51 protein-coding genes, 1 pseudogene, 1 CRISPR repeat array and 2 riboswitches (1 of these 55 running past the window's edge) are annotated in these 57671 nt (G+C 67.1%); of the genes and pseudogenes, 35 read left to right on the top strand and 17 right to left on the bottom strand.

Annotated elements, in window-relative coordinates; genetic code table 11:
* On the bottom strand, positions 1-892 hold the 5' portion of the coding sequence (locus AS181_RS19050; RefSeq protein WP_058253106.1) for a leucyl aminopeptidase. The gene continues 656 nt to the left of window position 1, outside the view; the window shows 892 of its 1548 coding nt (coding positions 1-892); the start codon lies at positions 890-892; its stop codon lies off the left edge, out of view.
* Between the two features lie 109 nt (positions 893-1001).
* Here AS181_RS19050 and gcvT point away from each other — a divergent pair, with 109 nt between their 5' ends.
* Positions 1002-2111 (top strand): glycine cleavage system aminomethyltransferase GcvT, encoded by a 1110-nt coding sequence (gene gcvT, locus AS181_RS19045; RefSeq protein ID WP_058253144.1) that lies wholly within the window; start codon positions 1002-1004, stop codon positions 2109-2111.
* 91 nt (positions 2112-2202) lie between these two features.
* A complete protein-coding gene (locus AS181_RS19040; RefSeq protein ID WP_058253105.1) occupies positions 2203-3309 on the top strand; it encodes a branched-chain amino acid aminotransferase in 1107 nt (368 codons plus the stop codon).
* 16 nt (positions 3310-3325) lie between these two features.
* Here the strand turns inward: AS181_RS19040 and AS181_RS19035 are convergent, their stop codons facing one another.
* Genes AS181_RS19035 through AS181_RS19025 form a run of 3 tightly spaced genes read right to left on the bottom strand, consistent with a single transcriptional unit; the run spans position 3326 to position 6675 of the window.
* Entirely contained in the window at positions 3326-4123 is a 798-nt protein-coding gene (locus AS181_RS19035) for an adenosylcobinamide-GDP ribazoletransferase (protein ID WP_058253104.1), read from the bottom strand.
* A gap of 17 nt (positions 4124-4140) precedes the next feature.
* Positions 4141-5982 carry a nicotinate-nucleotide--dimethylbenzimidazole phosphoribosyltransferase gene (cobT, locus tag AS181_RS19030; RefSeq protein ID WP_058253103.1) on the bottom strand — a complete coding sequence of 614 codons (1842 nt, stop codon included), beginning with the start codon at positions 5980-5982 and terminating at the stop codon, positions 4141-4143.
* Between the two features lie 3 nt (positions 5983-5985).
* Entirely contained in the window at positions 5986-6675 is a 690-nt protein-coding gene (locus AS181_RS19025) for a DUF3043 domain-containing protein (RefSeq protein ID WP_058253102.1), read from the bottom strand.
* Positions 6676-6901: 226 nt separating this feature from the next.
* Between AS181_RS19025 and AS181_RS19020 the strand changes: the two genes are divergently transcribed.
* From AS181_RS19020 to AS181_RS19005, 4 genes are all read left to right on the top strand, one after another.
* Complete coding sequence (locus AS181_RS19020; RefSeq protein WP_058253101.1) at positions 6902-7984, top strand: glycerate kinase family protein; 1083 nt, start codon at positions 6902-6904, stop codon at positions 7982-7984.
* Between the two features lie 216 nt (positions 7985-8200).
* Positions 8201-8560 carry a HesB/IscA family protein gene (locus AS181_RS19015; protein ID WP_058253100.1) on the top strand — a complete coding sequence of 120 codons (360 nt, stop codon included), beginning with the start codon at positions 8201-8203 and terminating at the stop codon, positions 8558-8560.
* A 176-nt stretch (positions 8561-8736) separates the two neighbouring features.
* A complete protein-coding gene (locus tag AS181_RS19010) occupies positions 8737-9714 on the top strand; it encodes a carbohydrate kinase family protein (protein ID WP_197414689.1) in 978 nt (325 codons plus the stop codon).
* Positions 9715-9779: 65 nt separating this feature from the next.
* Positions 9780-9846, top strand: a riboswitch (guanidine-III (ykkC-III) riboswitch).
* 9 nt (positions 9847-9855) lie between these two features.
* Complete coding sequence (locus AS181_RS19005; protein ID WP_058253099.1) at positions 9856-10170, top strand: DMT family transporter; 315 nt, start codon at positions 9856-9858, stop codon at positions 10168-10170.
* A 533-nt stretch (positions 10171-10703) separates the two neighbouring features.
* On the opposite strand, the gene AS181_RS19000 is transcribed toward AS181_RS19005, so the two are convergent.
* The gene (locus tag AS181_RS19000; RefSeq protein ID WP_058253098.1) at positions 10704-11039 is read right to left on the bottom strand and encodes an STIV orfB116 family protein; all 336 of its coding nucleotides are present in this window, start codon (positions 11037-11039) and stop codon (positions 10704-10706) included.
* A complete protein-coding gene (locus tag AS181_RS18995; protein WP_139114224.1) occupies positions 11036-12085 on the bottom strand; it encodes a hypothetical protein in 1050 nt (349 codons plus the stop codon). Before AS181_RS18995 ends, AS181_RS19000 begins: the two co-directional genes overlap by 4 nt.
* 131 nt (positions 12086-12216) lie before the next feature.
* Here AS181_RS18995 and AS181_RS18990 point away from each other — a divergent pair, with 131 nt between their 5' ends.
* From AS181_RS18990 to cas6, 6 genes are read left to right on the top strand one after another with little or no spacing between them, the layout of a single operon-like run.
* The gene (locus AS181_RS18990) at positions 12217-13812 is read left to right on the top strand and encodes a Cas10/Cmr2 second palm domain-containing protein (protein WP_139114223.1); all 1596 of its coding nucleotides are present in this window, start codon (positions 12217-12219) and stop codon (positions 13810-13812) included.
* A complete protein-coding gene (locus AS181_RS18985) occupies positions 13809-16016 on the top strand; it encodes an RAMP superfamily CRISPR-associated protein (protein WP_082652980.1) in 2208 nt (735 codons plus the stop codon). Before AS181_RS18990 ends, AS181_RS18985 begins: the two co-directional genes overlap by 4 nt.
* The gene (locus AS181_RS18980; protein WP_058253094.1) at positions 16013-17575 is read left to right on the top strand and encodes an RAMP superfamily CRISPR-associated protein; all 1563 of its coding nucleotides are present in this window, start codon (positions 16013-16015) and stop codon (positions 17573-17575) included. The genes AS181_RS18985 and AS181_RS18980 overlap by 4 nt, the downstream gene beginning before the upstream one ends.
* Positions 17572-18036, top strand: coding sequence for a type III-D CRISPR-associated protein Csx19 (gene csx19, locus AS181_RS18975; protein ID WP_058253093.1), 465 nt, complete (start codon positions 17572-17574; stop codon positions 18034-18036). Before AS181_RS18980 ends, csx19 begins: the two co-directional genes overlap by 4 nt.
* Positions 18029-20458, top strand: coding sequence for a TIGR03986 family type III CRISPR-associated RAMP protein (locus AS181_RS18970; RefSeq protein ID WP_058253092.1), 2430 nt, complete (start codon positions 18029-18031; stop codon positions 20456-20458). Before csx19 ends, AS181_RS18970 begins: the two co-directional genes overlap by 8 nt.
* A 14-nt stretch (positions 20459-20472) precedes the next feature.
* Entirely contained in the window at positions 20473-21177 is a 705-nt protein-coding gene (gene cas6, locus AS181_RS24680) for a CRISPR system precrRNA processing endoribonuclease RAMP protein Cas6 (RefSeq protein ID WP_139114222.1), read from the top strand.
* A 368-nt stretch (positions 21178-21545) separates the two neighbouring features.
* Positions 21546-22098: direct repeats of the CRISPR family, unit length 37 nt; unit sequence GTCAGGAAGGCAGTCTCGCGATCACGCGAATAGAAAC.
* 33 nt (positions 22099-22131) lie between these two features.
* Here cas6 and AS181_RS18960 read toward each other — a convergent pair.
* The gene (locus AS181_RS18960) at positions 22132-22737 is read right to left on the bottom strand and encodes a helicase associated domain-containing protein (RefSeq protein ID WP_331456759.1); all 606 of its coding nucleotides are present in this window, start codon (positions 22735-22737) and stop codon (positions 22132-22134) included.
* Positions 22738-23470: 733 nt separating this feature from the next.
* On the opposite strand from AS181_RS18960, the gene AS181_RS18955 reads away from it, so the two are divergent.
* From AS181_RS18955 to AS181_RS18935, 6 genes and pseudogenes are all read left to right on the top strand, one after another.
* The gene (locus AS181_RS18955; RefSeq protein ID WP_058253090.1) at positions 23471-25060 is read left to right on the top strand and encodes a PIN domain-containing protein; all 1590 of its coding nucleotides are present in this window, start codon (positions 23471-23473) and stop codon (positions 25058-25060) included.
* Positions 25061-25088: 28 nt separating this feature from the next.
* Positions 25089-25220, top strand: coding sequence for a hypothetical protein (locus tag AS181_RS25660; RefSeq protein ID WP_269434042.1), 132 nt, complete (start codon positions 25089-25091; stop codon positions 25218-25220).
* A gap of 85 nt (positions 25221-25305) precedes the next feature.
* Positions 25306-26040 carry a hypothetical protein gene (locus AS181_RS18950; protein ID WP_139114221.1) on the top strand — a complete coding sequence of 245 codons (735 nt, stop codon included), beginning with the start codon at positions 25306-25308 and terminating at the stop codon, positions 26038-26040.
* A gap of 28 nt (positions 26041-26068) precedes the next feature.
* Positions 26069-26740: a hypothetical protein gene (locus AS181_RS18945; protein WP_058253088.1), complete on the top strand. Its 672-nt coding sequence runs from the start codon at positions 26069-26071 to the stop codon at positions 26738-26740.
* Between the two features lie 525 nt (positions 26741-27265).
* A pseudogene (locus AS181_RS25770) lies at positions 27266-27887 on the top strand (Fic/DOC family protein).
* Between the two features lie 58 nt (positions 27888-27945).
* Positions 27946-28644 (top strand): hypothetical protein, encoded by a 699-nt coding sequence (locus tag AS181_RS18935; protein ID WP_139114220.1) that lies wholly within the window; start codon positions 27946-27948, stop codon positions 28642-28644.
* 204 nt (positions 28645-28848) lie between these two features.
* Here the strand turns inward: AS181_RS18935 and AS181_RS18930 are convergent, their stop codons facing one another.
* The gene (locus AS181_RS18930; RefSeq protein ID WP_139114219.1) at positions 28849-29970 is read right to left on the bottom strand and encodes a DUF6414 family protein; all 1122 of its coding nucleotides are present in this window, start codon (positions 29968-29970) and stop codon (positions 28849-28851) included.
* 645 nt (positions 29971-30615) lie between these two features.
* Here AS181_RS18930 and AS181_RS25655 point away from each other — a divergent pair.
* Both AS181_RS25655 and AS181_RS25650 read left to right on the top strand, forming a co-directional pair.
* A complete protein-coding gene (locus tag AS181_RS25655) occupies positions 30616-30741 on the top strand; it encodes a hypothetical protein (RefSeq protein WP_269434041.1) in 126 nt (41 codons plus the stop codon).
* Between the two features lie 131 nt (positions 30742-30872).
* Positions 30873-31007 carry a hypothetical protein gene (locus tag AS181_RS25650; RefSeq protein ID WP_269434040.1) on the top strand — a complete coding sequence of 45 codons (135 nt, stop codon included), beginning with the start codon at positions 30873-30875 and terminating at the stop codon, positions 31005-31007.
* A gap of 357 nt (positions 31008-31364) precedes the next feature.
* Here AS181_RS25650 and asnB read toward each other — a convergent pair whose 3' ends face one another.
* Positions 31365-33290 (bottom strand): asparagine synthase (glutamine-hydrolyzing), encoded by a 1926-nt coding sequence (gene asnB / locus AS181_RS18915; protein WP_058253082.1) that lies wholly within the window; start codon positions 33288-33290, stop codon positions 31365-31367.
* Positions 33291-33693: 403 nt separating this feature from the next.
* Between asnB and ctaC the strand changes: the two genes are divergently transcribed.
* Together ctaC and AS181_RS18905 are read left to right on the top strand one after the other, a co-directional pair.
* Complete coding sequence (gene ctaC / locus AS181_RS18910; protein ID WP_058253081.1) at positions 33694-34791, top strand: aa3-type cytochrome oxidase subunit II; 1098 nt, start codon at positions 33694-33696, stop codon at positions 34789-34791.
* 2 nt (positions 34792-34793) lie between these two features.
* A complete protein-coding gene (locus AS181_RS18905) occupies positions 34794-35210 on the top strand; it encodes a cytochrome c oxidase subunit 4 (RefSeq protein WP_058253080.1) in 417 nt (138 codons plus the stop codon).
* 114 nt (positions 35211-35324) lie between these two features.
* Here AS181_RS18905 and AS181_RS18900 read toward each other — a convergent pair whose 3' ends face one another.
* The 5 genes from AS181_RS18900 to ctaE all read right to left on the bottom strand — a co-directional run bounded on the left by AS181_RS18900 (position 35325) and on the right by ctaE (position 41339).
* Positions 35325-36773 carry a bifunctional phosphatase PAP2/diacylglycerol kinase family protein gene (locus tag AS181_RS18900; RefSeq protein ID WP_058253079.1) on the bottom strand — a complete coding sequence of 483 codons (1449 nt, stop codon included), beginning with the start codon at positions 36771-36773 and terminating at the stop codon, positions 35325-35327.
* Positions 36774-36983: 210 nt separating this feature from the next.
* Positions 36984-38606: a cytochrome bc1 complex cytochrome b subunit gene (qcrB, locus tag AS181_RS18895; RefSeq protein ID WP_058253078.1), complete on the bottom strand. Its 1623-nt coding sequence runs from the start codon at positions 38604-38606 to the stop codon at positions 36984-36986.
* Positions 38603-39760 carry a cytochrome bc1 complex Rieske iron-sulfur subunit gene (gene qcrA, locus AS181_RS18890; RefSeq protein WP_058253077.1) on the bottom strand — a complete coding sequence of 386 codons (1158 nt, stop codon included), beginning with the start codon at positions 39758-39760 and terminating at the stop codon, positions 38603-38605. Before qcrA ends, qcrB begins: the two co-directional genes overlap by 4 nt.
* The gene (gene qcrC / locus AS181_RS18885; protein WP_058253076.1) at positions 39757-40653 is read right to left on the bottom strand and encodes a cytochrome bc1 complex diheme cytochrome c subunit; all 897 of its coding nucleotides are present in this window, start codon (positions 40651-40653) and stop codon (positions 39757-39759) included. Before qcrC ends, qcrA begins: the two co-directional genes overlap by 4 nt.
* A gap of 74 nt (positions 40654-40727) precedes the next feature.
* Positions 40728-41339 (bottom strand): aa3-type cytochrome oxidase subunit III, encoded by a 612-nt coding sequence (gene ctaE, locus AS181_RS18880; RefSeq protein WP_065630046.1) that lies wholly within the window; start codon positions 41337-41339, stop codon positions 40728-40730.
* Between the two features lie 153 nt (positions 41340-41492).
* On the opposite strand from ctaE, the gene AS181_RS18875 reads away from it, so the two are divergent.
* The gene (locus tag AS181_RS18875; RefSeq protein WP_058253142.1) at positions 41493-41978 is read left to right on the top strand and encodes a hypothetical protein; all 486 of its coding nucleotides are present in this window, start codon (positions 41493-41495) and stop codon (positions 41976-41978) included.
* Positions 41979-41999: 21 nt separating this feature from the next.
* Complete coding sequence (gene trpD, locus AS181_RS18870; RefSeq protein ID WP_058253074.1) at positions 42000-43070, top strand: anthranilate phosphoribosyltransferase; 1071 nt, start codon at positions 42000-42002, stop codon at positions 43068-43070.
* 46 nt (positions 43071-43116) lie between these two features.
* Here trpD and AS181_RS18865 read toward each other — a convergent pair whose 3' ends face one another.
* Both AS181_RS18865 and AS181_RS18860 read right to left on the bottom strand, forming a co-directional pair.
* Positions 43117-43395: an Lrp/AsnC family transcriptional regulator gene (locus AS181_RS18865; RefSeq protein WP_058253073.1), complete on the bottom strand. Its 279-nt coding sequence runs from the start codon at positions 43393-43395 to the stop codon at positions 43117-43119.
* A 26-nt stretch (positions 43396-43421) separates the two neighbouring features.
* On the bottom strand, positions 43422-45254 hold the full coding sequence (locus tag AS181_RS18860; RefSeq protein ID WP_435082056.1) for a DEDD exonuclease domain-containing protein: 1833 nt from the start codon (positions 45252-45254) through the stop codon (positions 43422-43424).
* A gap of 245 nt (positions 45255-45499) precedes the next feature.
* Here AS181_RS18860 and AS181_RS24670 point away from each other — a divergent pair, with 245 nt between their 5' ends.
* The 5 genes from AS181_RS24670 to AS181_RS18840 all read left to right on the top strand — a co-directional run bounded on the left by AS181_RS24670 (position 45500) and on the right by AS181_RS18840 (position 50570).
* Positions 45500-45730, top strand: coding sequence for a hypothetical protein (locus AS181_RS24670; protein WP_231742564.1), 231 nt, complete (start codon positions 45500-45502; stop codon positions 45728-45730).
* A 107-nt stretch (positions 45731-45837) separates the two neighbouring features.
* A riboswitch (cyclic di-AMP (ydaO/yuaA leader) is annotated at positions 45838-46069 on the top strand.
* A gap of 16 nt (positions 46070-46085) precedes the next feature.
* Positions 46086-46772, top strand: coding sequence for a C40 family peptidase (locus tag AS181_RS18855; RefSeq protein WP_058253071.1), 687 nt, complete (start codon positions 46086-46088; stop codon positions 46770-46772).
* 230 nt (positions 46773-47002) lie between these two features.
* Complete coding sequence (locus AS181_RS18850; protein WP_058253141.1) at positions 47003-48040, top strand: NlpC/P60 family protein; 1038 nt, start codon at positions 47003-47005, stop codon at positions 48038-48040.
* An 8-nt stretch (positions 48041-48048) separates the two neighbouring features.
* Positions 48049-49446 carry a hypothetical protein gene (locus tag AS181_RS18845; protein ID WP_058253070.1) on the top strand — a complete coding sequence of 466 codons (1398 nt, stop codon included), beginning with the start codon at positions 48049-48051 and terminating at the stop codon, positions 49444-49446.
* A complete protein-coding gene (locus tag AS181_RS18840; RefSeq protein ID WP_058253069.1) occupies positions 49446-50570 on the top strand; it encodes a glycosyltransferase family 4 protein in 1125 nt (374 codons plus the stop codon). Before AS181_RS18845 ends, AS181_RS18840 begins: the two co-directional genes overlap by 1 nt.
* Positions 50571-50595: 25 nt before the next feature.
* On the opposite strand, the gene AS181_RS18835 is transcribed toward AS181_RS18840, so the two are convergent.
* Entirely contained in the window at positions 50596-52404 is a 1809-nt protein-coding gene (locus AS181_RS18835; RefSeq protein WP_058253068.1) for an AMP-dependent synthetase/ligase, read from the bottom strand.
* A gap of 108 nt (positions 52405-52512) precedes the next feature.
* Between AS181_RS18835 and AS181_RS18830 the strand changes: the two genes are divergently transcribed.
* From AS181_RS18830 to AS181_RS18805, 6 genes are all read left to right on the top strand, one after another.
* On the top strand, positions 52513-52944 hold the full coding sequence (locus AS181_RS18830) for a hypothetical protein (RefSeq protein WP_058253067.1): 432 nt from the start codon (positions 52513-52515) through the stop codon (positions 52942-52944).
* Positions 52944-53381: an SRPBCC family protein gene (locus AS181_RS18825; protein WP_058253066.1), complete on the top strand. Its 438-nt coding sequence runs from the start codon at positions 52944-52946 to the stop codon at positions 53379-53381. The genes AS181_RS18830 and AS181_RS18825 overlap by 1 nt, the downstream gene beginning before the upstream one ends.
* Positions 53382-53401: 20 nt before the next feature.
* On the top strand, positions 53402-54631 hold the full coding sequence (locus AS181_RS18820) for an ArsA family ATPase (RefSeq protein ID WP_058253140.1): 1230 nt from the start codon (positions 53402-53404) through the stop codon (positions 54629-54631).
* Between the two features lie 199 nt (positions 54632-54830).
* Positions 54831-55337, top strand: a complete 507-nt coding sequence (locus tag AS181_RS18815) for a hypothetical protein (RefSeq protein WP_058253065.1) — start codon at positions 54831-54833, stop codon at positions 55335-55337.
* Positions 55337-56344 (top strand): ROK family protein, encoded by a 1008-nt coding sequence (locus tag AS181_RS18810; protein ID WP_058253064.1) that lies wholly within the window; start codon positions 55337-55339, stop codon positions 56342-56344. Before AS181_RS18815 ends, AS181_RS18810 begins: the two co-directional genes overlap by 1 nt.
* 154 nt (positions 56345-56498) lie before the next feature.
* A complete protein-coding gene (locus AS181_RS18805; protein WP_058253139.1) occupies positions 56499-57209 on the top strand; it encodes a lysophospholipid acyltransferase family protein in 711 nt (236 codons plus the stop codon).
* The last annotated feature ends 462 nt before the right edge of the window (positions 57210-57671 follow it).

Raw genomic sequence — 57671 nt, 5'->3', positions numbered from 1 at the left:
CGTCCATGTTGGCGGCGGGTTTGATCGAGATACCGCCGGTGTCGAACGTGATGCCCTTGCCGACGAGCGCGACCTTCTTCGGCGACTTCTTCGCGGTGTGGGTCAGCCGGACGAGGCGCGGCAGCCGGGACGAGCCCTTGCCGACGCCGATGATCCCGCCGTAACCCTGCGCCTCCAGCTGCTTGTCGTCGAGGATCTCGACCTTGAGCCCGGCCTTGCTGCCGAGGGTGCGGGCGCGGGCGGCGAACTCCTCGGGATACAGGTGGCTCGGCGGGGTGTTGACGAAGTCGCGGGCGATCGCGACCGAGTCGGCCACGGCGACCGCGCGCTCCACAGCGGCCTTGGCCTCCTTGGACTTCGATTCGACCAGCAGTGTGATGCGTTGCGGCGGAGTCTTCTTGGGCTTCGACTTGTCCGAACGGAACTCGTCGAACCGGTAGGCGCCGAGGAACAGTCCCTCGGCGGCGGCAGCCAGGTCGACGGCCGAGAGCGTGGTGGCGACCGACTCGTGACCGTCGAGTTCGCGGGCGACGACACCGGCGGCCTGCCGGACCTGGTCGGCGTCGTCGAGGTTGTCGGCATCGCCCAGGCCGATGGCGACGACGATGTCGACGGGCAGCGACTCCGGGGCCGCGGTCCGGGTGACCTCGCCGTGGGTCCCGGTCGCGCCGAGGGCGGTGAGAGCAGCGGTGATGGCGGCGGCCTGGGCGTCGTCGAGGATGCCGTCGCCGATGGCGAGGGTCGGTTCGGCTGTGGGGTCGGCGTTCTCGGCATCGTCGGGGGACGAGGCGCTGATCAGGCCGATGACCAGGGCGGAGTCGTCCTTGCCGATCGAGGTGGACAGTTCGAGTTCGGGGCCGCGCGTGCGGTCGACGGTGTCGTTCTTGCTCACCCGGTCAACTCTGCCACAGCTCCGGCGGTGCCGAGCCCCAGTGGGAGGACGTGCAGACGAACGCCGCGTCCGTGCCCGGCCGGCGGGGTCGCCCGATAGCGTGGGCGGCATGAGTGAACTCCTCGCCGGGCCGATCGCCGACCGTCATGCCGCACTGGGGGCCACCTTCGCCGAGTTCGGCGGCTGGAACATGCCGGTGTCGTACTCCGGCACGGTCGCCGAGCACGCCGCGGTGCGGGAGAGCGTGGGCATCTTCGACGTCAGCCACCTCGGCAAGGCACTGGTGTCCGGCGCGGGTGCGGCGGCCTTCGTCAACTCGACGCTCACCAACGACCTCGGCAAGATCGTGCCGGGCAAGGCGCAATACACGTTGTGCTGCAACGACTCCGGTGGTGTCGTCGACGACCTGATCGCCTACCTCGTCGGCGAGGACGAGGTCTTCCTGGTGCCCAATGCGGCGAACACCGCGTCCGTCGTCGCCCAGCTGCAAGCGATTGCGCCGGAAGGGATCTCGATCACCGACCAGCACCGTGACCTGGCCGTGCTCGCGGTGCAGGGCCCGAAGTCGCCCGAGATCCTTGCCGGGCTGGCACTGCCCGCCGACATGGAGTACATGGCCTTTGCCGACGCCGAGCTGACGACCGCCGACGGCGTGGCACCGGTCCGCGTGTGCCGCACCGGATACACCGGTGAACGCGGGTACGAGATCGTGCCGCGGTGGGACGATGCGGGCGCCGTGTTCGACGTCCTGCTGGAGGCGATCACGGCGGCCGGCGGGTTGCCTGCGGGCCTGGGCGCGCGGGACACCCTGCGCACCGAGATGGGGTATGCGCTGCACGGCCACGAGCTGGGGCCCGACATCTCGCCGGTGCAGGCGAGGTCGAGTTGGGCGGTCGGCTGGGACAAGCCGTCGTTCTTCGGACGCGACGCCCTTATCGCCGAGAAGGAGGCCGGACCGACGCGTCGTCTGTACGGGTTGCGGGCGACCGGCCGCGGGGTACCGCGTGCGGGGTGCGTGGTCCGCCTGGCAGAGAAGGACCAGCAGATCGGCACCTGTACGTCGGGGACGTTCTCGCCCACCCTCAAACAGGGCATCGCACTGGCACTGCTCGATACGGCGTCCGGGGTGCGCAAAGGCGACGAGGTCGTCGTCGACGTCCGCGGGCGGGACCTGGCGTGCGAGGTCGTGATCCCGCCGTTCGTGCCGTCGCACGTGTGACCTGCGGGCCCTCGCGCGACGTCCCACGCAGCCCCGGGGGTCAGCCGACCGGGCCGGGAAATGCTTTTGTGCCCGGCGGTACGATGGCGTGATGACCTTGGAGTTCAACCGTACCGAGCATCCGCACCCGGTGTCTGAGGGCCGGCGCGCGGAGATCCTGTCCGCCCCCGGATTCGGGCGCCACTTCACCGACAACATGGTGATGATCGATTACGACGCAGGGGTGGGTTGGCACAACGCCACGGTGAAGCCGTACGGTCCGATCGCCCTCGACCCCGCGGCCACGGTTCTGCACTACGGCCAAGAGGTGTTCGAAGGTCTCAAGGCCTATCGGCAGCCGGACGGTTCGATCGCCGCGTTCCGCCCCGAGGCGAACGCCGCTCGTCTCCAGCGCAGCGCGGAGCGGCTCGCGATGCCCGCGCTGCCGGTCGAGGATTTCATCGCCTCGCTCAAGGCGCTGCTCGAGGCCGACAACGAGTGGGTGCCCGCCGCCGGCGGCGAAGAGGCGCTCTACCTCCGTCCGTTCATGTTCGCGTCGCAGGCCAGCCTCGGCGTCAACGCCCCGTCCTCCAGCTACATCTACTCGGTCATCGCCTCGCCGGCGGGCGCCTACTTCGCCGGTGGGATCAAGCCGGTGAGTGTCTGGCTGTCCACCGAGTATGTCCGCGCGGCACCGGGCGGAACCGGATTCGCCAAGTGCGGTGGCAACTATGCCGCCGCGTTCCTCGCTCAGCGGCAGGCCACCGAGCAGGGGTGCGACCAGGTCGTGTGGCTCGATGCGATCGAACGCCGCTTCATCGAGGAGATGGGCGGCATGAATCTGTTCTTCGTGTTCGGCTCGGGCGCCGACGCCCGGCTGGTGACCCCCGAGTTGTCGGGCTCACTGCTGCCCGGCATCACCCGTTCGTCGCTGCTGACGCTGGCCACCGATGCGGGCTTCGAGGTCGAGGAACGCAAGATCACCACCGAGGAGCTGCGCAAGGGCGTGGCGTCGGGCGACATCACCGAGGTGTTCGCCTGTGGCACCGCCGCGGTCATCACCCCGGTCGGCCGGGTCAAGGGTGAGGGCGAGGACTACACCATCAACAACGGTGAGACCGGTGAGGTGACGCAGGCGTTGCGTGACACCCTGACCGGCATCCAGCGCGGGACCTTCGCCGACACCCACGGGTGGATGACAGAGCTCTACCGCCGCTGAGCGGCGCCACGACGCCTCAGAGCAGGACGCCGACGACACCGATCGCGACCCCGAGTTCGATGGTCGCGCCCAGCACGTCGCCGGTCATCCCGCCCATCCGGCGAGCGCAGTGCCTCGTGAACCACCATGCGAAGGCGGTCACGGCCAGCACGATCGCACACCCCTGGACGACGGCGGCCACCTCGACGTGGCCGCCGTCGATTCCGTTGGCGGACAGTCCGAGCGGCACGGTTGCGAGCAGGGCCACGACGAACCACGCGGCGACCGAGGTGCGCTGGGTCCCCGCGACCAGGGCGCCGAAACCGTTGGGGTGGGCCGGTTCCAGAGACCGCCGGGTGCCGACGACTGCGCCGAGCCGCCCGAGGGCGATCGCGAAAGCGAGCTCATACCAACGACACTGATCGGTGAGTGCGGCGAACCCGGTCGACTGCACGGCGAGCGTGAGGACCAGCGTCGCGACGCCGAACGGTCCGACGGTGCCGCTGCGCATGACCTCGGTGACACGATCGGGCGGCCCGTAACACCCGAGTCCGTCCGCGGTGTCGGCGAGCCCGTCGAGGTGCATGCCCCGGGTGGCGACGCCGAGCAGCACGACGATCAGCACGCCCGCCGTGAGCGCCGGGAGGTCGGTCCGCGCGAGCCCGAAAGCCAGTCCCGCCGACGCCGCGCCCAGGGCAGCGCCGATCGCCGGGACCGACGCCATCACCGCCGCTCCCAGCTCCCGGTCGGGTGCGGAAGCGTCTGCGTGACCACCGACGGGTACCACCGTGAGCCAGCTGAACGCGGTTCGCAGCGCCCGGATCGGCGAGATCATCTCGGAGCGGTTCGGCGTCAGGTCGTCTCGACGGTGGCGTGCTCGGCCTCCCGGTCGGACACCCCCGCCTCCTCGAAGGTGGCCATCGAGCCGAGCAGGTCTGCTGCCGACTGCACGATCGGCAGTGCCAGGACGGCACCGCTGCCTTCGCCCAGGCGCATCGAGAGGTCAAGTACCGGAACGAGATCGAGGTGGTCGAGCGCGATCTGGTGGGCGGGTTCGACCGATCGGTGTCCGGCGATCCACCAGCGCATCGCGCCCGGTGCGAGTTCGTTGGCGACCATCGCCGCGGCGGTGATCACCACGCCGTCGAGAATGACCGGCGTCCGACGCAGCGCCGCTTGGGCGAGGAAGCCGACGGTGGCGGCGAGATCGGCGCCGCCGACCGCGGCGAGCAGCGCGAGGGGGTCGTGGATGACCTTGCGCGCGCGACGCATTCCGTCTCGGATCGCGGCCGTCTTCCGCATCCATCCGGCGTCGTCGACACCGGTGCCCCGGCCGACGATCTCGACCGGCTCGCGCCGGGTCAGCGCGCCGATGAGGACAGTCGCCGGGGTGGTGTTGCCGATGCCCATCTCGCCGGCGATGAGCAGGTCGGTGCCCGAGTCGACGAGGTCGTCGGCGATGGCACGGCCGGCGGCCAGCGCCGCGCGTGCCTCGGCGAGGCTGATGGTGTCGGTGGTGCGGAGGTCTTCGCTGCTGCGACGGACCTTGTACCGCGACAGTTCCGGCGGGGTGTCGGCGTCGACGGACATGTCGACGACCTTCACCGCGGCGCCGACACGGCCCGCCATCACGTTCACCGCGGCACCGCCCGCGGCGATGTTGGCGACCATCTGCGCGGTCACCTCGGGTGGGAACGCCGACACCCCGCCGCGTGCGACACCGTGATCGCCGGCGAAGACGACGACGGTGGGGGAGATGAGTGGCGCGGGCGGACACTGCCCCTGGCAGGCGGCGATCCAGACGCCGATCTCCTCGACGCGGCCCAGCGACCCCGGCGGCTTGGTGAGTACCGCCTGCCGTTTCCGCGCGTCCTGCGCGACCGCCTCGTCCGGCGGCGCGATCGGTGCGAACACCTCGGCGTCCGTGGGGTCGGGCCGGGTCCGTTCCGAGACGCCCACGCCCGCAACAGGTTCGGGTGCTGCGCCGAAAGTGGTTGCCACGGCGGCCACCGCGGCCGCTGCTGTGCTCGGCGGCGTCGGGGCGGAGTCGTCGGTGGCGGGCGGAGTCGTCGTCGGGGTGTTCGACGCCAGGTCCGCGTTGCCGGTCGGGTCCGCGCCGGCTGCGCGCGGGCTCGCGGCCTCGTCGGCGGGTGCTCCGGCGGGGAGATGCAGGACCCGGCCGGCGACGACGAGATCGACGCGCTCGCACACCTCGGCGACCCGGACGTTGAGGGTCCCGAGCAGGTCCTGGAACACCCGTCCGGCGGGGGTGGGCGGTACGAGCGAGAGGCCGGCTTCCGGGCTGATGATCACCACGTCGGCCGACATCGTGCGCAGGGCATCGCAGAGGTCGTCGATCCGGCCGTCGAGGTCGATCTCCGAACGCGAGGTCCAACCGTGGACGGCGTCGATCTGCGCGGTGAGCCAGTTGCCCAGGTCGTCGACGAGGGCCGGGATGTCGGGCGCGGCGCGCAGGGCCTGGCCGAGATCGGTCGTCTCGATCGTCGTGTACCGGTCGTCGCGGCGTTCGCGATGGAGCCGGACCCGGTCCATCCACTCCCCGTCGGAGGACGTCAGCGGGCCCGTGGCCAGGTAGCGGATCTGACGGTGGCCGTCGAGCAACGACTCTCCGTGCGCGGACTTACCCGAGCGCACGCCGCCGAGGACGAGGGTGCGCACTGCGCGATCGGTCATCGATCAGACTTCGTCGCCCGGCGAGACCATCGGCTTGGGGGCGCGCATCTTGCGCAGCTGCATCGCGCGCGTGAACGCGTACCAGCCCAGCTTGAAACCGCCGTCGCTGGACTCGGGGAAACGTTCGGCGACCCGCCGGTTGACCATGCGGCCCAGGATCACACCGTCGGCCGCCATCAGGACGACGAAGGCGACCAGGATCAGGTTGGTCAGCGCCGCTGCCTGCGGGACCAGGAACATCAACACGATCAGCAGGATTGCGAACGGCATGAACAGCCCGGCGAAGTTGCGTCGGGCGTCGACGATGTCGCGGGTGTAGCGCCGCGAGGCGCCCTTGTCGCGCGGCATCAGGTAGGCCTCGTCGCCGGCCATCATCCGTTCGCGCTGCTGGAGCCGCTTCTCGCGGCGCTCGGCGGAAAGTGCGCGCTTCTCCTCTTTGGAGAGCGTGGACTTCAGTTCCTTCTTGCGGGCGCGCGCCTCGGCGCGGTTCGTCGGGGGCGGAGCGACGGGACCGCGTCGCTTGTTCTCGGCCTGTCGGCGAGACGGCGTCGGACGACCCTTGCCCGGGGTGTACTTGCTGCCCTTGGTGGAGGGCGCGACGTCGGTGCCGGACTCGTCGTCGGCGGTGTAGGTGGAGACCGAGCTGTCGCCGGAATCCGCCTGGGTGTCGTCCTTCTTCCATGGCAGCTTCACGCTGTAGAGCCTAGGTGATCGATGTTGCGAGACAAACGCGTGGTCGTCGCTTTCGGGTGGTCACCCCGGCGGACTCGGCATCTGCGGCTTCGCGCGGTGTATCGCGGATCCGTCCAGCGTCGGTGTCGCGCTGCCGGGTCGGGTTCGGCCACTTACACTCCGTGCTCATGACCGGGAACGGCGCGCAGCGCGGTGGAGCACCCACGGGGCCGACAGCGGGATCCCGGTGCGGATCCTGATCGCGCCGGATTCGTTCGGTGACACCATGTCCGCGGTGGTCGCGGCTCGGGCGATCGCCCGGGGGTGGCGTGCGGCACGGCATGGGGACGAGCTCGTCGTGGCTCCGCAGTCGGATGGCGGACCCGGCTTCGTCGACGTGCTCGCGTCGCGGTTCGGGACCGTGATCGCCGAACCGGTGTCCGGTCCGCTCGGGGCGGGGGTCATCGCGCGATGGCTTCTCGACGACGCGTCGACCGCATACATCGAGTGCGCCCAGGCGTGCGGTCTGCACCAGCTGGGCGGGACGCCGACGCCGCGGACGGCGACGGCGGCCGATACCCGCGGAGTCGGCGAACTCGTCGCGGCGGCGCTGGCGCGCGGGGCCGAGCGGATCGTGATCGGTCTCGGCGGCAGTGCGACGACCGATGGCGGCGCCGGCCTCGTGGAAGCCCTCGGCGGCGGCGACCGCGCCCAGGAGCGACTCCGGGGTGTGGATCTGGTGGTGGCGTCCGATGTGGAGAACCCGCTGCTCGGGCCGTCGGGAGCCGCCGCCGTCTTCGGTCCGCAGAAGGGCGCCGACCCGGAGACGGTCGAACTGCTCGAGACGCGCCTCGCCCACTGGGCACAGGTGTTGAGTGCGCTCGCCGACCGGGATGTCGCCGATGAGCCCGGCGCCGGCGCCGCGGGCGGGCTGGGTGCGGCGCTGCTCGCGCTCGGCGGTACCCGGGTGTCCGGTGCCACCGTCGTCGCGGAGGCGACCGGGCTGGCGGCCGAGGTGGCCGCGGCCGATGTCGTGGTCACCGGAGAGGGGAAGTTCGACGCCCAGACGCTCCGGGGCAAGGTGGTCGCCGCACTGCACGACGCGGCCTCGACGATCGGCGCCCGGGGCGCGGGTGCGCCGACGATCGTCCTCGCGGGTCAGGTCGCCTTGGGCCCCGACGAGATCCGAGCGGCCGGTGTCGCGGCCGCGTACGCGATCGTCGACATCGCCGGATCGGTCGAGGTCGCGATGAACGATGCGGAGAACCAGCTCGTCGCGCTCGCGACGTCGGTCGCATCCGACTTCTGGGCGGCGGACGGTCCGGGCTGACCTCGGCGTCGCGCCGTGCCGCCGAATCGGGTGCCGACCTCCTGGAAACGCCCGTCCGACTGGACGGGAATACCACGGGGAGGAGTACGGTTGTACGCACGGGCACACCGGTCGACCTCCCGGCGAGCGGGTGAACCCCGAACGACCGTGAGGGCACACCCCAACCACGGCATCGGGCCACGATGCACCGGGACCACACCACTTACAGGAGTATCCATGACCGTGCAGAACGAAACGGGCACAGCCACGAGCACCGGCGTCATCCTCAGCGACGCAGCCGCGTCGAAGGCCAAAGCGCTGCTCGACCAGGAGGGCCGCGACGATCTCGCGCTGCGTATCGCCGTACAGCCGGGTGGTTGCGCGGGCCTGCGATACCAACTCTTCTTCGACGACCGCACTCTCGACGGCGACATCACCACCGATTTCGGTGGCGTCACCCTCGCCGTCGACCGCATGAGCGCCCCCTACGTGCAGGGAGCCACCATCGACTTCGTCGACACCATCGAGAAGCAGGGCTTCACCATCGACAACCCGAACGCCACCGGCAGTTGCGCCTGCGGCGATTCGTTCAACTGACGCCGTACACGTCAGCAATTTTCCGGTACCGGCCGCATCCCACTTGGGGTGCGGCCGGTGTCGTTTGCCGATGAGTGAGTAGCGTGGACACCTGTCTGCGTCATCACCTGTCCGGGTGAGGTGACCACCTGCTGGGTACATCCGTCGGGCAACCAATCGAAGGGTCGAGATCTCCAGTGGCAATCGTTGTGTGTGGGTCCATCGCAACCGACCATCTGATGAAGTTCCCGGGCAAGTTCTCCGAGCAGCTGCTCGGAGACCACCTCGAACACATCTCCCTCAGCTTCCTCGTGGAGGATCTCGTCGTTCGGCGCGGCGGTGTCGGCGGCAACATCTGCTACGCGATGGGTCAGCTCGGCGGTGCGCCCGTTCTGGTCGGCGCGGTCGGGTCCGACTTCCACGACTACCGCAAGTGGCTCGAAGCCAACGGGGTCGACTGCCGCGGCGTGCGGGTCTCGGAGACCCACCACACCGCCCGGTTCATGTGCACCACCGACGAGACGATGGCCCAGCTCGCCACGTTCTACGCCGGCGCGATGAGCGAGAGCCGCGAGATCGTGCTGTCCGAGGTCATCGCGGAGGTCGGGGCGCCCGACCTCGTCCTCATCGGGGCCGACGATCCGGCCGGGATGATCCGCCACACCGAAGAGTGCCGGGCCGCCGGTATCCCGTTCGCGGCGGACCCGTCGCAGCAGCTGGCCCGCCTCGACGGGGAGCAGACACGCACGCTCATCGACGGCGCCGCCTACCTGTTCACCAACGAGTACGAGTGGGGACTGCTGCGTCAGAAGGCCGGATTGTCCGAGGCGCAGGTCGCGGAGATGGTCGGCGTGCGCGTCACGACGCTCGGCAAGGACGGCGTCGAGATCGTCGACCGTGACGGCACGCGCATCCACGTCCCCGTCGTGCCGGAGACGGAGAAGGTCGACCCCACCGGTGTCGGCGACGGGTTCCGCGCCGGGTTCCTGTCCGCGCTGGCGCGCGGACTCGGCTTCGAGCGGGCCGCGCAGGTCGGCTCGATGGTCGCGGTGCTGGTGCTGGAGACCGTCTCGACACAGGACTGGGCCTGGGACCCGGACTCGGCCCTGGCTCGGATCGAAGGCGCCTACGGCGCCGAGGCCGCCGCGGAGATCAAGGCGGCGTTCGCCGGCTGAGTCCGGTTCTCCGGGGTGGTGACGCGTCTGACGTTGCCACCTTCGCCCCGGCGTGAGACGTTGGAACGGAGTCCCGATCGAGGACTCCCGGACGAGGGGTGCTGTACCCGGTGTGCGACAAGACGGCCCGGAGGGAGCGTCATGTCGTGGATCGTTCTGATCGTGTCCGGTGTCCTGGAAGCCGTGTGGGCAACCGCGCTGGGCAAGTCGGAGGGTTTCAGCAAGCTGGGTCCGACGGCCGTGTTCGGGGTCGCGCTGGTCGCCAGCATGGTCGGACTGGCGTATGCGATGCGCGATCTGCCGGTCGGGACCGCCTATGCGGTGTGGGTCGGTATCGGCGCGGTGCTGACCGTCGTCTATGCGACGGCCACCGGTGAGGAACCGGTTTCGCTGCTCAAGGCGCTGTTCCTGGTGATGATCGTCGGCGGGGTCATCGGTCTGAAGCTCGCGCACTGAGGTCTACGGATCGACAACCGCTCCACATCCCCGATAGGTCGGTGGGTGAACACACGCCGCAACGACTACCAACGGGGCTGGATATTCGCGGAGCGGATTGCGCGACTGGAGTCCGAGTTTCTCGACTGGCATTGAAAACGAACGCCCGGACGCCCTTCACCGCCGGCCTGGCCCACCTGCGCAACTATGTCCCCCTACCCATGGCATCAGTCGCGCCCGCCGGCACGACGCGATCGACGAATTCCCCATCGGCACATGGGTGGCCAGCCGCCGCGCCGAGTACGGGGCCGGACAGTTGCCCGTCGAACAGGTCCAACAGACAAAAGCCGAGTTCCCCGACTGGCAGTGCAACATTCGCAGAACTGGTGCACACTCCACCGGCTAGTCCGGGCCCGATCCTCGCAGCTGGACGGAGCTGGTCTTTCCAAACCGTTTCGTTGGCCCCAGTAGCCCACACATCGACTCCGATCTCGGCCCCGACGGCGAACAGTTTGCCTCCGGACATCCGCTCAGGTTGCCGCGTTCATGCCCGGTCAGGCTGTCCTCGTGAGAGTCATGAGGTGGTATCCGATTCGGTCGATGTCAGCGACGGACAGTTCTTGTCCGAAGGAGACGCGCGCGTGCAGATCGATGACGACCGCCGTTTGCCCGATGGCCTGGTGGGTCAGTTGCACGCGTCGGTGGGCGATGTCGGTGCCGAGATCGCGGGTGAGGACAGCGGCGGTGGCCGGGTGGCCGATGGCACTGATGATCGAAGAGGCCGTGGCGGCTAGTTCACGAGCTTCGTCAGTGGCGAGAGGGGCGTAGACATAGGTGCCGGCGTCGAGGAGCTTGCTTGAGTTGAGCACTAGCAGTGGATGATCGCTCATGGCCCGGGGTGTGCGTTGAGGTCTACATCGAAGTCGAATGGAGACGGTTCGCGTTTGAGTAGTCGCGCGAACTGCAGCTTGATATTGGCATCGCGGGTCCCATCAACGGTGGCAAGGTACCGCTCAAGGTCGCCACGTTCTGCATCAGCTCGGTCTTTGTAGAGTTTGGTGGCTAGATCCTTGGGTTCGGTGGCAACGACGTAGAGGGCGGGGTAGTTGAGTCGGCGTGCAGCATCGTAGACCGCGAGAGACTGCGGAACTCGACCGCCGGTGACGTCAACGATGACTTTGTCTTCGTCGTCGACCAGCGCTTGCAGGCAGTTGATCAGATCGGTGATGGCTGTCTTGGTGGCCCGTTGGTTGGAGGGCATCGTAAGGTGTTCGATCCTCGGTCGCGACTCTCTGCGATCCGGGTGGTATTTGGCGAGCAGGTCGAGGTGCTTGGCGACTCCCTGGGAGCCGCCCTGCTCGGTGGAGGGAAGCTGGTTGCCGTTCTCATCTGTTTCGGGATAGCCATCGTCGATGGAGATGACCAGTTGGAGTTTCGGCATGGCTTTGATCGTGTGCAGTAGCGCCTTTGGATAGGCGCCCTTGGGGCCGACGGAGGCGATAAGGGTTGTGGCGTTGGCGAGTTCCTCGGGAGGGAACTGCTCGTAGGGCGGTAGCGGTCGACCGCCGACGGCGTCTCGGGCTGCGCGCAACCCGTATACAAGTAGCGCCACAGATCCTGCGAGAGCGAGCGTCCCGATGCCAGCCTGAATCCAGGTACCGGTCGCCAACCCGTCGCTGACCCAGGCAACGGCGGCCGGGGTGATGACTAAGGCGCCGAAGACTTGTTTGACGTTGCCGAACATTGTGCGCAGGTGCGGCAATTCGAAGCCAGCGAGGACGGATGCGCAGGCCGCGAGGACGATGATGGCTAGACCGGCCCAGAACGCCCAGGACAGGTCCGTTGGGGCCGTGTCGGACCACGCCCAGGCGGCTATGCCATCGGCGATCCAACCGACACCGACACTGACCACGATGGTGAACAGGGCGGCGATCACGGCCCGCAACGTCACAGCTGACTGATTCACAGGCCCCCACAGGTGATTGACTCGGTCGGTCGCCGCACAGTTTCGCATGGGCTGTCATCAGCGTCTACCGGGCGAGACAGATTGACTTCTTCGGATGAATTATGTGGCAGTTGACCGGACACGCCGCAGTAGTTCATCGAGTTCGAGTTGGTGGTGTCGTCAAATATGGCATGCCGACGACAGGTCAGAGCCATGGGTTGCGGTGGCTGCTGATCACCACTGGCGCCACCCAGACGTTCATTTTCGAAAGCAACAAGCGGAAACTGAACGTGGGAGCATCTCGGTTGGTGTCGCGGTTGCCCGAGTGGGTTCATGACGCGATTGCCCATAACGCGAGTACACACCCGGAGACGGCGGCCCATGTTGCAGTCGTGGTCAACATCTCGGCGGCTGCGAACATCCTGGTGCCCGATCTGGAGACTGGTCAGCGACTGATCCGGGCAGTGACGCGGCACGCACTGTTGCAGGCCCCGGGCCTGCAGGTGTGGGGATCGGTCTCGAACCCGGTCGTCAACGGCAATTTCGCCGCCGCGCTGACTGCTGCTCATCGATCACACGAGCAAGTCAGGATGGGCTTACCCGCGGCGACCGCCCGATTTCCTGGATTGCCGTTCACCGCGCGGTGTGCGCTGACGGGACTGCCGGCCGCACGCGCGATCCGCGATGGTGACGGGGACGTGACGGTTTCAGAGGCGGCGTATCGCAAGTGGCGTGAATCGTGGCCAGCGCTGGCTGCGATCGGTACCGACGAGCGACACCTACACGCTGACGAGCTTGCCCAAGCGATCGTGCCGGCCAGTCGGCTGGATACGGATCTGGGTGAGTGGACCGCCATTGTGCACAGCGATGGAAATGGTGTCGGCCAGCTGCTGATGGGGCTTGCCCAGGTGTCGTCCCGCAGCACCTACGTGTCAGATCTGCGTGAGTTCAGCGAAGCGTTAAGCACCGTGGCGGTGGGCGCCCTGCACACCGCGATCATTGACACCGGTCGACACTACTCTGCGCAACGCCCGTGGATTCTTCCCTTGGTGGTGGGTGGCGATGATCTGACCGCTGTCGTGGACGCCCGCTACGTCCGCTATTTCACCACCGCCTATCTGCGGGCGTTTCGTGATGCCACCTCAGCCGAGCCGGTTCTCAACCTGACTGCCCAGGACGTGCTGGGATTCGACCATCTCACCGCATCGGCAGGCATCGCGATCGTCAAGCCCACCCACCCGTTCTTCCGCGCCTATGCGCTCGCCGAAGAGTTGTGCCGGTCGGCGAAAATTGTCAAAACAGTTGCCCCGCAAGAATGTTCTGTCGACATCCAGGTGTTCCACGAATCAGTGGGGCGTCGCCTCGACGACGTGCGGGTGGCTCTGCGCGCAGTGGACGGCGACCTCTACCCCGGTCCCATGGTGATCGATTCCGCGCAGACGACGCTGACCCGGGCTGAGGACTTCGACTACACGGTGCAGTTGCTGGCCGCGGGAGTGTTTAGTGCCAGTGAACGGCACCGTCTGCGCACGGTGCTGACTGACCTGCCGCAGGTCGCGCAGCCGGATGCGTTGTGGCGCAACGCGTGTGTGGAGACGCTGTCGTGGGTGCGGGTGACCCGCCCAGACGAATATGACCGGGTGGAGACGTTCATGCGCCGCACCCAGCGCGCGCACTTGGTCTCGGCCATGGATCTTGTTGATGTGGAGGCCGTGTGAAGGCCTACGACCTCACCGTCACGTTCGACTCGGACTGGGCTATCGGCTCCGGTAGCGCGCGACACGCCTCGGTCGATCGGCTGGTTCGCCGCGACTCTGATGGTTTGCCGTTTCTGCCTGGCAAGACGTTACGCGGAATGTTGAGGGAGGCCAGCGGCTGCGCGGCACGGGCCCTCGACGACGGCGTCAGCGGACCGGGAGCGGCGTGGACCCAGCTTCATCGCCACTTGTTTGGCAGCGCAGGCCGCGACGGGATCTTGTCGGTACCTTCGGCGCATCTGCCATCGGCGGCCCGTCGTGCACTCACCGCCGATCCTGCCCTTGTTTCCGCCACAACCCTGGTCAGAGCATCGACCGCGCTCGATGAGTCCGGCCGGGCACGACATGACTCGCTGCGTCTGGAAGAACGCGCCCGCCAAGGGGCGTCGTTGAGCTGCGCGCTGTCGGTGGACGCCCCGGACGGTTGGTTGCACGAGCAGGGCTGGGCCGTCGACCTGTTGCTGCACGCTACTGGCAACCTCGTGACCCGGATCGGCGGCAAGCGGCGCCGCGGCGCCGGCCGATGCACGGTGGTCATCGACACCGCGGCACCGGCGCTAGATATCGCATCGGTTGCGGCCTACAGTTTCTCCGCGCCACCCACCGATCGACCGCACACGACCACCACAGCCGAGACCGGCGCGTCGGCTGATGACACGGGAGCTACCGACTGGCGCCGCTATTGGGTGACCGTGACTACCCGAGATCCGGTAATGATCAGTGACCGCACGCTGGGTAATACCGCATCCGGGCGAGCCTACATTCCGGGAACCATGCTGTTGGCGTTGCTAACCCAGCGGTTGGGGAACCCCGTGCGGTCCGCGGTGCGCGCACGCGAACTCATCGTCACCGACGCCACACCGTTTGGCTCCGACGGCACCCGCGGATTGGCGACCCCGCGCAGCCTGACCGTGCCGAAAGTTGCTGCCGAGAAGCAGATCACGGTGATCGACAGTCTGCGCGACGACCCTCCCGCAGGCATCCACTACGTGCCAGTCGCCGGCTACCTTGACGCCAGCAACACCGTCTCCGTGCTCACTCAGCTGCCAGGCACCATCGCCCAGACCCATGTCGATGTGACCGGCGGCAACGGCCCGTTCACCTTCGATGCATTGCAACCCGGTGCGTGTCTGCGAGCTGAACTCTGGACCCGCCGCCCCCTGGCGGTGTCGGCTCTGGCCGGGCCGGCACGCCTCGGCAGCTCGAGACGCACCGAGTATGGCGGTGTCGACATCGACGTCGTCGCTGACACCGCCCATAAAGATCCAGCCCGCGATGTGCCCGCCGGGCAGACCCTGACGGTGTGGTTCACCTCAGATCTGCTACTGCCGTTGGCAGATCCGACAACCGAAACGATCCGGCAGGCACTGCAAGATGCGCTGGGCACCGAACTGACCGTGCGCGGCGCTGCGCTGAGCTTCCTGCGGCGCGACCCCTGGCATGCCAGATGGGGACTGGCCCAACCCAGCCACGCGATCGCCGCCGCGGGCTCGGTCCTGGCCGTCACAGTCGCGTCCGCGGTGACCGGCCCCCAACTCGACGCCATCGAGCACCACGGGCTAGGGGTCCGCACGGCTGAGGGTTATGGCCGGCTGCTGTTCAATCCCGCCATACTGGCCTCAGCCACAAGTCAGCACCTGCACTACACCGAGGCAACCCGACCGTCCTCGCCAACATCAGCGACCACCAAGGAACCAGACGACGAGTTCGTCGCGGCGGTCCGCGCGGCCGCCGCCCGACGGGCTATCGACGACGCCTGCACGGTGCTGGCCGCTGACGACACCATCCGGGCGACGATCGTTCCCTCCTGGCCCGGCGACAGTCCCGCTGGCGACCTCCGCCGAGTCCTGCAGCAACTCACCACAGCAGACGGGCACAGAGCCGCCATCACCTGGATCGACCGTATCGGCGAGTCCCGATCGCGCACACAACGATGGAGCGACTGGGATCACCTGTCCCGCTGGCTCACCGACCCGGCCACGTTCGTGGCAGCGGGAAGCCCCGGCTACACCGCCTACACGCGCATCCGTGAACTCTTGGACCAGAACCGACCCAGCGAGTCGTGGCAGCTGCGCATTCTGCAACGCAGCGTGCTTGCCGCACTTGCCGTCACCCGGGCACAGCGAGTATCTGACGCGTCCGACCAGACGGAGGTGGACGCATGATCCTCGCCCACCACCGAGTGCGCGGCACCCTGACCGCAGTCGGTTCCGTGCACATCGGCGCCGACCGCGCCGACGCGCTCATCGACTTGCCACTGGTTCGCGATGGCCGCGGCCGCCCCGTACTGCCCGGCACCAGCCTCGCTGGCTCTTTACGCACACATCTGCTCGACGCCGGTCACGACACGATAGTGAATCAGTGGTTCGGGGCCACGGCCGAAGACCCCACGCACACCTCCAGCAAAGTAATCATCGACGATGCGCCCGCCGTGGGCGGTACCTACCTCACCGACGGCACCGAAGTCCGCACCACCACCAGCATCGACCCCCGCACCGGGGCCGCGGCACGCACAGCACTGTACGCACGTGAAACTGTGCCGCGCGGAACCACATTCGACCTATCGATGGAGATCGACGAAACCGACCTCGACACGGACGTACCCACGGTGCTTCGCACCATCGTCGACGTTCTGCGCGGCGGCATCACCGTCGGCGCCGCTGGCACCCGCGGCCTGGGCCGCATCGCCCTCACCGATGTCGAACATCAGCTGGTACCACTGACGGACCGATCTGGTTTCTTGAGATTTCTCTCCGGCCAGCCCTGCACGCCGCTGCCCGCCACCGGCGGGGGAGAGTCCGCGAGCACGCACACACTCGACGTTACGGCCCCCTTCCTTCCGCGAGGGCCGCTGATGAGTGCGGTCCACATCGATGGCTCCATCAACCGAGTGCCGCTGACTACGTCGAGCTCGCCCGGCCGGGTGCGGTTGCTGCTGCCGGGATCGTCCATCAAAGGTGCGCTGCGTGCCCGCGCCGTCTACATCCTCGGCACTCTCGGAGCTCCCGACCCGCATTCCGATGACGCATTCCGATTGTTGTTCGGTGCACCGTCGACACGGCCACCACAACGAATCGACGACCATCCTGAATCGATGGATTCTGCCGGCGAAAGCACCTCTACCAGCAGAGGTGATGCTGCTTTGCTGGGGCGGGGACGCTTGCGCGTAGGCGATTCGACCGCGCTGACCGAGATGTCGCGTCACGCCTGGGATGCGGTGGCCCTGCCCGACGACGACAGTGACAGCCGCTCGGATGATCGTCGTGCACGCCGCCACCTCGCCGGGTCATTGCGGGCCGTCAGCGACGACACGTCTGTGTTCGTCATCGCTGACCGTGTGGCCATTGACCGATGGACCGGGGGAGCTGCCGACAAACGACTCTTCTCGCAGCTCGAACCCCATACCCGGTGGACACCGCTGCGCCTCGAGCTGAACTTGCGGGGGATCAGCCCCGGGCTGGCAACTCGAGGCATCGGCTTGCTCAGTCTGATCCTGCGGGAACTCGCCGACGGATGGATACCGCTGGGCTACGGCACTCGCCGCGGCTTGGGAGCCATCAGCATCGACCCCCGGGACGTCACAGTCGCTGCCGGCACCCAGGTACCCGCCTGGCATGATCCGTCAACCTGCACCTTTGACCACCTGTTGGCCAGTGAGCACATCGCCGCCGCGGTCACTGCCACCGTCAGCGAGTACCCGACGACAGAAGCGACGCCGGCGTGAACCACGACGAATGGCATACGGCCATCCCAACAGACGCGATCGGCTTCCTATACACCCCGACCGCCCCGATATGGTTTCGCCGCAGCCCCCACGGCCTCGTCGGACACGATGATCGGCCCGTCGACACCGAGTCAGCGTTTCACCTACGCGCCTTCAACAGCAACACCGACCTCACCTGGGAACGCGTCGGCGAGGTGTGGGCGCACCGCAAGGTCGCCCTCACCGCAGACACCGACACCGTGGCCACCACCATGCTGCTCTGGGGCGAGATCGACGACGTCACACCAGGATGGGCACACCTGCGAGAAACCCGCATCAGCGGCTTCTGGGTACCCATCGACAACGCCCCGCTCGGCGCGCGAGTGTCACTGACATGTCAGGAAGTGCTGGGCACCGACACCTTCCACAACACCTACGTCGCCCACACCGCACTGACCGGAATCGAGGTCCACCGTGCGTGAACAAAACGGCACCGTCACCAGACGCACCCCGACCGAAGTCCAAGTGCGCTGGGACGGCAAAACGACGATCACCTCGATCCCGGTCACCGTCCCCGGCACCGAGACGCTGAAAGCCAAGCGCGCCTTCACCGCTCGAGTCGACGACCACGGCACGGTCCTGGCGGTCTGGCGCACCGGCGACACACCACCAGCGACACAGTCAGAACCCGCACCCGCCGCAGGAGCCACCGCGAGGGGCGCCGACACCGCCGCGGCGGCCACTAGCTTCCTCGCCGAAACCCCTGCCCCCGCGGCCGCAAATGGCGACGGGTTCCTCAACCCGTACGTCATGTTGAGCACCCCACCGCGCCTCCCCGACAGCACCGTCTGGGGTGACCGCCCGCCAGCCGGTCACCACCGACTATCCAGCGATCACTACCGCGGCACCATCACCGTCACCATGACCGCCGAATCGCCGCTACTACTGCTCGACCAATCCGGCACCAAAGACGGACCCCGACGCGTACGACGCGGACCCGACGGCCAACCGCTCCTGGACCCCACCGCAGTCAAAGGAATGCTGCGCTCCGCCTTCGAAACCGCCTCCAACTCGCGCTTCGGCGTCTTCAACCATCCCAAGCGACTAGTGATGCGAGCCTCACCCGGCGACGCCCTCGAACTACGGCCAGCTCGCATCGTCGACGACAACGGCACACCACAAATCGAAGTCACCACACGCCTCGACCCCACCAACTTCACCCCACAACGCGGCGAACACGCTCCACGAGATGTGTGGGTGCCCGCCTACCTCAAAGATCAAAGCGCCAACCTCCCGGTCGCCGGCCGCCACGGCACCACAGTGTGGGCCCGTATCCACCTCCTGCGACAGCCCGCGAAAAGGGGCAAACCCGCCTACTACATTTGGCGGACATCCGCGATCGCCAGCACCCCCGGCAAGCTCGACGAGCAACGGCCCGTAGCGCTCAGCGGCGATCTACGCGAAATCCCCGAGGTCTCTCCAGTCATCGTGCGCGGCGTGCTCATCGTTGGAGGAAACTCGTTCGAAAGCAAACACGATGAACGGCTCTTCGTCCTGCCCGCCGACACCGGCACCTATCCCGGTCTCGAGCACAGGTTTGCTCGTTTCGACCTCACCCCAGAGGTCACAGACACCTGGCGTGTGGTTTACGACAGCTACGACGACCTAGCGGACACCCCAGGCAACACCCAGACACCCGGGCGTCATGTGAAACGCTACAAGAATGAGCGCGAACTTACCGTCGGCACACTCGGTTTCGCACGGCTAGCCACCACCCGCGACCGACGTGCTGAGTCGACCGACCGGGTCGTCGGCATGTACCCCGTCCTAATCGGACGCCTACCCTTCGCCGACTCACCCGACGACGTGCTTGGCCACCGACATCGACCGGCAACGACCACCTCAGAACTCTCACCCGCCGATCGACTGTTCGGATGGGTGCGCACAGTCGATGACCCCACATCAGGCCCAGGCGATGTCGCCGCCTACCGCGGACACGTGTGGGTCGAGTCCTGCACCGCCACCTCGACCGTCACGGTCACCGAGCTGTCAGACGACCCAACGGCGAGTCCACAATCACACGCCAACAATGGATTACAGTTAGCCACCCTGAACTCGCCCAAACCGTCGCAATATCGCTTCTACCTCAAACACAACACCGGCCGGCCGCTACCGGCCGGCCAACCACGCGACGCCAGCCAGGGTTACAGCAAAGGGAGACACTCGATCCCGCGTAAACACTACTGGCCCCACCACGGACTCCCCGACAACTACTGGCAACCCACCGGGCTCATCAGACATCAAGATGCCGGCGGCGAGTACGGATACCAACCCAGCCGCACCGGCAACCGATACCGCGAATACATCGCCCCGCCCGGCACCTCCGACAACGTCAGCATCCGTATCGCCGAATGGGTTGACCCCGGTTCCGCATTCGACATCACCATCCGCGTCGACGGTGTCGAACCCGAACTATTGGGACTGCTGCTCTGGCTGCTGAACGACCCACACCTACGGTTCGGAATCGGTGGCGGCAAACCACTCGGCTTCGGCACCGTCCGACTCGCACTCACACACACAAAACTCCACACCGGCACCGCCACCGCCGAACATCTACGAACATGGGGCGCGGTCACACCCTCCAACGCCGAGGTCGACACACTGATCACCGACGCGCTGGCGACCATGGACGACACATACCTGAACACGCTGCGCGCGATGCGACTGGCCAGCAACCCTCCAGCGTTACCAGTGCACTATCCCCGAGACCAGCGCACCCCACGCGCCGAATCCTTTACCTGGTTCGGAAAGAACGACAAACCCCCAGTGGGGCGCAGACTGCCCCTACCTGACGTGACAGACCCCGCACTTCCCTACGACCCCTCAGACCGCGAACACCGGTGATAAGGAGAGCTTCGATGCTGCGGAAATGGGCAGTCCCCGTCACCGACGTCGATTCGGAAACGATCAAGCTCGACTGGGTACACGCCGCACTTTCGCGCCTGGTCGACGGCGACCACAAGTCTCAAGTAAAACCGTGGGCTCTCACACCCATACGCCGTGTCGATGGCGTCACAGTCGTTGAAGTGTCCACTCTGACCGACGATGCGGCCGAGCTCTTGGTGAGTAACGCAGTCGCCGGCCGGGGCGTTCGTTTTGGGCCACACATCGCCCGTCTCCGCCAAGCAGCGCTGCTGTTTCACGAGCGTCCCTGGCCAGTTCGCGCAGAAGACGGAACCCAAAAGTGGGAACTGAACTTTCTCACTCCGGGCACGTTTCGGCGTGACGGTAGGCTATCGCCCTGGCCCGAACCGTTGACGATCGTCCGCTCCCTGCGGGAACGGTGGAACGTCCTGCATCCCAACGATCCGATCGGCCACATCGACCCCCGCGAAATGGCCAGGAACGTGTGGGTGTCCGACGTCGACGGCCACAGCGAACCATTGCGCGTCGCGTCCATGCACGCCTCCGGGTTTGTCGGACGCCTCGTCATTCGTTGCGACAGCCAGACGCTGGCGTCTGACATCGACCGACTAATCAAGTTCGCCGAATTTGGGGGAGTCGGTAGCTACACCACCCGAGGCCTCGGCGTGATCACCCAAAAGCCGCTAGAACGCAGCTAGGACGGCTTGCGATGTTGATCGAACGTGTGATCGCGCGCCAGAGCTTGCAGCGGGCGTGGAACTCAATTCTGCGGCGCCGAAATCTGGAGCGACTCGACCCCACCGATTCGATCGGACGATTCGCCGCGCAGGCCGACGCTCGGTTAGATCGTTCGAGGTCAATCCAGCCCAAGTTCCACCGCTCCATACTGGGCCGTGTGGTGAGCCTGCTGACCGTCGGCTACGCTAGGCCTCCTCCGTGCAGTACCTGTGACGTGCGCAGATACTCTCCGCCGACTCTAAAATTCAACTCGACAGAACGCTCCTCATCGCCGTCCGTGTAGAACCCCACTATCTGCCCAGGTCACAGGTTATGTGAGCACCAAAGGGTCAGGAAGGCAGTCTCGCGATCACGCGAATAGAAACGCGGCGGAAAGTTCCTGACCGGTGCCACGACTGTCGATCTGCGTCAGGAAGGCAGTCTCGCGATCACGCGAATAGAAACATGACACCGGAGCGCTTGCCGGCGGTCCAGATGCCGTCAGGAAGGCAGTCTCGCGATCACGCGAATAGAAACCTGTTCTTGTGCACTCTGGCGTGACGGAGTAGTACATATGTCAGGAAGTTAGTCTCGCGATCACGCGAATAGAAACACGAGCTTCTTGACGTCGCTCTGGACCTTGGTGTCGGGTTAGGAAGGCAGTCTCGCGATCACGCGAATAGAAACACATAGTGGGAATCAGATCCTTCGCTCAGTAGTGTCGTCAGGAAGGCAGTCTCGCGATCACGCGAATAGAAACGCGCGGATCCGAATCGGTGGTGTACGTGACAATGTCAGGAAGGCAGTCTCGCGATCACGCGAATAGAAACACGACCACACGGTCGAGCACATGATGAAACACGATGTCACAAAGGCAGTCTCGCGATCACGCGAATAGAGTGAATCCGTTCGGTGCGGCGATCTCGTTCATGAAATCAAGAGCGGTTTCGCACCGTCCACTGCCAGTCAAGGAACTCGGTCTCGAGGCGGCGGACACGCTCAGCCGGCAGCCGGCCTTTGCGGTAGTCGGTGCGGCGGCTTTGGACCCAGGTGCCGATCGGGAAGTCGTCGATGACGTCGCGCCGGCGGGCGTTGCTGGTGCCGTGCGCCGCAACATAGCGACGCAAGTGAGCCAGCCCGGTCTCGAAGGCGGCAGCGAACGCCACGTCCTGAGGCATCCACTGCCAGTCAGGAAATTCGTTTTCCAACATGGTGATCCGCTCGGCAGGAAGCCGGCCCCTCCGGTAGTCGGCGCGGCGGCTGGCGACCCAGGTGCCGATCGCGAATCCGTCGACCACATCGCCCTCCCGGGCGTTGCTGGTGCCGTTCGCGGCAACATAGCGACGCAGATGCGCCAACCCGGTGGTGAACATCGCGTCCCGCACATTCCACCGCCAGTCAGGGAACTCGGCTTCGAGGCGCGCGCTCCGCTCGGCCGACAATAGACTCCGCCGATACTCGGTGCGCCGGCTGCCGACCCAACTGCCGATAAGCAACCCGTCGATCTTCGCGCCTTGGGGTGGTGGGCTGGAGCCGTGCACGTCGACGAGGGGTGCAGGAGCGCGATGCCGTGCTCGAATCTGCGGTCGTCGACACCTCCACGACCTAAACGCCGACTAGAGCCTGTCGGCACCGTGCCACCAGGCGAGGGAACTGCCGGTGTCATGTGGTGAGCACCTTGGATGGCAGCATCGATCCCAGCTACCCCAGCTCGCCGCCGCGCGCGCCCGCTCCCAGGCGCAGGTCGAACCTCCGAATCATCGATGACGTCGCCGACCTTCGCCACACCCCCCACGCCGACTGGACGACCTCCACCCGCCCGCCGTCGCCCCGCGCAGCCTCGCTGCCCCGTCCCGGCCACGCCGCTCTCCGTGTGGTGTCCCCGGACGGCAGTCGAACTGCACTGGGCGGGTTTTGAATTTATTGCCGTGGCGCCTGGCTGTAGCGTCGCGTGCATGTCAGCGGACGGTCACGATCTCCTGACTGTGACACCGAGGAGGAGTATTAGCAGGTGGCCAACATGGTGTTGCACCTGATGCGGTTCTCTCCGCACGAGTTCACGACAGCACAGGAATCCGCAGGCACCTCAACGATCACTGGGATAAGCTCGGCTCAGATGGTCGATGGACCTGGTCTCGGAGCGCGCTCGAAAAAAGGACCGGGGCCGCAGTGTTTCGGCACTGCGTGGGGTATCAGCCTCAACGGACTGCTGGGCTCGGTGCACCGTGAGCTACGTGGCACTGTATCTGTCTAGCCGAAGGGGGATGGGGCCCGTTGAGTAGCAGTACCGTCATCGTCGTTGACACCAACATCCTCGTGGACTCACCCCGACTGTCGAGCGACGTGTGGCAGAGCATCCTGGCGAATCGTGAGGCGTGGAATGTCAAGGTCGTAGTCCCCGACGTCGTGGAAATGGAAACGGTCAGCGTCGTGCGGCGCCAGTGGGAACAGCAGCGAGACGGTCTCGCCGGGCTTAAGGTCGGCGAGTTCGGCCTGTCGGAGACTCAACGCGAGATGCTCAACAGGATCAATGAGCGGATAGACGGCTACGAAACCGAATTGCGAGACCGGCTGCGTGACATCGGCGCGACGGTCATATCCTCTCAGACCCTCGACGTCCTCGAGGTCGCCCGGCGGGCGAGTGCGCGCCGCGCACCCTACGTCGACAACCGCACCAACAACGAGAAGAACACCAAAGCGCCCTCTCGCAAGGACGGCTTCCGTGACTCCCTGATTTGGTTGGGAGTCATCGACTTTGCGTCACAGAACCCCGACTGCGACGTGTGGTTCGTCAGCAACAACCGCAAGGACTTCGGCGGCCGCGCCGACGGATCGACAAAAGAGTCCGACGACGACGCCTGTCCCTACCCCCTGCACACGCATCTAGCCGAGGATCTCGCGGTGGCAAGTTTGGATCAGCGTGTCTTCTATGTCCGCTCCCTCGAGCGACTTGAACAGCATCTCGCTTCCCTATTCGCCACCACGCCAGCGGATTCGGGATCAGAACTCCGCGGAAAAATTAACCGCGATGAGCTGGCTGCCAAGATCGAACATCAGATCGGTGGAATCGAACTGATTCCGCGCGATACAGGCCTCCCACTGTCGACTCACGCTGCCTCCCTTGTGTTTCTCCACGTCGAGCCCGAAACCCTTCGTCTGACCGATGTGGCGCGGCGAGCTGCCAGCACGTGGACAGCCCAATTTGCCATCACGATCCAGGCCACAATTAACGCAATCGACTACAGTGGCGACCTCACCCCCCTAAAGAAGCCGCTGAACGTAGTCGGTCGGATATCGCTCAGCGCAACGGGAGAGGTCGACGATATTTCAGTGTCGTCTATCGCGTCTTCCCCCGACGATCCCATGCGTCAACTCTGGGACAGCCAGACCCTGGTCGACTCCCTGCCGGCGCCAGCCTCGACGTGGCAGGCCGTGATGGGCCGGGTTCGGAGGATCATGGCGCCTGGCTCGGATCTTCAGGCGGCGTTGGATCGGGCACGAGGTGTGATGACCGAGGCCGATGTGCAAGCTGTAGCCGATCTGGTTCGGGGCAACATGGTTCCTGGCTCGGATCTTCAGGCGGCGTTGGATCGGGCACGAGGTGTGATGACCGAGGCCGATGTGCAAGCTGTAGCCGATCTGGTTCGGGGCAACATGGTTCCTGGCTCGGATCTTCAGGCGGCGTTGGATCGGGCACGAGGTGTGATGACCGAGGCCGATGTGCAAGCTGTAGCCGATCTGGTTCGGGTCACCGTGGTTCCTGACTCGGAACTTCAGGCGGCGGCGGATCGGGCACGAAGTGCGATAAGTGACTCGCAGCTCCGGCAGGCGCACGAGGCGGCAAATCGGCTCCGCGATCTGTAACTCGACTGACGAAGCGACCCAGACAGTGATGGTGCCGCTGCGAGTGACCGCCGAGCTCCCAGACGGGGTGTGTTTCGGCGCCCCGTGGGGTATCAGCCTTGATGGCCTGCTGGCCTCGGTGCTCTGGCACCGCCGCAAAGCCGCCGCCGCCGCCGGGTGAGGTCCTCACCTACGACCACCTCGCGGTGCCGGAAGACCTGGAGCTACCGTCGGCGCGCTGCGAGGCCGGGCAACCGTGGCACTGGATGTGCACCTTCGCCCACACGACCCCCGTCACCGCGCAGCCGGGGCCGCGTATGAGGTCGAGCCGCACCGATCACGCTGATCTGCAACGCCTAGCCACCTCGGTGCCCTCGACGGTCTCCGATACGCGCGGGCCTCACCGCAAGCGCATGATCCCCGCCGTCGCGACCGTCACTGCGACGGCGACGTGGCGGGCCGTCGGCGACTCGCAGCGCCTCCAGGGCCGGATCAGCTCCATCCCGAACGTCGTCATCGTTCCGATGCTGGGCAAGAACGCGATCGCAGGTTTGCGAGATCAGGTCCTAGGCACCGGGCCTGGTACCCAGAAGAATAATGTCCGGACCGGCGGTGTCGATTCGTCGTGGGTGCGAGATGCGGTCTCGCACGCGGGCCAAGACCCTCCCTACGGTCTGGTGTTCTTCACCGACAACCACTCCGACGTCGAGGAAACGCTGCGCGAGATGGAGATTCGCGTAGCTGATGCCGACGGCAACGATGGCGTGCGCGTCTGTGGTCCCGCAGAGAGAGCACTGTTCGACCTCGTCGCCTGGGCCAAGCCTGCTGACGGGCCGGTTAGGCTGGCGTTGGCCACGTACTTCGCGACACAGATCACCAGGCAGCGCCGTGATGCCCGGGAAGATTTCCATGACGGGCTGCTGTTGCCTGAGTGGGCGTCGATCATTTCTGACATCTCGGTCGGGGGGTGTTCTAGAGGAAGACGACTTCGGGCGCCGTGATGGCCTGGAGGACATCACCGACGTCGAGTTGGCTCCGAGCCCGCAAATCGTCGGCGTCCGAGAGGTCGAGGTTGACGACGTCGACTACGACCCCGACAACGGTGACCACACGGTCTACGTTGGCTTCACCCTGCTCGTATTGTGCGATTTGTTCGTTGAGGGCTACTATCTCGACAACAGCGGAGTGACCGTCATGGGTAGCGGTCAAGCTAGCGACGTTGTTGTCTCGGTGCCCTGTGTCGCTGAACTCGATCAGGACCGGACAGTGGCAACGGTGCGTCAATCCGATACCGCTGACGCCGAACCAGCTGAGCAGCGGTTTTCCGACCCCCAAGATGCTTTCGCGTGGTTCCTGGACACCCTCGAAAGCATGTCCGGAATCGTTGTGAAAACCGATAATGCCGATATGCGTGACCCCAGCATCCCCGGTCGGTTGACGGTATATGGCGACGGCGGCTCAACGGTTGTTGTCGACATCGTCCAGAACGATCCGGGGGAGTCGTGGCGGGCAGATTCTGACGAGGTCGGAACCATCATGTACTGCGAGTACGACGTCAACTCGCGGGCATGGCTTGGCCGCCACGACTCCTTTGACCGGTACCCGCCCTACACCTTGAGTTCGGCACCAGCCCATGGTCAGACGAGGGGGCCGTGGCCGGGAATAGCCGCGGTATGGCGCGCGGCATCGGCCGAAGTGTGACGCGCGCACCGACCCTGCTCGTCGCGGTCGGCGACCTCGACCCAACGGCACCGGTCCGGCACCTCGAGGTCGACGTGCGGCAGGCGATAGTCACTGCGCCGGCTGCGCGTGCGCATGCCGTGTTCGGGCCAGGCCAACCTCTGGTGCGTACGCACTGGCCAAAGCTGCTGGTGCCGTCGCCTGCGCCGCGCCGGCGAACACTCCTGGCAGAGGACGACCTGGACTGGCGCGCCGATGTTGCCGTGGGGCGGGACGCCGCGATCACTGTCCTTAGCTAGATGAGCTGGTGCGAAACTGCAGCGGTTCGAGCATAGGCAGGACATGACGGGTGGTGTTGATGGCAGTTTACGGAGGACCGATTGGAGGAGCTGATGAAAGTCCCCCAACGAACCACTCGAGGCCCCACAGGAGTACGCATTCCTGGCATTAGTGCTCGCGCGCTTTACGCAAACTATCGCCTGTGGCGGTGACCCCGCTCGGTTGACATACGCTGTGCCTGGCACCGATCGATAGGCGGGCTACTTCATGCCTGACAGCGACGATGTTCTGCGCAACAGGGTGGGCGCGACTGGGTCGCGGCGCTGTCGGCAGCCGAAACAGACCTCAGTGAGGCCCGGCTGCTTGAGCTACGTGAGAAGCCGGAGCTTGCCGCCCCGCGAAGCTACGACCTCGCGCACCTATCCGCAATCCACGCCCAGCCCTTCCAAGACGTGTACGACTGGGCAGTCGAGATGCGAACCGTCGGTATCGAAAAGGGACGGTGAATCCCTCTGTCCGCCCGGCAACATCAGCCAAGCGATGGAACACGTGGCGATGTGCGTAGCCGAGACCGGTTGCCTGCGCAAGGTTGCCAATCAGTCCTCCCGCAACAGGCTGCCTACCTGTATGCCTATCCAACTACACTCATCCGTTCCGCGAAAGAAACGGACGTAGCACCCGAGAGCTTCTCGATCAGCTACTCGCAGAACGATCGCGCGGGCTGAACTGGGAATTGACTATTCCGCGGAGCGGTACCAGGCCTGCCATAGCTCCGCGCGGGCTCTGACGTCAACGGGCTCTCGTCGATGTTCGACGCGTCATCGATGGTCATTCGTCCTACGAATTATCGTGTGAACTAACACATATCGACGAAGCATCCACGATGTGAATTTCGGCAATGGTTGGGTTGGTCTCGTCCCCAATAGTCGATGAGAGGAGCCGCTCTGGTGAGCGTTGATCTGGCCAGTCCTGTGTCGTGGGTTGCTGTGGCGTCGCTGGCCGTGGCAGTAGCGTCGCTAGCGACGACGATCGCGATCTTCCGACTCGGGCGACGCCTGTCGTTCCGGCAGCAACGCGAGCGTGCCCGGGAGCTGCAGGTGGAGGCGGGAAAGGTCGTCGGACCGATGCGCCGCGAGGGCCTCAACAGCAAGGTGATCGTGATGAACGTCGACCGCTACCGCCGTGGCTATGACGGCAGCAATGACCTGACCTGGCGCGGATGGGCCTATCACGGTTACGAGCTGGTCGAGGTCGTGCACGGTGGGATCGAAGTCAGCGAGAAGGCTGTGGAGACCTTCACCGACACCGCAGGACGGCGGTCATTGAAACCTTCCAACCGTCCGGCCGGAAAAGCTCTTGCCTGTGGACACATCCCGTGGGAATGGATCGAACACATCGAGCCTGAAGGCGATGAGTTCGACGGCGCCCCAATTCTATTCGTCCGCCATCACGCACCAGGACGGAGGGCGTTCAACTACGTCCGCTACCGCGAGGCGCGGCCGAGCCCGATCGGCCTGCACCAGCGTGACTACTGCTCCCCAATCCCGGACCTCGGTACCCGCACGCCTCGACGGTGTCGTGACTGGCGGGAGTTCTACGCCACCTGGCGCAGGATGCGAGGTTCACGAAAGGGTCCGGAGTGGTGACAGGGTGCACCTTTTCGAGCAAGTAGACTGAAGCTCAGTAGCACGAGACAGTCGGTGCCCATGACTGTCGAGGGCGAGCGATGATGGCGCTGATGACTATCAATGAGGTTGATGCCGCTGCAGTGCGGTGTGCGCGGTTGGCGGTGGGGTTGCTCCAGTACGAACTCGAGCAGATCCTCAGGCTGGAGGTCACCTCGACGTTTGTTAGGCGTATATCGCGATAGGTAGCACGGCGAATGAGCGTCCCGGCACATACGCGGAGAACTCTAAGTCGATTGCGCTGCCTTCGTAGCCTTCGGTGAGGTTCGGTGTGGGTGCCTGCTCGGAGTCGTCGGAGTCGGCGGGGATGAGGGCCAGGTTGGCGAGGTTGTCGAAGACAGTGGCCAGAAAATTTGGATGGATTCGATCGAGGAGCTTGTTGCGTTCGAGAACCCCGACGTCTTGTTGGAGCGGGGACACAACCTTGCCCAGGACAGTGAAGTGGCCGTCGAGTAGCCGATCGGGGTCTGCGGTGGCGAAATGCGCAGTCTCGCAGACGGTAACCGCCGTCAACGCGTCGTCCTCAACGTCGGTGTCGTCCTCTTCAGGGACGTCGGGATCGGTGCCGGTCACGATCAGTCCGTAAAACTCACGGGTGTGTTCAGACCGGAAGTCTTGGCGCAGTCCGGTAGCCACCGCGGCGGCCAGCTCCGCCGAGTCTGCCGCCTTCAACTCTGCGACCCTGCGAGTGGTGGTGATGGCGTCCACATCATCGATGTTGCGCAAGGCTCGATCGTTTGCACGCAGCATGGCGAACTTGGTGACCGTCGATACCAACTCCGGGGTGGCGATATCGAGGACGGCGTTGATCTCATTGGCACGAAAGGTACTCGAAAACTCGATGATGTCGCCGGGTGCAAGGTTGTGCGCGGACTCCAGATCGGTGACCGACCGAATAATGTTGCGTTCGGCGAGGAGATGGCGCAGGTAGTTGAGGTAGTAGGCCTGTGAGAAGACGTACTTAAGGCGCTGAGCGCGGTTTGTCTGGTCGGCCTGGATCGCTTCACGAACACGCTGCAGGTCGGCGCTGGCATCGGCGCTGCCGAAACCGAGGAACCCGACCTTTCCGGCGGCCTTAGCCCCGGCAGTGTCCTCTTGGTTCTGCGACCGCGAGTAGTTCTGCTGGTCCTCGGTCTCGGCCGACTCGAGTAGGCCGGCGCCAAGGATGGCCTGGAGCAGTCCCGAAACGAAGTCCGGATTCTGGTACACAACGACTGGCGCCGGCTTCGCTGTGGGGTTGTTATCACCGGTGGGCTGAGAGCCTGGAGTGGTCTCGGGATGCGTCATCGCTCCAGTCTGCCAAGTAGGGCCTGCGAGACGCTATACCGGCCAGACCCAGGTATGAGGTCGGACCGGTGTATTACGTTGTGGCGGTTCTGATTTGCAGTCGGCGGGTGTCGCCAGTGTGTGGGTAGTTCCGGACGAGAGACACGGTCTGAAGGGTGATTCCCGAAGGGGTGGTGTAACGATGGATGTTGCCGAGTTGTTCGCAGAGGTCCGAGATTCGTTGGCGGATGTGTTCGCCTCGAGTGGGCCGAGGATGAGATCGCGACGGCGCTGGCCAGCTCGCGCGGATGCGCTGTTTGATTCGTTCGCGCTGATCCTCCCGCCGGTCGAGCTGCTGGAGCGCCTGAGCGTTGAACCGGGGTAGCGGACCCATGTGCGTGAGCTGCTCGATCGGGTCGGCCAAGAGCAGGACACCCGCTCCCGGTACGGCGGTCGAGGTGTGTTTGGGGCGCGCAAGGCGAGTTTGCGGGCGTCGCGGTCACATGACGGGTTCGGGCGGTACGCGCGAATGTGGGACGCCACTGGGGCGCCCGAGGTCGACGGAGTCACCGACGTGCACCCACTATGAAGTGATCACGCCGATGCCCTGGACGAGGGCGAAACCTACTCCCGTAATACACCAGCCGCCCTGACCGGGTCCTGGAAGTGGGCGGGTGCTGGGGACAGCATCACGGCGTCGAGGTCGCGTGTTTCAACGCCGACACTGAGCAGGCCAGCACCGACGACGCCGACAGCGCCCAGGAGGTCGCCACCGGCCACAACATCGACTAGGAGGTGCGAGGGCGGCGAGGTCGTCGCCTACCAGCGCGAGGCTGTGGCGTTCCCCGGTGCCCCCACCGAGGCGCGAAGCAGCCTGGCGGTGCTCACCGACCCCGACGCCCGCCGACGGTGACGGTCAGATCGTGGATCAGATCCCGGCCCGCCCCGCACAGCTGACGTGCGCGCAAGTGATGAACGCGCTCGGTGGTCAGGCCGAGTGGACCAGCGACACCATCGAATGGGTAGCGCGCACCTGGTCCGGCATCGCCCTGCACTAGGTGCCGACCGACTCCGGGACCACCGACGACGCGGTGGACTTCTGGCAGGCCGTCGACCTCGAGCCTACCGAGAGCGCCGAGGTCGACGTAGGCGGCCAGGACATGGCTTGGCTGGGCCTGTATGAGGCCCTTGGCGGATCATCGGCGGTTGGCCGGGGAGATCGGTGCGGCGTCGGAGAACTGCGACACAGCGCTGATGTCGGCCCTAGAGATGGACGAGGTTGAATACCTCAAACGGGCGCACGACGCCCTGACGTGCTGCGTCGTGGCTGGCGCTAGGTACCCGCGCCGTGACGGGGAGGACCTGTGGAGGGTGCTTCCCCGGGACGGTTGTGCTGTCCGCGAGGTGATTACGGACTAGACCCGCACGGGGTAGGTATGGTCGATGATCTCTGGGACGATCGTGCCCTCGACGAAGATGCCGTGCCAGACCATGAACATCAGGACCGTCCAGAGACGACGGCTGTTGTCCACCACGCCTTCTCGGTGCTCATTCAGCATCGCGACAACCGCGTCTTTGGCGAAGATGTGATCGGTCTGCGAATGCGTGATCGTGTCGTGCGCCCAGTCGTACATCTCGGTGCCGGCCAGCCAGTGGCGGATGGGGACCGGGAAGCCGAGCTTCTTGCGATGCAGGACGTGCGCCGGGACGATCTGCTCCAGCGCCTTGCGCAACGCGTATTTCGTTGTGCCGTGCGCGATCTTCTCGTCGTGGGGGAGACCTTCGGCGATCGCGAAGACCTCCGGGTCGAGGAACGGCACCCGCAGCTCGAGGGAGTTGGCCATGGTGATCTTGTCGGCCTTGACCAGGATGTCGCCGCGCAGCCAGGTGAAGAGGTCCAGATGTTGCATGCGGGCCACCGGGTCCCAGCCCTGGCTCATCGCGTAGATCGGTGCGGTGACGTCGGTGTGGGTCCATTCGGGACGGTAGTCGCGCAGCACCGCGCGGAGCCGCGCGTCGTCGAAGCTGCGGGCGTTGCCGTAGTAGCGCTCCTCGAGCGTGAGCGACCCGCGGTGCAGCAGGCTCTTGCCGCGGGTCCCCTCCGGAATCCGCTCGGACACCTTGCCCGCCGCACGACGCAGCGCACGGGGCAGCCGGTCGAACGCGGCGAGGGACAGCGGTTCCTTGTAGATCGTGTAGCCGCCGAACAACTCGTCGGCGCCCTCGCCGGACAGGACCACCTTGACGTGCTTGCGCGCCTCGGCGGCCACGAAGTACAGCGGGACGAGTGCCGGGTCGGCGACCGGATCGTCGAGGTACCAGACGATCGACGGGATCGACTCGATGAACTCCGACGGCCCGACGACCTTCACGACATGCCGAGCGCCGATCGCCTCCGCGGACTCGGCGGCGACGTCGACCTCCGAGTAGCCCTCGCGCTCGAAGCCGGTGGTGAAGGTGATGAGGTCGGGGTTGTGCCGGATCGCGAGCGCCGCGATGGCCGTCGAGTCGATGCCGCCGGACAGGAACGACCCGACCGTGACGTCGGCGCGCATGTGCTTGGCGACCGAATCGGCGAGGACGTCGGCGATCTCGTCGTAGCGCTTCTGCCGGGTGGCCTCGGTGACCGGGCGAACACCGAACTGCGGGGTGAAGTATCGCCGGATCGACAGGGGACTGCCCGGCGTGGCGGTCGCGTGGCAGCCCGACTCGAGCCGCCGGATCGACGCGTGGATCGTCTCGGGCTCCGGGACGTACTGCAGCACGGTGTAGTGCTCGATCGCGCGGGGATCGAGCTCGGTCGACAGCCCGACGCGTTCGATCAGCTCGAGCAGGCTCTTCTTCTCGCTGCCGAAGATCAGCCCGCCCGGGCCCGACGCCACGAACAGCGGCTTGATGCCGAACGGGTCGCGGGCGAGGAAGAGCGAGCGGTTCTCGGTGTCCCAGATCGCGAAGGCGAACATGCCGCGAAGCCGTTTGACCGCGTCGGGGCCCCAGTGGTGGAACGCTGCGACGATCGCTTCGCTGTCACCCTCGGTCCGGAACAGCACCCCCTCGTCCTTCGCCAGCTCGGCGCGGATCTCGAGGTAGTTGTAGATCTCGCCGTTGAACACCAGCGCGTAACGGTCGGGATTCTCGGGCGGGCCCCAGCGCAGCGGCTGATGCGAATGCTCGATGTCGATGATCGAGAGGCGATTGAACCCGAACACGATGTCGTCGTCGTGCCATGTACCGGGCTCGTCGGGTCCGCGATGCCGCATGCAGTGCGAGGCCACCGCCACCGGTTCGACGACATCGGCGGCCGTTCCGTCGGATGTCAGCAGGCCGAGCAGACCACACACGTCTCGTTCTCTCCGTTCAGTTGCCAGTCCACGCACGATTCCGACGCCGGGCCGGATCGCGTCCGAGTATGCCTGAAGCGGCGGGCGGAGTTTCTATGTGGCGCGGTGGGCCGTGCGAGCGAACGCGACTGTCGCGCGCGACCCGTGGGCGCCGGTGCGGGACCGAGGGAGGGGGACACGACGCCGATCGCGCCCCGATTCCGACAGCTTCCGCGGGTTGGTCTACGCTGCGTAGTACTAGGTGCAAGAATTGCTGTGTGTCCACGGCAAGACCTTGCCCCGTGCAGGTCATGTGGCATGCACTCACCTCGGCGCGAGGGCGCCGGTGAGCGAGCAGGAAGGCGTGAAATTGGCACACGGTGGACGGCCCCGAGCGAGGCGTGTCTCATCAGCGTCGCGGACGATGAAGCGACTCGGATTCGTCGCCGCTCTCGGCCTCGGCGCACTGCTGATGTCGGGTTGCAGCGCCAGTGAGGCGATGCGTTTCGGTTGGCCCGAGGGCGTCACGCCCGACGGCAAAGAGATGGTCGATCTGTGGACCTGGTCGGTCATCGCGGCGCTGGTCATGGGTGTCCTGGTCTGGGCGCTGATCTTCTGGACGATCACGTTCCACCGCGCGAACGACGCCAAGAAGGGCGTGTTCCCGCGCCAGACGGCATACAATGTGCCGCTGGAGCTCACCTACACGGCGATCCCGTTCGTCATCATCGCCGTGCTCTTCTACTTCACGGTCATCGTGCAGAACAACGTCGAGGGCAAGAACAACGACTCCAAGGTCGTCGTCGACGTCACCGCGTTCCAGTGGAACTGGAAGTTCGGCTACAACCAGGTCGAGTTCTCCGACGGCACCACCTACAACGGCTTCGAGCAGAACGGCAACCCGTTCGAGATCCAAGCGCAGACCGGTAGCGGCGCCGAGACCGAGCACGCCGGCAGCGACGAGGGCGGCGAGCACGGTGAGCTCCCCGGTCCGGCCGGTGGCCGTGACGACGACGTCCGCGACTACCTGAAGTTCGACCGCATCGAGACGGTCGGCTCGTCGTCGGAGATCCCGGTCCTGGTGCTGCCGACCGGCAAGCGCATCGAGTTCAACATCGCCTCGGCCGACGTCATCCACTCGTTCTGGGTGCCGGAATTCCTCTACAAGCGCGACGTCTTCCCGTTCCCCGAGCAGAACGCGACCGACCCGATTTTCCAGATCAAGTCGATCGACCGGACCGGCGCCTTCGTCGGCCGCTGTGCCGAGATGTGCGGTACGTACCACTCGATGATGAACTTCGAGGTCCGCGCCGTCTCGCCGGAGGACTTCGACAGCTACATCCGGTTCCGCGAGGCGAACCCCAGCGCCACCAATGCGGAAGCGCTCGCGTCGATCTGCCAGGCACCCGAAGCGGTGACCACGGTGCCGTTCGACACCCGCCGCGCGACCGACGGCTCCGTCGGTGCCACCGGTGATCCCGACAACCCGACCCTCGCCAACTGCACCAAGGAAGTGAGCTGACGATGAAGATCGAGGCACGCCTCTTCGAGATGCTGACCGCCTTCTTCTTTCTGACGGGCGTCGCATACACCCTCTTCACCGCGTTCACCAGCAAGGGCATCGAGTGGGTCGGCGTCGTCGGCCTGTTCTTCGCGGCCGGCCTGACGCTCATCGCGGGCACGTTCTTCCGGTTCGTCGCCCGACGCGTCGAGATCCGCCCCGAGGACTACGAAGACGCCGAGGTCGAGGACGGCGCCGGCGAGCTGGGCTTCTTCAGCCCGCACTCCTGGTGGCCCATCCTGATCGCGCTCGGCGCCTCGACCTTCGCGGTCGGCTTCGCCACCGGTAACTTCTGGCTGGCGATCTTCGCGGCCGTGGTCATCATGGGCACCGCTGCGGGCCTGGTCTTCGAGTACCACGTCGGTCCCGAGAAGCACTGAGCGACAGGCACTGACGCCGACGCCGCACGGCGCCGCGCACGCACCACGAGAGCGCCCCACCGGATCTCCGGTGGGGCGCTCTCGTGTCTTCGCCGAGCGACCCTCGGTGAGCGGTCAGGGACGCTCCCGGCCGACCGGCCGGAAGACCTTCAGGACGCGGTAGTCCACGCGGAAGTCGGCCTGCGAGAACGACTCCTCGACCTCGCCGTCGTGTGACACCGCGACGGGGCCGTCGACGGCGGTGAAGCGGAACTCGGGGACCTGCATCTCGTGGTACAGGTGGGAGCGTTCGAGACGACCGAGCGCCAGTGAACCCAGGAGCCGCAGGGTCGCCCAGCGATGGCTCGTCTCGAGGATCCGTACGTCGAGAAGGCCGTCGTCGAGCCGGATGCGTCGCGACGGCAGGAATCCGGTGGGCTGGTAGATCGAGTTGCCGACGAGGAACAGGGACGCGTCTAGCACACGGCCCTCCACCTCGATTCGGACGTGCGGGTCTTTGCGGAGGACGTGCAATACGGCCGCCGCGGTCGCGAGCGGCCGGCTGATCCGCCGCTGGAGGCGCCGGCGGACCCGGACGAAGTCGGGGTGCGCGCCGATGCTCGCGGTGTTGAGGATCAGGCGGGAGTCGTTGAGCCACATCGCGTCGACACGGGACGCCGAACCCGAACGGATTGCGTCGATCGTGGTGTCCACCGTGCCGCAACCGATGTCGCGCGCGAAGTGGTTGAACGTGCCGGCCGGGAAGACCGCGACGGGGATGTCGGCGGCGAGCGCAGGAGCGGCGGCACATGCCACAGTGCCGTCGCCGCCGGCCACCCCCAGGATCTCCGCGCGGGCCGCCACGTCGGCGAAAACGGTTGCCATGTCGTCGGTGTCGTCGAGCTCGATGATCTCGGCGGCCGGCAGCCCGGTGCGGATCGCCTCCACCACGCGGCGACCCCGTCCGTCCGCGGAGCCCGGGTTCACGACGACGACCAGCCCGGTCCCGTCGGGGTTGGGTCCCAGGTCGACGACGGACGGGGCGGCCAGGGACAGCGACGGTTCGGTGATGGGCGGCACGACACGGGCACCGATGGTGGCGATGACGGCGCCGATGCCGAGCCCCGCGACCACGTCGCCGGGGTAGTGTGCCCCGGTCGCCACCCGGGACAGCCCGACGAGCCCGGCCAGTGCCGACAACAACAGACCCGCGGACGGATTCTCGACGGCCACACCGACGGCGAAGGCGGCAGCACTGGCCGAGTGTCCGGACGGCAGAGAGTTCGACGTCGGGCGTCGACGACCCCGCCGGGACAACGGGATCAGTCCGTGGGAGGGCCGCGAGCGGTTGCGGATCCGCTTCGCCCCCTGGTTGGTGACCAGACTCGTCACGGCGAGCGAGACCAGTCCGCGTGCGGCACCGCGCTGCAGCGAGGGACGGCCGGACACGGCGAGCCCGGCAGCGATCGCCATCCACAGCTTCGAATGGTCGGCGGCCCGGGTGAGTATCGGCATCGTCACGTCGAGGAGCGGGCTCGGGGACCGGGCGATCGAATCGTAGATCTCGGCATCGAGAGTGCCCATCCCGCGGGTGATCTGGGACAGACCGGAACTTCGGGGAGGTGACCGGTGCATGGGGTACACCGTGCCACATCGGACCCGGGCCGGCAGCCACCCCCGGGGGAGGGGAGTGGTGTCGGTCGTCGACGTGAGCCACTATGCACAACGAACCGCGGGCCGTCGCGCACCAGATGGTGCTCGACGGCCCGCGGTGGGTCGTGCGACCTCGTGTGACTACTCGCCGAAGGGGTTGCCGCCCTTGGCCTGCAGCTCGCGAAGGGCCTTACGCTCGCCGGCCTCGATCTCGTGCTCGAGTTCGACGTTGCGCAGCTGCTCCTCCGGCGGATCCGCCGTGAGGATCGAACCGGTACCCGGGGCACCGGCGGAGCCGAGCTTGTTCATCCGCTTGGGCAGTGCCGCACCCTCGTAGGGGAGCGGGATCGGGTGACCATGGCTGTCGACCGGGCCGAGCGGCTGGTGGACCTCGATGTACTCACCCTGCGGCAGCCGCTTGATGATGCCGGTCTCGATGCCGTGTGCCAGGACCTCGCGGTCACTGCGCTGCAACGAGAGCGCCCAGCGGTAGGCGATGAAGTAGACCAGCGGCGGCAGGACGATCAGACCGATACGCCCGATCCAGGTGGTCGCGTTCAGCGAGATGTGGAACTTGAACGCGATGATGTCGTTCATACATGCGATCGTCAGCAGGATGTAGAACGAGACCGCCATCGAGCCGATCGCCGTCCGCACCGGGGTGTCGCGGGGACGCTGCAGCAGGTTGTGATGCGCATCGTCGCCGGTGAGCTTCTTCTCGATCCACGGGTAAGCGAACATCAGGCCGAAGATGATGGTCATGATCAGCACGACCCAGTTCGACATCGGCACCGTGTAGTTGCCCAGGTAGAGCTCCCACGCCGGGAACAGACGTATCAGACCGTCCGTCCACATCATGTAGATGTCTGGCTGAGATCCGGCCGACACCTGTGCCGGGTTGTACGGACCGATGTTCCAGACCGGGTTGATCTGGAAGACGCCCGACATGATCGCCAGCACGCCGGTGACGAAGGCGAACATCGCGCCGGCCTTGGCAGCGAAGACCGGCATGATGCGGACGCCGACGACGTTCTTCTCGGTGCGGCCGGGGCCGGGGAACTGCGTGTGCTTCTGGTACCAGACCAGCGCGAGGTGTGCGCCGATCAGAGCCAGGATGATGCCCGGGAAGAGCAGGATGTGCAGCACGTACAGGCGCGGGATGATGATGACGCCGGGGAAGTCGCCGCCGAACAGAGCCCAGTGGATCCAGGTGCCGACGACCGGGATACCGAGGACGATGCCACTCATGGCGGCGCGGACGCCGGTGCCCGACAGGAGGTCGTCGGGGAGCGAGTAACCGAAGAAGCCCTCGAACATCGCCAGGATCAGCAGGAGACAACCGATGATCCAGTTGGCCTCACGCGGACGTCGGAACGCACCGGTGAAGAAGATGCGCATCATGTGGATGATGATCGACGCGGCGAACAGCAGTGCCGCCCAGTGGTGGATCTGACGGACGAAGAGACCGCCACGCACCTCGAACGAGATGTTCAGCGTCGTCTCGTACGCCTTGGTCATCATCACGCCGTTCAGCGGCTGGTAGGCGCCGTCGTACACCACGCGCGTCATCGACGGATCGAAGAACAGCGACAGGTAGACGCCCGACACCAGCAGGATGATGAAGCTGTACAGCGCGATCTCGCCCAGCATGAAGGACCAGTGGGTGGGGAAGACCTTGTTGATCTGGCGACGCATGCCCGCGGCGAGGTGATACCGCGAGTCCACTTCTTCGGCTTGAGTGCCGAGGCGTTCGGCGATGCTCATGACTTACGCTCCCAGAATGCCGGACCGACGGGCTCGATGAAGTCGCCTGCGGCAACGAGGTAGCCCTCGTTGTTCACCGTGATCGGCAGCTGTGCCAGCGCACGTGCGGCCGGTCCGAAGATGGGCTTGGCGTACTCGAGCGCATCGAACTGCGACTGATGGCAGGGACACAGGATGCGGTTGCTCCGCTGCTCGTAGAGCGAGGCGGGGCAGCCGAGGTGGCTGCAGACCTTGGTGTAGGCGAAGTAGTCACCGTAGTTGAAGCTCTCCTGACCCTTGCGCTTGACCGCACGGGCCGCATCCTCGGGACGCAGACGGATGAGCATGACGGGGTTGCGGACCTGGTGCAGGCCCTCCTCCAGCAGATGGCGGGAGTGCTCGGACTCGCCGAACCCGTCCGAACGACGCCACGGGAACACGGTTTCCATACCGCCGGCGTCGAGATCTTCCGGCCGGACCAGGGCGACCTGGAACGGGTTGCCGGTGTCACGCCGCAGGTAGATGGTCTCGTTGGGCGCTTCCGGCGGGTTGTAGATCGGCGACCATCCCGAATGCCACAGCGGCGAGTCGGGGCCCTCGGCCCACGGGTTCTTGATGAAGCCCCCGAGGAAGGCCACGAGTCCGGTGACCGCGAAGGCGCCGAGACCGAAACCGGCGGAGCCGATGATCATCTTGCGACGACCCAGGGTGGACGTGGCGCCGGTGTCCTGGAGCAGACCGACGATCGTCTTCTTGTCGACCTCGGTCGATCCACCGTCGTGACGATCCTGAACCGAGATCTCGGCCGGGATGAACTTCTTGGTGATGAGGATCAGCGCGACGCCGATGGCGAACACCGACAGGCCGAACGTCACGCCGAGGAGCGGCGTGTTGAACGTGTACCACCAGTAGTTCGGATCGTCCGGGAGGGCGAATTCCCAGTGGTTGAACAGGAAGATCCCGAGGCACGCGAGGGCGGACACGCCGGCCACGGTGAACCAGATGGCCACCTGACGCTCGGCGCGCTTCTCGACCTTGGTGCCCGGCACCGAGTAACGCTCGGACCGGTGGATGATCTCGACGCCGTCGAGATTGGTGCCGAGTTTGACGAGCTCATCGGTGCTCATCTGTTCGAGTTCGTCCCGCGACGGGACGTCTTTGTCGTTCGCGCTCATGCTCGAGATCCCATCCACATGGCGCCGGCGACGATGGCGATGACGCCGACGAACCACATGACCATGCCTTCACTGACCGGGCCGAAACCACCGAGGCCCAGACCACCACTGGGCTTGGCCTCGCTCACGTACTTGACGTAGGCGATCACGTCCCGCTTCTCTTCCGGATCGAGCTGACGGTTCGAGAACTTGGGCATGTTCTGCGGACCGGTCAGCATCGCGGTGTAGATCTGCGCCTCGTTCACCCCGTCGAGGTTCGGCGCGAACTTGCCCGAGGACAGTGCGCCACCGCGACCGGTGAAGTTGTGGCACGACGCGCAGTTCAATCGGAACAGCTCACTGCCGCGTCCGATGCTGTCGCCGCGCAGTGACTCCATCGCGACGGTGCCGTCGGCATTGCGCGGCACCTGCGGTCCGCCACCCTCGGCCTGGATGTAGGCGCCGAGCTGGTCGATCTGCTCGGTGGTGAACTTGGCCGGCTTGCGCTGGGCCTGCGCCTCACCACGCGCCGCCGGCATACGTCCGGTCGACACCTGGAAGTACACGGCGGCGTCGCCGACACCGAGAAGTGCGGGACCGCGCTCGGGCACGCCCTGGAGGTTCGCGCCGTGGCAGGTGATGCACGAGGTCTCGTAGAGCTTGCGACCGTCGTCGATCATCGCGGCGTTGCTCTCGTCGGCGACCGCGACCTGCGGCTCGGGGGTCAGCACCGAGGCGAGCACACCCGCCATGACGAGGCCGGCCAGCAGCACGATGGTGCCGCCTGCGCGCCGACGGAGCTTGCGTCGGGCCTTGGCGCGGCGGCCGGCGTCGCGTGCAGAGGAGCGTCGGGCCGAGGCATCGGGTCCGACCTCGGTGCCGCTATCCGACGGACGCGGTGGAGATGAACTCATCTGTGACTCTCTACTAAGCGGGACGGACTGTTGTTAGATCGAGCTGCGCTCGGTCGTGGTGGAACGGGCCGGCGTCATCGGATGAAGTAGATCGTGACGAACAGCCCGATCCACACGATGTCGACGAAATGCCAGTAGTAGGAGACGACGATGGCCGCGGTTGCCTGCGCCGGCGTGAACTTCGACAGCTTGGTCCGGATGAGCAGATACACGAACGCGATCAGACCGCCGATCACGTGGAGGCCGTGGAACCCGGTCGTCATGTAGAAGACCGAGCCGTACGCATCCGACGCGAGGGTCGTGCCGTGGCCGACCAGCACGGTGTACTCGTACGCCTGCCCGATCACGAAGATCGTTCCCATGATGAGGGTGATGACGTACCAGCGGCGGAGGCCGAAGACGTCACCGCGCTCAGCGGCGAAGACACCCATCTGGCACGTCACCGACGACAGGATGAGAATCGTCGTCACCGGGATGGCGAGGGCGAGATTCAGCTCGGTCGGTGGCGGCGGCCAGCCGACCGCGGAGTTGGCACGGGCGACGAAATACATCGCGAAGAGGCCAGCGAAGAACATGAGCTCACTGGACAGCCACACGATCGTGCCGACGCTGACCATGTTGGGCCGGTTCAGCGAGTGCACGCGCGAGGTGATGGCTGTTCCTGAGGTACCTACAGCGCTTGTCACAAGTGAAGTATGACGGTTCGTAGTAAGCCGTGGCCACCCGGGTCGGAAATTGCCTCCGACTATTTCTCTCGTCGCAGGTCCGGGCGCGAATCGGGTGATCCTCGGCGTGTCCGGGAAGGGCGTGGCGGACGCCCGGCTCGCTACCGTGTGTTCATGTCCAGTTCGGCGCCGCCCGGCCCCCGTGATCTCAACGGCCGAGTCGTCGAGCAGGGTCGCCTGGCGCGGCTCCGCTCACGGCTGCGCCCGCGTGCCGGCGCCGGTCCGCTGACGCTGCACGAGCAGGTGCAGGTGGTGGCGCGGTCCGACGACGACGCCATCGCGAGTTCGGTGGCGCTCGACGCGTCGTCGTGGCGAGCCGCGGACGAGGTGATTCTCCGGCACGTCGTCGAGGTGCCCCCCGCCCGGCGGGCCGATGCGGCCGCGGTGGCGGCGCTCGACGGCTACGAGTCCGTCGACGACGAACGCTGGGGGCCGAGGCCGGCGCCACGCGACGACCGGCTCGTGGTCCTGGTCCTGGCGCGGGTCCAGATGCTCGACGCGATGCATCTGTCGCAGGAACGGTCCCGGATGGCGAGCCTCGGTTCGCGGCACGGCGGATTCGCACGCGAGTGGGCCGTCCTCCAGCGTCCGCCGCTCTGAACACGAATATGCTGACTCCCCGTGAGCACCGCACAATCTGACTTCAGCTGGCCGCAGATCCTCGGCAAGATCATCGATCGCCTCGACCTCAGCGCCGACGAGGCGGCGTGGGCGATGAACGAGATCATGACCGACAGTGCGACCGGAGCCCAGATCGCCGCGTTCGGTGTCGGCGTGAAGATGAAGGGTGCCGCACCGGCCGAGCTCCTCGGGTTGTCGCGCGCGATGCTCGACCACGCGACGCTCGTGGACGTCACTCGCCCGGCCGTCGACGTCGTGGGGACCGGCGGCGACCGATCGCACACGGTGAACATCTCCACTATGACGTCGATCGTCATCGCCGCGTCGGGCGTCGCGGTGGTCAAGCACGGCAACCGTGCGGCGTCGTCGAAGAGCGGCGGTGCCGATGTGCTGGAAGCGCTCGGCGTCGACATCTCCCTCGACGCCGCCGCGGTCGCGCAGTGCGTGGCAGAACTCGGGATCGGCTTCTGCTTCGCGCCGGTGTTCCATCCGGCGTTCCGCTTCACCGGTCCGCCGCGCAAGGAGATCGGCATCCCGACGGTCTTCAACGTGCTGGGGCCGCTGACCAATCCGGCGACACCCAGCCGGGGGCTGATCGGCTGCGCCTTCGCGGACCTCGCGCCGGTTCTGGCGCGGGCCTTCGCCGAGCGCGGCGGCTCCGCGCTGGTGGTCCGCGGCGACGACGGTCTCGACGAACTGACGACCACCACCACGTCGACGGTGTGGCAGGTTGTCGCCGGGCAGGTGAACGAACTCACCGTCGACCCGACGGATCTGGGGATCGCGCGCGTGGAACTCTCCGCCCTGCAGGGGGGAGACGCGACGGTCAACGCCGCGATCGCCCGCGAGTTGCTGGCCGGGACCACGGGCCCGGTCCGGGACGCGGTGCTGCTGAACTCGGCCGGCGCCATCGTCGCGTTCGAGCAGGAGGCCCCGATGAGCTCGGCGGAACTGACCGATGCCCTCGGCGCCGCGAAGGAGCGGGCGGCCGATGCGATCGACAACGGTGCCGCCGCCGACCTGCTGCAGCGGTGGGCCGAGCTCAGCGGCCGGCTCGCCGCGCCCGCCTGACGGTCACGCTGCCCCGAAATCCTTGTGGGGCTCAGTGTTCGGCGGGTCAGTTCTCGCCGATGGAGAAACCGCCCTCGACGTCGGAGCTGGAGTAGCTGCGGAACGCGATGTGTGTCGCGCTCTTGAGAACCCCGGGTAGCCGGTTGATCTGGCCGGTGACGACCGTCGCGATCTGTTCGTGGTCACGGACCCGGATCTTCGCGATCAGATCGACGTCGCCCGCACAGGAGTACACCTCTTCGACCCCGGGGATGTCGGCGACGGCCTGGGCGGTCTCCGGGATCCGGTGGATGTCGGCCTGGATGAGCACGATGGCGGTGATCATGTCGCCAGCCTAGTGGTGCGTGGCCCTCAGCTCGCCTGCCGTGTGCGAGAGTCGGCGACGGGTCTGGCCGCACGTGCGTCGTGCGCCGACTGCGACCAGCCGAGCCGGCGTTCGGCGGAGCCGGCGGGCAGGGCGACCGGCTCACTCGTCGACACGATGCGCGCGCCCGGTTCGGTCATCCAGCGGTACACGAGGCCGACCTCCTCGGCCGGCGCGCCCCGCAGCGGACCGGGGCCCGGTAACACGGTCTCCGCGGCCGCGACGAGCGCGTCGACGACGGGCATGGGCGAGACTCCGCGTCGAGCGCGCCCGGCGGCGGCGAGCCGTCCGTACCGGATGACCGCGAACTGCCAGCCGCGTTCACCGTCGGGCCGGGCGACCACGATCTCGGCGATCGCGCACAGCGCGGCCAGTCGCTGGCAGCGGGCGAGGGCGTCGATCGTGAGCGCGAGACGGTCCCGATGCCGCGCCGCGGTCTCGAACATGTGCGCCTTGGCGAGGTCGGCGAGACGCGCGGTGAGGCCGTCGAGGAGTTCGTCGGCCTCACCCCGCATGAGCCGGCGAGCCGCGGTGACCCGGGGAGAGTAGTCCGGCACCGTCTGCGGCTGCGCCGTGGCCGCCCGGCAGGACCCCGGCCGCCGCCTCCCATCGGCCTCGGGACACCAGTGGTAGCCCGTCGCGCCGAGCAGTGTCGTGCACGTGCGCAGACCGGCGGCCGCCGAGATCACGTCGGCGACGGTCGCCGCGTTGTTGCGGTTGCCCACCGGGCCGATCGACTCGTCGGTGGGTGTTCGGCTGACCTTGAGCCGGGGGAAGCGTTCCTCGGTCAGGGTCACCCACCAACCCTTGTGCGGCTGGGTCGATCGTCGGTTGTACGCCGGTGCGTGCGCGCCGAGGAGCCGGAGTTCGCGGACGGCGGCCTCCAGGGCGTGGGAACACTCCACGACGTCGACCCGCTGGGCGAGGAGCACCATCTCCGCGATGCGGCGGCGCGGGTCGTTGCCACTGAAGTACGACCGGACCCGGCGGCGGAGGTCCACCGCGGTGCCCACGTAGAGGACCTCGTTCGACGGGCCGCGGAACAGGTACACCCCGGGCCGGGCCGGGACATGGTCGGCGAGTGCGCGTTTGGCGCGCAGGCGCGGGTTGGTCTTCGGGAGATACGACGTCAGGTCGCCGACGGTCGCGATGCCCTGATTGCCGACGCGCTCGAGGAGCCGGTGGAAGACCTCCACCGTGGCGCGCGCATCGTCGAGCGCCCGGTGGGTGGGCCGCACGGAGACGTCGAACAGGTCGGCGAGCGCGCTGAGCTTGACCGTCGGCGCCTCGTCACGGCTGAGGATGCGCCGGGCCATGGTCACCGTGCACAGGCTGAGGCTGAACGTCCACGGCAGGTGGAGCCGGATCGCGTTCTGCCGAAGGAAACCCATGTCGAAACGAGCGTTGTGGGCCACCAGGATCGAGCCGCGGGCGAACTCGAAGAACGACGGCAGCACCGACTCGATCCGGGGGGCGTCGGTCAGCATCGCGGTGGTGATGCCGGTGAGGGTCACGATCTGCGGGGGGATCGGCCGGCCGGGGTCGACCAGCGTGGCGAACTCGCCGACCACCTCGCCGCCGCGGATCTTGACCGCGCCGATCTCGGTGATCCGGTCGCGGACCGGGTCGGACCCGGTGGTCTCGAGGTCGACGACGACGAGGGTCGTCTCGAAGAGCGACCGGTCGCTGAACTCGTTCGACGTCTCACCCGTGGCCCCCTGGTCGGCGGCCTCCAGGTCGGCGAAGGTGAGCTGCCCCGCGGGCGAGCCGTCCACGCTGGTCTGCGTCACCCGGCGAACACTAGTTCGATCCACCGACATCGCGACCGCGACGCTCCGACATCGTGTCGTGTGACCCGTGTGACTGCTGTGTCGATCGCTGTTCGACGGACTTGTCGGTGGGCGCCCCTAGTCTCCACCTGGACGTGAGAAATGCGGTCTTCTCACGGTCACAACGACCCGTAACGGGGCCGACGCGGCCCACCCTCGCCAGATGAGATGGAGATCACATTATGTACGTCGATTGTGCGCGCTGCCCGGCTCGTCCCGTCGCTTGCGACGGGTGCATGATGACAGTGCTGTTTGGTGGCCCGAGCTGGGACGATATGCCGCACGAAGGTGGAGTTTCGGTAACGGCGGCCACCTCGGACGCGGATGCCGAACTGGACCTCGCCATCGACGTTCTGCAGGCTGCTGCAATGGTGACCAGCGGCGCTGCACGATCTGCAAGATCAGCCAAAACCGCAGTTCAGGCGCCGGATCGACGCGCTTCTGTGACCGTCCTCAGGGCAGGCTGAGAAGCGGCCGAGGTTTGGCTGTCTGTCGCTTAGTGGACAGAGCGCATCCGATTTCGTAACCTTTCTGAGACCTTTGCGGAGCGTCCCGCTTCAACAGAAGTGGTCCGCAGTAGTCACCGCTCAATCGCCCTCGCGGGCGAACCGGGGAACCACAACCTTCGGACGGGCTCGTCGGAGCGCATCACCACTGATGCGACTCGGTCGAAACCGATCCGAATCGGGGTGAATCGCGTTGCCATGCATGAGTGTCCAGTGGATACCTCATGCGCGAAAACGTGTAGGGCCACTCTTCCGGCCCGAACCCGACAGCTAACTCGGTCGGCGGTAGAGGAAGATCTGAAGGAGAACTCGCTTCGTGGCCAAACATCGTTTGGAACAGCCCAATCGTGGCAGCACGGTCGCCAAGAAGGCGGTGATCGCTGGATCGATCACACTCGGTTCGCTCGCCGCAGCCGCCGGCCCTGCTCTCGCCGCCCCGGTCCACACCCCGCTGGGCACTTTCGAGATCCCGGCCCTGCCCGGCGCGAAGGCCCCGGAGGCCAAGCCCGCGCCTGAGGCCACGCCGGTGAAGAAGTCGCCCGCCGCCACGGTCGAGATCCCCAACCTGGGGCAGTTCACCGTGCCGGGTATCGCGCCGGAGCAGATCCCGCAGCAGTTCCGCCCGCAGGGTGGCGGCGCGCCCCTGGGCCAGCCGCAGCTGACCGCCGGTCAGAAGGCGGTAAAGGCCGCCGAGAGCAAGATCGGTGCGCCGTACTCCTACGGCTCCGCCGGCCCCAACGCATTCGACTGCTCGGGCCTCATCTACTGGTCCTACAAGCAGGCCGGCAAGAACATCCCGCGCGACAGCTACGGCCAGCTCGGCGGCGGACGCGCGGTGTCGTACTCCGAGGCCAAGCCCGGCGACGTCATGATCTTCAACGGTGGCGGCCACGCCGGCATCTACGTCGGCAACGGTCAGTTCGTCCACTCGTCCAACTACGGCACGCCGGTCAAGCGCGACGCCGTCAAGGAGTGGACCCTGACGGGCATCCGTCGGTACTGACGACAACTGAACACGAACAGACTGAGCACGAAGGTCTCTGGACGGGCGGATCGCGTGGATTGCGATCCGCCCGAACCAGTCCCGGGGGCCGGTCGGCCGCCTAGGGTGGTCGACGGGACGCGGGGTACGGGTGCAGGGGCCCGGGATGCTCAGGGATCGACGAGCACACACGAGGGAGTGAGTAGACCGTGCTGATCGGGGAGGGGCGTGGTCGCGCGATGCGGCCGAGGATGCGTTCGGGTCCGCTGATGGTGGCGCTCTGTGTCCTGTCGGCGTTCGCCGTTCTGGCACCGACCGTCGCCGGCGGCGTCGGGGACGCCCGTGCGGTGCCCGCGCGCTCGGCCGATCAGCTGCTCGACCGCTACAAGCAACTGGGCATCGACGCGGAGAAGACCACCGAGGCGATGCACAACGCCAAGATCGAGTACGACAAGCAGCGCGGCATCGTGGCGGCGGCCAAGAAAGCCGCGGCCGAGGCGCAGCAGACGCTGGACACCAGCCGCGCCCAGCTCGCCGTGCACCAGAACCGAGTCGACGCGATCGTCCGCGCCAGCTATCAGGGCGCGCGGGTCAGCGGACTGTACGCCGTGATGGTCAGCGACTCCCCGCAGGCGCTCCTGGACCAGATGTCGGGTCTCGACATGATCTCGCGTCAGGCGTCGGTGGACCTGACCGCGATCAAGAAGGTACGGGCCAGGACCGCTGTCGCGAAGAAGGATGCCGAGCGCACGGCGGTGGCCGCCTCCGAGGCGGTCTCCCGCGCCGAACGGGTCCGTGGTGACCTCCAGACGAAGCAAGCCGACCTGCAGCTCCAGGCGATCCAGATCCGGTCGATCTACAAGTCGATGACCGGCAAGCAGTTGGCGGCTCTGCGCGGTCCGACCTTCGACTTCGATCCGCGACTGGTGCCCAAGGGCACCGCCGCCGGACTGATCGCCACCCACGCCGCCCTCACCCGGATCGGTGACCCCTACGTGTGGGGCGCCACCGGACCGAATTCGTTCGACTGCTCGGGACTCATGGTGTGGGCGTTCCGGCAGGCCGGCAAGACCATCCCGCGATCGAGCCAGGCGCAGATGGCCGGCGGTCAGCCGGTCGAGAAGAACGATCTCAAGCCCGGTGACCTGGTCATCTACTATCCCGATGCCCATCACGTCGGTATGTACGTCGGTGACGGCTATGTCATCCACGCCTCGACCTTCGGCGTTCCGGTCAAGGTCGAGCCGCTCGACGAGGCCGGACCGTACAACTCTGCCCGCCGGTTCTAGTCCCACCGGTGACCTCACCGCGCGGGCGCGCCGGCCTCGTCTCGGCCGTGGTCGTTCTGGTCATCGCAGTTGCCACCGCGTGCGGCACGGTCGACGTGCCCGACGGGCCCGGCTCGTCCGCAGCGCCCGTGTCGTCGAGCCCCGCGGTCAACGTCTACGCGCGTGATCGTGCGGCGGGCGTGACGCGGTTGCTCGACGCGCTCACCGAAGCGGTGCGTTCCGGGGATGTGCGGGCGATCGGCACCCTCGTCGACACCGCTGCCACTCCGGCGTTCAAGGACAGATTCGTCACGGCCGCCGCGGGTTTCGCGCCCAGCCGGTTCACGCCGCGGAACGGTCGCAGCGGCACCCTGCGGTTCGCACGGTTCGGTTATCAGCTTGCGCCCACCGAAGAGGCGGAGGTGCTCGTACCCGGTGAGTTGCAGGAGCTCCTCGATGCCGGGGGGAGTTCGGACTCGTGGGTCGCTCCGGTGGAGTTGCGCTATGCGCTCGGCGGTGAGGGGGTCCCGGGAGTCGACGAGGACGAGGTGGTCGTCGGCACCCAGTTCGTGGTCGCCCGCTACGGCGAGGCCTGGCGCCTCGTCGGAGACGCCACGGCCCTGGGAGGAGACCCCGCACCCACTCAGATCTGGGAGCTGCCCGGACTCCAGGTGGCCGACACCGCGACCGCAGGCGGCACGTCGGTGGTCGCCTCGTATCCCCGAACGTCTTCGACGGTGGCGACGCTGCAGCGGGAGCTGCCCGGGGCGGTGGATGCCGTCAGTGACTTCTGGGGCGACGACTGGGATCGCCGCGCCGTCGTGGTCGCCACGGCGACCGACGACGAGTTCGCCGCCCTCGTACCCGAGGGTCGAGCGGCGACCGGGACCGCGGCGGCCGCGACCGTGTTCAGCAGCCTCGACCTGGTCCAGCGCACCGCGACCGGACAGCGCATCATCCTGACCCCGGCGGCCCGGGAACTCGCCGCACCGACGCTCGCGGTGGTTCTCCGGCACGAGTTGACCCATGTCGCGGCCCGCGTTCACACCGCGCTCGACGCGCCGCTCTGGATCACCGAGGGCGTGGCCGAATACGTCGGGCGCAGAGGGACTCACACGAGGATCGCGGATGCCGCACCCGACCTGATCGCGTCCGTGCGTGCCGGTCGAGTTCCGACCGGGCCACCCGCCGACACCGACTTCGCGATGGACGGTCAGACTTCACAGGTGGCTTATCAGAGTGCGTGGTCGCTGGCCGCCTACGTCGCCGATCGATTCGACGAGGCGCGGCTGAAGAAGATGTACATGGGGGTCGCGGCGTCCGCCCTGCCCGCGGCGCAGGACGCGGCGATCGCCTCGAGTGTCGGGCTGACGCGTGCGGAACTGGTCGCGGGATGGCAGCGGTGGCTCGAAGTGCAGGCCCGTTGATGTCTCGAACGTTGTTGCTCACCAACGACTTTCCGCCCCGTCCGGGCGGGATCCAGTCCTACCTGCAGAATCTGGTGGACCTGCTGCCGCCGGAGGACGTGGTCGTCTACGCGCCGCGCTGGCGTGGTGACTCGCACGAGAAGTTCGACGCGGCCGCCCCGTATCGGGTGTACCGGCACCCGACGACGCTCATGCTCCCCACCCCGTTCGTGGCGCGGCGTGCCGCGGAGATCGTGCGCCGCGAACAGATCTCGACGGTGTGGTTCGGCGCGGCCGCGCCGCTGGCCGTGCTGGCGCCGGCGATGCGTCGCGCGGGCGCCCAGCGGATCATCGCCAGCACGCACGGTCACGAGGTCGGGTGGTCGATGCTGCCGGGCGCGCGGCAGGTGCTCGGGCACATCGGCCGCCACACCGATGTGATCACCTTCGTCAGCCGATACACCCGCGGCCGGTTCGCGTCGGCCTTCGGCGCCCGCGCGGCCCTGGAACACCTGCCCCCCGGCGTCGACACCGAGCGGTTCGCCCCGGATCCGGTGCTGCGACAGCGGTTTCGCGAACGTCTCGACCTCGGGGAACGTCCGACGATCCTCTGCCTGTCGCGGCTGGTGCCCCGCAAGGGCCAGGATGTGTTGATCCGCGCCCTGCCGCTGATCCGACGCACCATCCCCGACGCGACGCTGGTCATCGTCGGCGGTGGTCCCTACGGGAAGACCCTGCGCGACCTCGCGGCCGACACGGGCGTGGCCGACCATGTGATCTTCACCGGCTCGGTGCCCGCCGACGACCTCGCGGCGTACCACAACATCGCGGACGTCTTCGCGATGCCGTCCCGGACGAGGGGACGCGGGCTGGACGTCGAAGGCCTGGGGATCGTCTACCTGGAGGCATCGGCGTCGGGCGTGCCCGTGGTCGCCGGGTTGTCCGGTGGGGCGCCGGAGACCATCGAGGAAGGGGTCACCGGCACGGCCGTCGACGGGACCGATGTCGACGCGGTCGCCCTGGCGATCCTGGCGATCCTCGGTGATCGCGCGGCCGCGGCCGAGATGGGCCGGGCCGGACGGCGTTACGTCGTCGAGAACTGGCAGTGGAGCCAGATGGCGGCCCGCCTGCGCCAGTTGCTCTGAGGAGCAACCGGCGCAGGCGGGGAGCTCACCGCTGGTAGATCGCCTCGATGTCGCCGGCGAACTTCTCCACGACGACGTTGCGCTTGACCTTGAGGGTCGGCGTCATCTCGCCGGTCTCCTCGGTGAAGTCGGTCGGCAGGATGCGGAACTTCTTGATGGCCTCTGAATGCGACACCGTCTTGTTGGCGAGGTCGACGGCCGACTGGACCTCGGCGCGCAGGTCGGCGTCGTCGGCGAGGTCGGCGACCGTCGCGGACGCGGGCTTGCCGGTGCGCTCCTTCCACGCCGGGAACGCTTCCGGATCGATCGTGATCAGGGCTGCCACAAACGGTTTCGCGTCACCGACGACGGTGGCCTGCGAGATCAGGGCGTTGGCGCGGATGACGTCCTCGAGTCCGGCGGGGGAGACGTTCTTGCCGCCCGCGGTCACGATCAGTTCCTTCTTGCGGCCGGTGATGGTGATGAAGCCGTCGGCGTCGACGGTGCCGAGGTCGCCGGTATGGAACCAGCCGTCGACGACCGCGGATGCGGTCGCCTCGGGGTTCTGCCAGTACTCGGTGAAGACGACCCCGCCGCGCAACAGCACCTCACCATCGTCACCGATCCGAACGGCATTGCCCGACAACGGTTTTCCGACACTGCCGATCTTCGACGCCGACGGCGTGTTCACGCTGAACGCGGCCGTGGTCTCGGTCAGGCCGTAGCCCTCGTACACCGGCACGCCGACGCCGGAGAAGAAGTGGCCCAGTCGGGCGCCGAGCGGCGCGCCACCGGAGATCGCCATCTGGCACTCGCCGCCGAGGGCGGCCCGGAGCTTCTTGTAGACGAGCGCGTCGAAGACGCCGTGCTTGACCTTCAGTGCGAGTCCGACCTGCCCCTTCTCCTTCGCCTCTGAGTACGCGATCGCGGTCTCGGACGCGGCGTCGAAGATCTTGCCCTTGCCGCCGTCGTGGGCCTTCTGGCGGGCGGTGTTGTAGACCTTCTCGAACACGCGCGGCACGGACAGGATGAGCGACGGTTTGAAGACGGCGAATTCGTCGACGAGGTTCGGGATGTCGCTCGTGTGCCCGACTTCGGCGCCGGCCTCGATCGCGACGAGCGTGATGGCGCGCGCGAGGACGTGGGCGAGGGGCAGGAACATGAGCAGACGCTTCTCGTCGCGGGCGATGACCTGATCGAGGATGTCGCCGGCGAGGACCGCCCGCACCTCCGACAGCATGTTGGCGTGGGTGAGTTCGCAGCCCTTGGGGCGTCCGGTGGTCCCCGAGGTGTAGATCAGCGTCGCCGGGTCGGCGGCCTTGACGGTGGCCCGGCGGGCCGCGACCTCGTCGTCGTGGACGTCGGCACCGGCGGCGACGAGCTCGCCGACGGCACCCGGCCCGTCGGTGCGGTCGATCTGGAAGACGGTCACCGGCGTGGTCAGGGAGTCGATGGACTCGAACTCGGCGCGATGTCCGTCGTCCTCCAGGACGATCGCGACCGCACCGGAATCCTGCATGATCCATTCGATCTGGCCGGCGGAGGAGGAATCGTAGATGGGCACGGTGATCGCGCCCGCGGACCAGATCGCGAAGTCGAAGAGATTCCACTCGAGGCGGGTGCGCGACAGCAGCGCCACCCGGTCCCCGGGGTTGACCCCGGAGGCGATCAGGCCCTTGGCGATGGCGGAGATGCGGGAGGCGGCCTCGGCGGCGGTGACCGGCTCCCACCGGTCGCCCTGCTTGTGGCGGAACACGATGTGCTGCGGTGATCGGTGCGCCAGGCCGAAGATGATGTTCGTGCAGTTCTCGTCGTCGCCGATCGAGAACTTCGCGGGCACGCTGTACTCGCCCATCGTGGTTACCCTCCAGTAGACATCAGTCACCGAATCGTATCCCCGACACGGAATCGGACTCATCGCGACGTCGGTTTCGGGTGCACTACCCTGCGCCGACACGAGTATGTGAAGCTAGTGGGCGTGACGAGCATCCAGGTGGCCGACGAGGTCTTCGTCGCCGCGGCGCCGCCGTCGGCGACCGCCGTGATCGGCGACCCCGCCAACTGGCGCCGGTGGTGGCCGGACCTGCGTCTGGCGGTCACCGAGGACCGGGGCGAGCAGGGCGTGCGCTGGCAGGTCGCGGGTCCGGTGTCGGGGACGATGGAGATCTGGAACGAGGCGGTCCTCGACGGCTTCGTGCTCCACTACTTCCTCCACGCCGAACCCACCGGTCCGCTGCCCGACGACCCCCGCACCCGCGCCGACGTGCTGGCCGAGGAGAACAAGCTGCGCCGCGTGACGGGCAAAGAGGTCTCCTTCGAGGTCAAACGACTGCTGGAGAAGGGCCGTGTCGTCGGTGGTCCCGCCGCCGGTCTCGAGTCGGCCGGGATGCGGTGATGGCCGACCACACCGAACGCGACATCGTCATCGGCGCCGACGCCGACGCCATCCTCGCCGTCATCGCCGACTTCGAGCACTACCCGGAGTGGGTGACCGCCGCCCGCGAGGTCGAGGTGCTGCGCACCGATGAAGCCGGCCGCGCCCTCGAGGTCCGGTTCGTGCTCGACGCCGGCGTCCTCCAGGACACGTATGTGCTTGCCTACGAATGGGATCGGAACGCCCCCGCGGTGTCGTGGCGCCTGGTGTCGAGCGATCTGCAGAAGGATCAGCGCGGACGATACGTGCTGACCCAACAGGTCCCGGGATCGACGAAGGTGACCTACGAACTCATGGTCGACCTGCAGGTGCCCATGATCGGGCAGCTGAAGCGGCGAGCCGAGAAGGCGATCACCGATGCCGCGCTGAACGACCTCAAGAAGAGGGTCGAAGGCTGATCGATCTCACACCCATCCACATCGTGCTCGGGCCGGGGGGTTCCGGTGTCTCCGCGGTCGCGGCCGCCGGCGCGACCCAGCGTCCCGGCACCTCCCGGGCGGCCAAGGCCGTGCCCCGGTCGGGCCTGTCGGCAGCCGAATCCGACACGCTCCTCATCACCGTCGACCGCTGGTCGCCGGTTCCCGACTGGGCACGGGTGTACCGCCGGCCCGGCGAGCCCGTCGCGGTGTCCAAATACCTGCACCTGTTGACCCTGGACCGACTGGACCTCACCGAACGCACATGGTCGGCGTTCGTCGAGGTGCTCGAGCACACCGTGAGCCGCAGCAAGACGGCCCTGCCCGGCGTCGGCACCCTGGCCGGGATCGACGCCGCCGAGCTCACCTCGTTGCCTGGGATCGACGACTTCCTGCTCCTGCGCCGTATCCGGGACGAGGCGATCAGCGGCCGGTGGCAGCGGATCGTCGTCGACTGTTCCGGGTGTGGTGACCCACTCCAGTTCCTCCGTGGCGGAGCAGTTCTCAGCCAGGCCCTCAACCGGTTCTGGCCGCGTCACCGACGCCTCGCGATGGCTTCCGAGCGTCCGATGGTCGCGCAACTGACGGCCGCGGTCGACGCCATCGACCGGGACTGCCTCGACATCGCCGAACTGTTCGCCGATCCGCATGCGGTGGCGGTGCACCTCGTTCTCGCCGCCGACGACCGGAGCCGACGACTCACCGGCCACCATCTCGCCGCCGCCGACCTCATGGGCCTGCCGCTGGCCTCGGTCCAGGTCAACGCGGGCGTCGGCGCCGAACCGGCGGCCGAGGTCGCGGACATGGTGCGGGCCGAACTCGCCGGTTCCGCCGGTTCGCGTTCCGTCGTCGTCGAGGTGGTCGAGAAATCGCCTGGTGCGATTGATCGCATGGCGCGGCTCCGCAAGCTCTCGGTCTCGTTGCCGGCACCGCACGGCGTCCCCCGGGGTTCGGCGGCGGCCGAGGTCGAGGCGGGCCAGGGGCGCGTGAGCGGAAAGCCGGCTGGTCCGGTGTACCGGTTGTCGTGGCCGCAGCGCCTACCGGATCCGGATTCGCTGGCTCTCGGGCGCAGCGGAGACGACCTCCTGGTGACGATTGCGGGGTTCCGCCATCCAGTGCGGCTGCCGTCGGTGCTACGACGTTGCACGGTCGTCGACGCCGACTGGGACGGCACGACCCTGGGCATCGGCTTCGTCCCCGATCCGGCGGTGTGGCCCCGGCCGCAGAACTGAGCCGGTTCCTCGGCCCGGTACGTCGACGCCGCCCAGTTCCCGACGGCCAGGTGGGACGGCGATGGTGGAATGATTCCGCCCGGGCGGGGTACGTTCGCCAGACCGCACTGTTCGAGACGGCAGGGTACGGTGCCGATGACCCCGACGACAGACACGCGGGTGGGTGTTCGCGCGGGGCCGGGAAAGGGGAAAGTTGGCGATGGGCACGGACGACGAGACGTTCCGGCAGGCCGGTGACGGGTCCGCGGACGGGCGTCGCGACGGACCCGCCGATCCGGTGCGCGACCTGCTGCTCGGACTGGCCGCCCAGATCGACCACCTGGCCGCGCTCTTCGCGCCGGCTCCGCAGTCGGCCACCGCCGGTGGTGCGGATGCAACGGGGACGCGCCCCGGTTTCGCCGCTTTCGCCGACGGTGGTCCGCTCGGGCATGCGCTCTCCGGGGCGTCGGGGGAGATCACCTCGTTGCTCGCCGAGATCGGCGATCTGGTCGCCCGGCTGATCGCGGCGGTCATCGCCGTACTCGAGGCCATCGCCGAGGCGCTGCGTTCGTCGCCGACCTCATCGGCGACACCACGCCAGTACGAACCGATTGCAGTGCGACTCAACGGACCGGCCGCCGGGCGCGAGGCCGGCACACCGCGACGCGGTGATGCCTCACGGCGGGCCACGCCGCCCCCCGGACCCGGCCCCGGGCAGGAGAACTGATGGGCGACCTGACGATCGGCATCGACATCGGCGGCACCAGCGTGCGCGCCTCGGTGGTCGACGACCGGGGGACGATGCTCGACACCCTCCGCGCGCAGACCCCGCCGACCGCGGCCGCGCTCGAACACTGTCTGGACCGGTTGGTCGGCGAACTGACCTCGCGCTGGGACGCGAAGGCCGTCGGGCTCGCGATCGCCGGCTTCCTGACCACCGACCGCAGCATCGTCCGGTTCGCGCCGCATCTGCCCTGGCGCGAGGCGCCGGTCGCCGAGGAGATGACCCGCCGCGTCGGGATCCCGGTCTTCGCCGAACACGACGCCAACGCCGCCGCGGTGGCCGAATGGCGGTTCGGCGCGGCCGCCCGTGGACACAACACCGTCGTCCTGGCGATCGGGACCGGGATCGGCGCCGGGTTCGTGATCGACGGGGAGATCTATCGCGGAAGTTACGGTGTCGCACCGGAACTCGGACATCTGACGATCGTCCCCGACGGGCGCGCCTGTGCCTGTGGCAAACGCGGCTGTTGGGAGCGGTATTGCAGCGGCACCGCACTCGTGGACACCGTGGTCGAGTTGCTCGCCGACGGCGACTGGGGGCGCAGCCAACTCGCCGCCGATGTCGCCGCGGACCCCGGGTCGCTGACCGGCCGTCGGGTCGCCCGGGCGGCCGCCGACGGGGACGCCGTCGCGCTGGCCGCGTTCGCGCGGTTCGCGACGTCGCTCGGCCAGGGGCTCGCGATGATCGCCGACATCTTCGACCCCGACCTCATCGTGCTGGCCGGCGGCGTCGGCGCGGCGTCGGGGCTGTTCCTCGACGAGGCCCGGGAGCACTACGCCCGCCAGGTCACCGGTGCCGGACATCGTCAGCTCGCGCGTATCCGCGGTACCCAGCTCGGCGAGACCGCCGGCGTCGTGGGCGCGGCCGAGGTTGCGCGACAGGCGATCCGGACGGCCGCACGCCCTCTGGCCGACCCGCACCCCGAGACACGGCCGGTCTCCGGGCTCTGAGTGCTCCCGGCGAGACCCCGAGCGGTCCCGGCCGGACGGTAGAGTGCGACGCGGGTAAGGTCTTGGCGTCGGGACACTCCTCGGTTCCGCGGTCTCCGCGGCGCGGTTGTCCGGCGGTGGTCATCGGGTCGGTGTGCGCGGCGAGGAGATTCTCATGTGGTACTGGGCGTTCAAGTACATCTTTCTCGGTCCGATCCTGCGGGTCCTCGGCCGGCCGACGATCGAAGGACACGAGAACATCCCGACCGACGGCCCGGCGATCCTGGCGAGCAATCACCTCGCGGTGATGGACAGCTTCTTCCTGCCGCTGATGGTGGATCGCCGCATCTACTTCCTCGCCAAGAGCGAGTACTTCACCGGTACGGGGCTCAAGGGTGGCTTCCAGCGCTGGTTCTTCACCGCGGTCGGTCAGATCCCCATCGATCGGTCGGGGGCCGAGGCCGCCGAGGGTGCGCTCACCGCGGCACGCCGCCAGCTCGACAAGGGCAAGCTGATGGGGATGTACCCCGAGGGCACCCGATCGCCCGACGGACGCCTCTACAAGGGAAAGACCGGTCTCGCCCGGCTGGCCATGGACACCGGGGTGCCGGTCATCCCCGTCGCGATGATCGACACTCACAAGTTCAACCCGCCGGGCAGTATCCTGCCGCGACCCACTCGGGTGTCGGTGCGCATCGGCAAGCCCTTGGACTTCTCGCGCTACGAGGGCATGGAGGGCAACCGCTACATCGAACGCGCAGTCACCGACGAGATCATGTACGAGCTGATGCAGCTCTCGGGTCAGCAGTACGTCGACGTCTACGCCGCGAGCCTGAAGAACCAGGCCCCGCCGGTCGAGCCCCCGGCGGCCGACGCCGCCGCTTGAGGAAGTCTCTGACCTCCCTCTGCTCCTTGAGCTGAGGTGCGAGCGATGCCCTCCCTCTGCTCCCTGAGGAGCGAGCTTGCGAGCGTCACGAAGGGTCCTGGTGAGATGCGGGGCAAACCCTTCGTGACGCGCCCTCCGCAAGCTCCGGGCGCTCCTCAGGGAGCGGTGGTTGGTTGCGCCCTCCGCAAGCTCCGGGCGCTCCTCAGCCTGAATCTTTCACGGGTGGGTAGGGTTTCGCCGATCGGTTGTCGGTGTCGCCTTTTGATGGTTGGTGCTGGTGTGTGGGCAGGGTGGATCGCCAGCGTTGGGTTCGCTGGTTGTTCGGGTTCTGAGGTGGGGTGGGCGGCGGTGACCGGGCGCGGGTGACCGAGGGGCTGGTTAGGCGGTGAGGCGTTGCCAGCCGTGGCGTATGTGGTGGTTGTAGGGCCAGTCAGTGGGTAGTCGCAGGGTGGTGGTGCGGGC

Source organism: Gordonia sp. SGD-V-85 (assembly GCF_001456905.1).
Taxonomy (GTDB): Bacteria; Actinomycetota; Actinomycetes; order Mycobacteriales; family Mycobacteriaceae; genus Gordonia; species Gordonia hongkongensis.
This window is presented reverse-complemented; position numbering and strand designations above follow the sequence as displayed.

Bases quoted from the DNA above. Each gene is read 5' to 3' on its own strand.
- cas6 (WP_139114222.1), top strand. From the start codon at position 20,473: ATGCTGCGGAAATGGGCAGTCCCCGTCACCGACGTCGATTCGGAAACG.
- AS181_RS19000 (WP_058253098.1), bottom strand. From the start codon at position 11,039: ATGAGCGATCATCCACTGCTAGTGCTCAACTCAAGCAAGCTCCTCGAC.
- ctaC (WP_058253081.1), top strand. From the start codon at position 33,694: ATGAAGCGACTCGGATTCGTCGCCGCTCTCGGCCTCGGCGCACTGCTG.
- AS181_RS19035 (WP_058253104.1), bottom strand. From the start codon at position 4,123: ATGATCTCGCCGATCCGGGCGCTGCGAACCGCGTTCAGCTGGCTCACG.
- AS181_RS18865 (WP_058253073.1), bottom strand. From the start codon at position 43,395: ATGATCACCGCCATCGTGCTCATCCAGGCCGACATCCACCGGATCCCG.
- AS181_RS18900 (WP_058253079.1), bottom strand. From the start codon at position 36,773: ATGGGCACTCTCGATGCCGAGATCTACGATTCGATCGCCCGGTCCCCG.
- AS181_RS18805 (WP_058253139.1), top strand. From the start codon at position 56,499: ATGTGGTACTGGGCGTTCAAGTACATCTTTCTCGGTCCGATCCTGCGG.
- AS181_RS18835 (WP_058253068.1), bottom strand. From the start codon at position 52,404: ATGGGCGAGTACAGCGTGCCCGCGAAGTTCTCGATCGGCGACGACGAG.
- AS181_RS19005 (WP_058253099.1), top strand. From the start codon at position 9,856: ATGTCGTGGATCGTTCTGATCGTGTCCGGTGTCCTGGAAGCCGTGTGG.
- AS181_RS19040 (WP_058253105.1), top strand. From the start codon at position 2,203: ATGACCTTGGAGTTCAACCGTACCGAGCATCCGCACCCGGTGTCTGAG.
- gcvT (WP_058253144.1), top strand. From the start codon at position 1,002: ATGAGTGAACTCCTCGCCGGGCCGATCGCCGACCGTCATGCCGCACTG.
- AS181_RS18875 (WP_058253142.1), top strand. From the start codon at position 41,493: ATGTCCAGTTCGGCGCCGCCCGGCCCCCGTGATCTCAACGGCCGAGTC.
- AS181_RS18930 (WP_139114219.1), bottom strand. From the start codon at position 29,970: ATGACGCATCCCGAGACCACTCCAGGCTCTCAGCCCACCGGTGATAAC.
- AS181_RS18840 (WP_058253069.1), top strand. From the start codon at position 49,446: ATGTCTCGAACGTTGTTGCTCACCAACGACTTTCCGCCCCGTCCGGGC.
- AS181_RS18815 (WP_058253065.1), top strand. From the start codon at position 54,831: ATGGGCACGGACGACGAGACGTTCCGGCAGGCCGGTGACGGGTCCGCG.
- cobT (WP_058253103.1), bottom strand. From the start codon at position 5,982: ATGACCGATCGCGCAGTGCGCACCCTCGTCCTCGGCGGCGTGCGCTCG.
- AS181_RS25660 (WP_269434042.1), top strand. From the start codon at position 25,089: ATGGTGCCGCTGCGAGTGACCGCCGAGCTCCCAGACGGGGTGTGTTTC.
- AS181_RS18850 (WP_058253141.1), top strand. From the start codon at position 47,003: ATGCGTTCGGGTCCGCTGATGGTGGCGCTCTGTGTCCTGTCGGCGTTC.
- AS181_RS18825 (WP_058253066.1), top strand. From the start codon at position 52,944: ATGGCCGACCACACCGAACGCGACATCGTCATCGGCGCCGACGCCGAC.
- qcrB (WP_058253078.1), bottom strand. From the start codon at position 38,606: ATGAGCATCGCCGAACGCCTCGGCACTCAAGCCGAAGAAGTGGACTCG.
- AS181_RS19015 (WP_058253100.1), top strand. From the start codon at position 8,201: ATGACCGTGCAGAACGAAACGGGCACAGCCACGAGCACCGGCGTCATC.
- AS181_RS18950 (WP_139114221.1), top strand. From the start codon at position 25,306: ATGTGCACCTTCGCCCACACGACCCCCGTCACCGCGCAGCCGGGGCCG.
- AS181_RS18990 (WP_139114223.1), top strand. From the start codon at position 12,217: ATGTGGCAGTTGACCGGACACGCCGCAGTAGTTCATCGAGTTCGAGTT.
- AS181_RS18980 (WP_058253094.1), top strand. From the start codon at position 16,013: ATGATCCTCGCCCACCACCGAGTGCGCGGCACCCTGACCGCAGTCGGT.
- AS181_RS18810 (WP_058253064.1), top strand. From the start codon at position 55,337: ATGGGCGACCTGACGATCGGCATCGACATCGGCGGCACCAGCGTGCGC.
- qcrA (WP_058253077.1), bottom strand. From the start codon at position 39,760: ATGAGCGCGAACGACAAAGACGTCCCGTCGCGGGACGAACTCGAACAG.
- AS181_RS18905 (WP_058253080.1), top strand. From the start codon at position 34,794: ATGAAGATCGAGGCACGCCTCTTCGAGATGCTGACCGCCTTCTTCTTT.
- qcrC (WP_058253076.1), bottom strand. From the start codon at position 40,653: ATGAGTTCATCTCCACCGCGTCCGTCGGATAGCGGCACCGAGGTCGGA.
- AS181_RS18860 (WP_435082056.1), bottom strand. From the start codon at position 45,254: ATGTCGGTGGATCGAACTAGTGTTCGCCGGGTGACGCAGACCAGCGTG.
- AS181_RS24670 (WP_231742564.1), top strand. From the start codon at position 45,500: ATGATGACAGTGCTGTTTGGTGGCCCGAGCTGGGACGATATGCCGCAC.